The organism is Pseudonocardia hydrocarbonoxydans (assembly GCF_006539565.1).
Lineage (GTDB): Bacteria > Actinomycetota > Actinomycetes > Mycobacteriales > Pseudonocardiaceae > Pseudonocardia > Pseudonocardia hydrocarbonoxydans.
The window spans coordinates 56329-112104 of record NZ_BJNG01000037.1; the positions used below are offsets into that span (position 1 = coordinate 56329).

Annotated in this window: 57 protein-coding genes and 1 pseudogene (2 of these 58 cut by a window edge); 32 read left to right on the forward strand and 26 right to left on the reverse strand. The window is 73.1% G+C overall.

The annotated features are described in order from the left end of the window. The 4 genes and pseudogenes from pfkB to PHY01_RS20280 form a co-directional block, all read left to right on the forward strand. Positions 1 to 282, forward strand: partial view of a 1-phosphofructokinase gene (gene pfkB / locus PHY01_RS20265; protein ID WP_141280738.1) — the end only. 666 nt of this gene lie to the left of the window's left edge; only the last 282 of its 948 coding nucleotides appear in the window; its start codon lies off the left edge, out of view; its stop codon occupies positions 280 to 282. After that, a complete protein-coding gene (locus PHY01_RS20270) occupies positions 279 to 728 on the forward strand; it encodes a PTS sugar transporter subunit IIA (protein WP_141280740.1) in 450 nt (149 codons plus the stop codon). Before pfkB ends, PHY01_RS20270 begins: the two co-directional genes overlap by 4 nt. Then, positions 725 to 2172: pseudogene (locus PHY01_RS20275) on the forward strand (PTS fructose transporter subunit IIC). The gene PHY01_RS20270 and the pseudogene PHY01_RS20275 overlap by 4 nt, the downstream one beginning before the upstream one ends. 16 nt (positions 2173 to 2188) lie before the next feature. Further along, positions 2189 to 2464: an HPr family phosphocarrier protein gene (locus tag PHY01_RS20280; protein WP_141280742.1), complete on the forward strand. Its 276-nt coding sequence runs from the start codon at positions 2189 to 2191 to the stop codon at positions 2462 to 2464. Between the two features lie 102 nt (positions 2465 to 2566). Here PHY01_RS20280 and PHY01_RS20285 read toward each other — a convergent pair whose 3' ends face one another. Then, entirely contained in the window at positions 2567 to 3262 is a 696-nt protein-coding gene (locus PHY01_RS20285) for a GntR family transcriptional regulator (protein ID WP_141280744.1), read from the reverse strand. 83 nt (positions 3263 to 3345) lie between these two features. Between PHY01_RS20285 and PHY01_RS20290 the strand changes: the two genes are divergently transcribed. From PHY01_RS20290 to PHY01_RS20305, 4 genes are all read left to right on the forward strand, one after another. Continuing rightward, positions 3346 to 4596, forward strand: coding sequence for an NRAMP family divalent metal transporter (locus PHY01_RS20290; RefSeq protein ID WP_141280746.1), 1251 nt, complete (start codon positions 3346 to 3348; stop codon positions 4594 to 4596). Further along, positions 4596 to 5345, forward strand: a complete 750-nt coding sequence (locus PHY01_RS20295) for a LamB/YcsF family protein (RefSeq protein WP_141280902.1) — start codon at positions 4596 to 4598, stop codon at positions 5343 to 5345. Before PHY01_RS20290 ends, PHY01_RS20295 begins: the two co-directional genes overlap by 1 nt. 79 nt (positions 5346 to 5424) lie before the next feature. Then, entirely contained in the window at positions 5425 to 6963 is a 1539-nt protein-coding gene (pxpB, locus tag PHY01_RS28135) for a 5-oxoprolinase subunit PxpB (RefSeq protein WP_307723981.1), read from the forward strand. Then, positions 6960 to 7724: a putative hydro-lyase gene (locus tag PHY01_RS20305; RefSeq protein WP_141280751.1), complete on the forward strand. Its 765-nt coding sequence runs from the start codon at positions 6960 to 6962 to the stop codon at positions 7722 to 7724. The genes pxpB and PHY01_RS20305 overlap by 4 nt, the downstream gene beginning before the upstream one ends. Position 7725: 1 nt before the next feature. Here PHY01_RS20305 and PHY01_RS20310 read toward each other — a convergent pair whose 3' ends face one another. The 9 genes from PHY01_RS20310 to PHY01_RS20350 all read right to left on the reverse strand — a co-directional run bounded on the left by PHY01_RS20310 (position 7726) and on the right by PHY01_RS20350 (position 18715). Further along, on the reverse strand, positions 7726 to 8607 hold the full coding sequence (locus PHY01_RS20310; RefSeq protein ID WP_141280753.1) for a DMT family transporter: 882 nt from the start codon (positions 8605 to 8607) through the stop codon (positions 7726 to 7728). A gap of 80 nt (positions 8608 to 8687) precedes the next feature. Further along, positions 8688 to 9233: an OmpA family protein gene (locus PHY01_RS20315; RefSeq protein ID WP_141280755.1), complete on the reverse strand. Its 546-nt coding sequence runs from the start codon at positions 9231 to 9233 to the stop codon at positions 8688 to 8690. Further along, on the reverse strand, positions 9230 to 9778 hold the full coding sequence (locus tag PHY01_RS20320) for a hypothetical protein (protein WP_141280757.1): 549 nt from the start codon (positions 9776 to 9778) through the stop codon (positions 9230 to 9232). The genes PHY01_RS20315 and PHY01_RS20320 overlap by 4 nt, the downstream gene beginning before the upstream one ends. Continuing rightward, on the reverse strand, positions 9711 to 11297 hold the full coding sequence (locus tag PHY01_RS20325) for an adenylate/guanylate cyclase domain-containing protein (RefSeq protein ID WP_141280759.1): 1587 nt from the start codon (positions 11295 to 11297) through the stop codon (positions 9711 to 9713). Before PHY01_RS20325 ends, PHY01_RS20320 begins: the two co-directional genes overlap by 68 nt. A gap of 11 nt (positions 11298 to 11308) precedes the next feature. Next, positions 11309 to 11974, reverse strand: coding sequence for a hypothetical protein (locus PHY01_RS20330; RefSeq protein ID WP_141280761.1), 666 nt, complete (start codon positions 11972 to 11974; stop codon positions 11309 to 11311). A gap of 1922 nt (positions 11975 to 13896) precedes the next feature. Beyond that, entirely contained in the window at positions 13897 to 15231 is a 1335-nt protein-coding gene (locus PHY01_RS20335) for an AfsR/SARP family transcriptional regulator (RefSeq protein ID WP_141280763.1), read from the reverse strand. A 47-nt stretch (positions 15232 to 15278) separates the two neighbouring features. Continuing rightward, positions 15279 to 16106, reverse strand: coding sequence for a MaoC/PaaZ C-terminal domain-containing protein (locus tag PHY01_RS20340; RefSeq protein WP_141280765.1), 828 nt, complete (start codon positions 16104 to 16106; stop codon positions 15279 to 15281). Between the two features lies 1 nt (position 16107). Beyond that, positions 16108 to 17418, reverse strand: coding sequence for a 3-oxoacyl-ACP reductase (locus PHY01_RS20345; RefSeq protein WP_141280767.1), 1311 nt, complete (start codon positions 17416 to 17418; stop codon positions 16108 to 16110). 1 nt (position 17419) lies between these two features. Beyond that, complete coding sequence (locus PHY01_RS20350) at positions 17420 to 18715, reverse strand: acetyl-CoA C-acetyltransferase (protein ID WP_141280769.1); 1296 nt, start codon at positions 18713 to 18715, stop codon at positions 17420 to 17422. Positions 18716 to 18803: 88 nt separating this feature from the next. On the opposite strand from PHY01_RS20350, the gene PHY01_RS20355 reads away from it, so the two are divergent. From PHY01_RS20355 to PHY01_RS20365, 3 genes are all read left to right on the forward strand, one after another. After that, positions 18804 to 19442 carry a TetR family transcriptional regulator gene (locus PHY01_RS20355; RefSeq protein WP_141280771.1) on the forward strand — a complete coding sequence of 213 codons (639 nt, stop codon included), beginning with the start codon at positions 18804 to 18806 and terminating at the stop codon, positions 19440 to 19442. Next, positions 19439 to 21343 (forward strand): acyl-CoA dehydrogenase family protein, encoded by a 1905-nt coding sequence (locus PHY01_RS20360; protein WP_141280773.1) that lies wholly within the window; start codon positions 19439 to 19441, stop codon positions 21341 to 21343. The genes PHY01_RS20355 and PHY01_RS20360 overlap by 4 nt, the downstream gene beginning before the upstream one ends. 69 nt (positions 21344 to 21412) lie before the next feature. Then, positions 21413 to 22129, forward strand: coding sequence for a hypothetical protein (locus PHY01_RS20365; protein WP_141280775.1), 717 nt, complete (start codon positions 21413 to 21415; stop codon positions 22127 to 22129). Between the two features lie 4 nt (positions 22130 to 22133). Here PHY01_RS20365 and PHY01_RS20370 read toward each other — a convergent pair whose 3' ends face one another. Next, entirely contained in the window at positions 22134 to 22508 is a 375-nt protein-coding gene (locus PHY01_RS20370; RefSeq protein ID WP_246086030.1) for a winged helix-turn-helix transcriptional regulator, read from the reverse strand. A 69-nt stretch (positions 22509 to 22577) separates the two neighbouring features. Between PHY01_RS20370 and PHY01_RS20375 the strand changes: the two genes are divergently transcribed. Next, on the forward strand, positions 22578 to 23381 hold the full coding sequence (locus PHY01_RS20375; protein ID WP_141280779.1) for an NAD(P)H-binding protein: 804 nt from the start codon (positions 22578 to 22580) through the stop codon (positions 23379 to 23381). Between the two features lie 63 nt (positions 23382 to 23444). Here PHY01_RS20375 and PHY01_RS20380 read toward each other — a convergent pair whose 3' ends face one another. Genes PHY01_RS20380 through PHY01_RS20400 form a run of 5 tightly spaced genes read right to left on the reverse strand, consistent with a single transcriptional unit; the run spans position 23445 to position 27426 of the window. Continuing rightward, positions 23445 to 24029 carry a DUF998 domain-containing protein gene (locus tag PHY01_RS20380; protein WP_170183902.1) on the reverse strand — a complete coding sequence of 195 codons (585 nt, stop codon included), beginning with the start codon at positions 24027 to 24029 and terminating at the stop codon, positions 23445 to 23447. 14 nt (positions 24030 to 24043) lie between these two features. Beyond that, the gene (locus tag PHY01_RS20385) at positions 24044 to 24394 is read right to left on the reverse strand and encodes a hypothetical protein (protein ID WP_141280783.1); all 351 of its coding nucleotides are present in this window, start codon (positions 24392 to 24394) and stop codon (positions 24044 to 24046) included. Then, positions 24391 to 25974 (reverse strand): acyl-CoA synthetase, encoded by a 1584-nt coding sequence (locus PHY01_RS20390; protein WP_141280785.1) that lies wholly within the window; start codon positions 25972 to 25974, stop codon positions 24391 to 24393. Before PHY01_RS20390 ends, PHY01_RS20385 begins: the two co-directional genes overlap by 4 nt. Further along, positions 25971 to 26861, reverse strand: a complete 891-nt coding sequence (locus tag PHY01_RS20395) for an MOSC domain-containing protein (protein WP_218030255.1) — start codon at positions 26859 to 26861, stop codon at positions 25971 to 25973. The genes PHY01_RS20390 and PHY01_RS20395 overlap by 4 nt, the downstream gene beginning before the upstream one ends. A gap of 52 nt (positions 26862 to 26913) precedes the next feature. Continuing rightward, positions 26914 to 27426 (reverse strand): SRPBCC family protein, encoded by a 513-nt coding sequence (locus tag PHY01_RS20400; protein WP_141280787.1) that lies wholly within the window; start codon positions 27424 to 27426, stop codon positions 26914 to 26916. Positions 27427 to 27615: 189 nt separating this feature from the next. On the opposite strand from PHY01_RS20400, the gene PHY01_RS20405 reads away from it, so the two are divergent. Genes PHY01_RS20405 through PHY01_RS20415 form a run of 3 tightly spaced genes read left to right on the forward strand, consistent with a single transcriptional unit; the run spans position 27616 to position 31066 of the window. Next, complete coding sequence (locus PHY01_RS20405; protein ID WP_141280789.1) at positions 27616 to 28305, forward strand: ABC transporter ATP-binding protein; 690 nt, start codon at positions 27616 to 27618, stop codon at positions 28303 to 28305. Continuing rightward, positions 28302 to 29513, forward strand: coding sequence for an ABC transporter permease (locus PHY01_RS20410; protein ID WP_141280791.1), 1212 nt, complete (start codon positions 28302 to 28304; stop codon positions 29511 to 29513). Before PHY01_RS20405 ends, PHY01_RS20410 begins: the two co-directional genes overlap by 4 nt. 11 nt (positions 29514 to 29524) lie before the next feature. Beyond that, positions 29525 to 31066 (forward strand): HlyD family secretion protein, encoded by a 1542-nt coding sequence (locus PHY01_RS20415; RefSeq protein WP_141280793.1) that lies wholly within the window; start codon positions 29525 to 29527, stop codon positions 31064 to 31066. Between the two features lie 58 nt (positions 31067 to 31124). Here PHY01_RS20415 and map read toward each other — a convergent pair whose 3' ends face one another. Beyond that, positions 31125 to 31889 carry a type I methionyl aminopeptidase gene (gene map, locus PHY01_RS20420; RefSeq protein WP_141280795.1) on the reverse strand — a complete coding sequence of 255 codons (765 nt, stop codon included), beginning with the start codon at positions 31887 to 31889 and terminating at the stop codon, positions 31125 to 31127. A gap of 34 nt (positions 31890 to 31923) precedes the next feature. Between map and PHY01_RS20425 the strand changes: the two genes are divergently transcribed. Both PHY01_RS20425 and PHY01_RS20430 read left to right on the forward strand, forming a co-directional pair. Continuing rightward, positions 31924 to 32193 carry a helix-turn-helix domain-containing protein gene (locus PHY01_RS20425; protein ID WP_141280797.1) on the forward strand — a complete coding sequence of 90 codons (270 nt, stop codon included), beginning with the start codon at positions 31924 to 31926 and terminating at the stop codon, positions 32191 to 32193. Between the two features lie 9 nt (positions 32194 to 32202). Continuing rightward, positions 32203 to 34455, forward strand: a complete 2253-nt coding sequence (locus tag PHY01_RS20430) for an FdhF/YdeP family oxidoreductase (RefSeq protein WP_246086031.1) — start codon at positions 32203 to 32205, stop codon at positions 34453 to 34455. Here the strand turns inward: PHY01_RS20430 and PHY01_RS20435 are convergent. From PHY01_RS20435 to PHY01_RS20445, 3 genes are all read right to left on the reverse strand, one after another. Then, entirely contained in the window at positions 34445 to 34951 is a 507-nt protein-coding gene (locus tag PHY01_RS20435; protein ID WP_141280799.1) for a hypothetical protein, read from the reverse strand. The genes PHY01_RS20430 and PHY01_RS20435 overlap by 11 nt on opposite strands. Before the next feature lie 141 nt (positions 34952 to 35092). Further along, complete coding sequence (locus tag PHY01_RS20440; protein WP_141280801.1) at positions 35093 to 35998, reverse strand: NADP-dependent oxidoreductase; 906 nt, start codon at positions 35996 to 35998, stop codon at positions 35093 to 35095. Then, entirely contained in the window at positions 35995 to 37149 is a 1155-nt protein-coding gene (locus tag PHY01_RS20445) for a pyridoxal phosphate-dependent aminotransferase (RefSeq protein WP_141280803.1), read from the reverse strand. The genes PHY01_RS20440 and PHY01_RS20445 overlap by 4 nt, the downstream gene beginning before the upstream one ends. A 92-nt stretch (positions 37150 to 37241) precedes the next feature. Between PHY01_RS20445 and PHY01_RS20450 the strand changes: the two genes are divergently transcribed. Then, complete coding sequence (locus PHY01_RS20450) at positions 37242 to 38510, forward strand: multidrug effflux MFS transporter (RefSeq protein ID WP_281283682.1); 1269 nt, start codon at positions 37242 to 37244, stop codon at positions 38508 to 38510. Here PHY01_RS20450 and yczE read toward each other — a convergent pair. Then, a complete protein-coding gene (yczE, locus tag PHY01_RS20455) occupies positions 38437 to 39087 on the reverse strand; it encodes a membrane protein YczE (RefSeq protein WP_141280807.1) in 651 nt (216 codons plus the stop codon). The genes PHY01_RS20450 and yczE overlap by 74 nt on opposite strands. Before the next feature lie 121 nt (positions 39088 to 39208). Here yczE and PHY01_RS20460 point away from each other — a divergent pair, with 121 nt between their 5' ends. From PHY01_RS20460 to PHY01_RS20470, 3 genes are all read left to right on the forward strand, one after another. After that, a complete protein-coding gene (locus PHY01_RS20460; protein ID WP_141280809.1) occupies positions 39209 to 41128 on the forward strand; it encodes a TPM domain-containing protein in 1920 nt (639 codons plus the stop codon). 98 nt (positions 41129 to 41226) lie between these two features. Next, positions 41227 to 41589 (forward strand): hypothetical protein, encoded by a 363-nt coding sequence (locus PHY01_RS20465; RefSeq protein WP_141280811.1) that lies wholly within the window; start codon positions 41227 to 41229, stop codon positions 41587 to 41589. After that, on the forward strand, positions 41586 to 43166 hold the full coding sequence (locus PHY01_RS20470; RefSeq protein WP_141280813.1) for a recombinase family protein: 1581 nt from the start codon (positions 41586 to 41588) through the stop codon (positions 43164 to 43166). The genes PHY01_RS20465 and PHY01_RS20470 overlap by 4 nt, the downstream gene beginning before the upstream one ends. A 53-nt stretch (positions 43167 to 43219) precedes the next feature. Here PHY01_RS20470 and PHY01_RS20475 read toward each other — a convergent pair whose 3' ends face one another. Beyond that, positions 43220 to 43795 carry a hypothetical protein gene (locus tag PHY01_RS20475; RefSeq protein WP_141280815.1) on the reverse strand — a complete coding sequence of 192 codons (576 nt, stop codon included), beginning with the start codon at positions 43793 to 43795 and terminating at the stop codon, positions 43220 to 43222. A 258-nt stretch (positions 43796 to 44053) separates the two neighbouring features. Here PHY01_RS20475 and PHY01_RS28280 point away from each other — a divergent pair, with 258 nt between their 5' ends. The 11 genes from PHY01_RS28280 to PHY01_RS20525 all read left to right on the forward strand — a co-directional run bounded on the left by PHY01_RS28280 (position 44054) and on the right by PHY01_RS20525 (position 52126). Continuing rightward, on the forward strand, positions 44054 to 44332 hold the full coding sequence (locus PHY01_RS28280; RefSeq protein WP_507763225.1) for a hypothetical protein: 279 nt from the start codon (positions 44054 to 44056) through the stop codon (positions 44330 to 44332). Positions 44333 to 44378: 46 nt separating this feature from the next. Continuing rightward, complete coding sequence (locus PHY01_RS20480) at positions 44379 to 44573, forward strand: hypothetical protein (protein WP_141280817.1); 195 nt, start codon at positions 44379 to 44381, stop codon at positions 44571 to 44573. Next, positions 44570 to 45145, forward strand: a complete 576-nt coding sequence (locus PHY01_RS20485; RefSeq protein WP_141280819.1) for a hypothetical protein — start codon at positions 44570 to 44572, stop codon at positions 45143 to 45145. Before PHY01_RS20480 ends, PHY01_RS20485 begins: the two co-directional genes overlap by 4 nt. 251 nt (positions 45146 to 45396) lie before the next feature. Beyond that, positions 45397 to 46056 (forward strand): hypothetical protein, encoded by a 660-nt coding sequence (locus tag PHY01_RS20490; protein ID WP_141280821.1) that lies wholly within the window; start codon positions 45397 to 45399, stop codon positions 46054 to 46056. 319 nt (positions 46057 to 46375) lie between these two features. Then, a complete protein-coding gene (locus PHY01_RS20495) occupies positions 46376 to 48760 on the forward strand; it encodes a phage tail protein (protein WP_141280823.1) in 2385 nt (794 codons plus the stop codon). Positions 48761 to 48886: 126 nt separating this feature from the next. Next, positions 48887 to 49030, forward strand: coding sequence for a helix-turn-helix domain-containing protein (locus PHY01_RS20500; protein ID WP_141280825.1), 144 nt, complete (start codon positions 48887 to 48889; stop codon positions 49028 to 49030). Continuing rightward, on the forward strand, positions 49027 to 49239 hold the full coding sequence (locus PHY01_RS20505) for a hypothetical protein (RefSeq protein WP_141280827.1): 213 nt from the start codon (positions 49027 to 49029) through the stop codon (positions 49237 to 49239). Before PHY01_RS20500 ends, PHY01_RS20505 begins: the two co-directional genes overlap by 4 nt. A 165-nt stretch (positions 49240 to 49404) precedes the next feature. After that, the gene (locus tag PHY01_RS20510; protein WP_141280829.1) at positions 49405 to 50412 is read left to right on the forward strand and encodes a hypothetical protein; all 1008 of its coding nucleotides are present in this window, start codon (positions 49405 to 49407) and stop codon (positions 50410 to 50412) included. Between the two features lie 246 nt (positions 50413 to 50658). Next, a complete protein-coding gene (locus PHY01_RS20515; protein WP_141280831.1) occupies positions 50659 to 51468 on the forward strand; it encodes a VG15 protein in 810 nt (269 codons plus the stop codon). Next, positions 51465 to 51809, forward strand: coding sequence for a phage head completion protein (locus PHY01_RS20520; protein WP_141280833.1), 345 nt, complete (start codon positions 51465 to 51467; stop codon positions 51807 to 51809). The genes PHY01_RS20515 and PHY01_RS20520 overlap by 4 nt, the downstream gene beginning before the upstream one ends. 5 nt (positions 51810 to 51814) lie before the next feature. Beyond that, on the forward strand, positions 51815 to 52126 hold the full coding sequence (locus tag PHY01_RS20525; RefSeq protein WP_218030257.1) for a DUF5403 family protein: 312 nt from the start codon (positions 51815 to 51817) through the stop codon (positions 52124 to 52126). 627 nt (positions 52127 to 52753) lie between these two features. On the opposite strand, the gene PHY01_RS20535 is transcribed toward PHY01_RS20525, so the two are convergent. The 4 genes from PHY01_RS20535 to PHY01_RS20550 form a co-directional block, all read right to left on the reverse strand. Beyond that, complete coding sequence (locus PHY01_RS20535) at positions 52754 to 52933, reverse strand: hypothetical protein (protein WP_141280839.1); 180 nt, start codon at positions 52931 to 52933, stop codon at positions 52754 to 52756. A gap of 904 nt (positions 52934 to 53837) precedes the next feature. Then, positions 53838 to 54353: a bifunctional nuclease family protein gene (locus PHY01_RS20540; protein ID WP_246086032.1), complete on the reverse strand. Its 516-nt coding sequence runs from the start codon at positions 54351 to 54353 to the stop codon at positions 53838 to 53840. A gap of 15 nt (positions 54354 to 54368) precedes the next feature. Next, positions 54369 to 55343 (reverse strand): helix-turn-helix transcriptional regulator, encoded by a 975-nt coding sequence (locus PHY01_RS20545; RefSeq protein WP_170183904.1) that lies wholly within the window; start codon positions 55341 to 55343, stop codon positions 54369 to 54371. 239 nt (positions 55344 to 55582) lie between these two features. Continuing rightward, positions 55583 to 55776, reverse strand: partial view of a Gfo/Idh/MocA family protein gene (locus PHY01_RS20550; RefSeq protein WP_141280843.1) — the end only. Its footprint extends 796 nt past the window's final position; only the last 194 of its 990 coding nucleotides appear in the window; its start codon lies off the right edge, out of view; the stop codon is at positions 55583 to 55585.

The window sequence follows — 55776 nt, forward strand, 5'->3', positions numbered from 1 at the left end:
GCGGGCGGCGCGCTGCTGGTGGAGGACGGCGGCGAGTACCACGCCGTCTCGTCGCCGGTCGCCGTCCGCAGCACCGTCGGCGCGGGTGACGCCACCCTCGCCGGTTTCCTCGCGGCCGGCGGCGCCGGCCCCGACGCACTCCGCCACGCGGTGGCCTACGGGGCCGCCGCGTGCCGCCTGCCGGGCAGTGCGATGCCCGGACCGCACGAGATCGACCAGCACGACGTCCGGGTGGTCTCCCACCCGGACGCCACCCTCGCCCTCACCGGAGCAGCCGCATGACCGCCCTGATCACCGCCGATCTCGTCGACCTCGACCTCCCCTCGGCCGACCGCCGCACCGCGGTGCGCTCGCTCGCCGAGCGGCTGGAGAAGGCCGGGCGGGTCACCGACATCGAACGGTTCCTCGCCGACATCGAGGCCCGCGAGGCGCAGATGGCGACCGGCCTGGAGGGCGGCATCGGCATCCCGCACTGCCGCTCCGCCGCCGTCACCGAGCCGACGCTCGCGTTCGGCCGCAGCACCACCGGCGTCGACTTCGGCGCCGAGGACGGGCCCGCCACGCTCGTCTTCATGATCGCCGCCCCCGAGGGCGGGAACACCGACCACATGACGGTGCTGGCCGCGTTGGCCCGCCGGTTGGTGCGCAAGGCGTTCAAGGACGAGCTGACCAACGCCACCGACGCCGGGGCCGTTGCGGACTACATCCAGAAGGAGGTCGCGGGATGAAGCTCCTGGCGATCACGGCATGCCCCACGGGCATCGCGCACACGTACATGGCCGCCGAGGCCCTCGAGTAGGCCGCGGCCGACGCCGGGCACGAGATGGTGGTGGAGACCCAGGGCTCGGCGGGCACCACGCCCTTCACCGACGCCCAGATCGCCGAGGCCGACGCGATCATCTTCGCCGCCGACGTCGCCGTCCGGGACGAGGAGCGCTTCGCGCACCTGCCGGTCGTGCGCACCGGGGTGAAGAAGGCCATCAGCGGCGCCGAGGGCCTCGTCGCGCAGGCCGTCGAGGCCGCGCGGAACGCCCCGAAGGGCGCCGTCCCGGCGCAGCGCTCCGCCTCGCCCGCCACCAAGGACTTCGGTCCGGGCTTCGGCTCCCGCCTGCGCGGCTGGCTGATGACCGGTGTCTCCTACGTCATCCCGTTCGTGGCCGCGGGCGGCCTGCTGATCGCGCTGGGTTTCGCGCTCGGCGGCTACCAGATCACCGACGCGCCGGCCGTCACCGACGGCTTCGACGTCGCCTCGCTGGCCAGCTGGGCCGCGCTGTTCTTCCAGATCGGCGCGCTCGCGTTCGGGTTCCTGGTGCCGGTGCTCGGCGGCTTCATCGCCTACGCGATGGCAGACCGCCCGGCGATCGTGCCCGGCTTCGTCGGCGGCGCCATCGCCGCGGAGATCGGCGCGGGCTTCCTCGGCGGCCTGATCGCGGGCCTGCTCGCCGGCGCCGTCGTCATGGGGCTCAAGCGGTTCTCGGTGCCCAAGGCGATGGCCGGGATCATGCCGGTGGTCGTGTACCCGCTGCTCGGCACGCTCGTCGTCGGCATCGCGATGTTCGTGATCATCGGCCCGCCGCTGGCCGCGGTGAACACCGGCCTGACGGCGTGGCTGACCGGGCTGTCCGGGGCCAACGCCCTGCTGCTCGGCGCGATCGTCGGGCTGATGATGGCCTTCGACATGGGCGGGCCGGTCAACAAGGCCGCCTACACGTTCGCGATCGCCGGGCTGGGAGCGGTTCCGAGGCCGGGCTGCTGATCATGGCCGCGGTGATGGCCGCGGGCATGACCCCGCCGCTGGCGATGGCGCTGGCCACCGTCGTCCGCAAGAAGCTGTTCAGCGAGGTCGAGCGGGAGAACGGGCGGGCCGCCTGGCTGCTCGGGGCCTCCTTCATCACCGAGGGCGCGATCCCGTTCGCCGCGGCCGACCCGCTGCGCGTCATCCCGTCGCTGATGGCCGGCTCGGCCGTGACCGGGGTGCTGTCCATCGCGTTCGGCTCGACCCTGCGGGCCCCGCACGGCGGCATCTTCGTGCTGCCGCTGATCGGCAACCCCTTCGGCTACCTGGTCGCCATCGTCGTCGGGACGCTGATCTCCACCGCGCTGGTCGTCGCGCTCAAGAACGCCCGCCGCTCGCCCGCCACCACCGCGGCGCCCGTCGCCGTCGCCGCCTGATCCCGGAGGACACACCATGACCGTCGAGCGCCGCGTCACCGTCGGATCGTCGGTGGGCCTGCACGCCCGCCCCGCCACCCTGTTCACCAAGGCCGCCGCCGCGCAGCCCGTCAAGGTCACGATCGCCGCGGGCGACCGCGGCCCGGTCGACGCCCGCAGCATCCTCTCGGTGCTCGGGCTCGGCGTGGGCAGCGGCGAGGAGGTGGTGCTCTCCGCCGAGGACGGCGCCGACTCCGAGGCCGCCGTCACCGCACTCGCCGAACTGCTCGCCACCGACCTGGACGCGAGCTGACGGACCCCCGGCCGCGTGCCCGCGGCCGGGTCGCACGACGACGGCGCGGTGCCCCTTCCGTCGAGGGGCACCGCGCCGTCGCGCGTGCAGGGCCGCCGGGCCTCAGCGGTCCAGGGCGTCGTAGGCGTCGAGCAGCTGGGCCAGTGCCGCGTCCAGGTAGTCGGTGACGGCGTCCGCGGCGGCGGCCCGGTCACCGGCCTCCAGCAGCGCGCAGATCGCGTCGTTGCGGGCGAGGTAGGGCTCGAAGAACTCGCGGACGTCGGGCATGCGGTGGAACACCAGACGCATCTCGGCGAGCAGCAGCCCCATCTGCTGGTCGAGCCGTGGGCTGCCGGCGAGGCCGACCAGCGCGCGGTGGAAGTGCTGGTTGGCGCTGCCGACGGCGTTCCAGTCGCCGGCCGCGGCGGCCGCGTGCCCCTCCTGCACCGCGGTGCGCAGGGCGGCCACCCCGTCCCGGGACCACGCCTCGCCGTACCGGACGGCGGCGGGCTCGATGAGGCGCCGGGCCCGGTAGACGTCGCGCACGGCGTCGCGGTCGGGTCGGGCCACGAACACGCCGCGGTGCGCCTCGCGCACCAGCACCCGCTCGGCGACGAGCTGGCTCAGCGCCTCGCGGACGGTGTTGCGGGAGACGGCCAGCGCGGTGCAGACGTCCTGCTCGGGCAGCCGCTCGCCGGGCCGCAGCCGCCCCTCCACCACCTCCTCGCGGACCGCGTCGGCGACCCGCTCGGCCGTGGTGCTCCGGGCGACGAGGGCCCGCGCGCGACCGAGGGAGGCGAGGGCGTCGACCGAGGTCATGGGTGCACTGTAGAAGACGTTCCTCTTGCAGGATTGTTGAACAATCCTTACGCTCACCGAAACTCGGCGTGAGGGAGGCCACAATGACCGAGAACGTGAGGGCAGGGGCCGAGAACGTGAGGGCAGGGGCCGAGAACGTGAAGGCGGCGATCGGCTCGGCGACGAGCCGGGGCGCGGTGCTCGGGGCGATGTTCCTGATGGCGACGAGCGCCATCGGGCCCGGGTTCATCACCCAGACCACGACGTTCACCGCGCGGCTCGGCGCGGCGTTCGCGTTCGCGGTGCTGGTGTCGATCCTGGTCGACATCGCGGTGCAGCTGAACGTGTGGCGGGTGATCGGGGTCAGCGGGCAGCGGGCGCACGAGCTGGGCAACCGGGTGCTGCCGGGCGTCGGCTACGCGCTGGCCGCGCTCGTCGTCGTCGGCGGGCTGGTGTTCAACATCGGCAACGTCGGTGGCACCGGGCTCGGCGTCAACGCGATGCTCGGCGTCGACGCGAAGATCGGCGGGGCGATCTCGGCGGCGATCGCCATCGCGATCTTCCTGAGCAAGCGGGCCGGTGTGGCGCTGGACCGGATCGTCGTCGTGCTCGGAACGGTGATGATCCTGATGACGGCCTACGTCGCGGTGGTCTCCGGACCGCCCGTCGGCGACGCGCTGCGCCAGACCGTGCTGCCCGACCAGGTCGACTTCCTGGTGATCACCACGCTGATCGGCGGCACCGTCGGCGGCTACATCACCTACGCCGGAGCGCACCGGCTGCTGGACTCCGGGCTGACCGGCCCGGAGCACGTCGGTGCGATCTCCCGCAGCTCGATCGTCGGGATCCTGGTGACCGGTGTGATGCGGGTGCTGCTGTTCCTCGCCGTGCTCGGCGTGGTCGCGGGCGGTGTGGCGCTGGCGGAGGACAACCCCGCGGCGAGCGCGTTCGAGGCGGCGGCGGGCCAGGTGGGCCTGCGCGTCTTCGGGATCATCCTGTGGGCCGCGAGCATCACCTCGGTGATCGGCGCGGCGTACACCTCGGTGTCGTTCCTGACCTCGAGCGGCACCTCACCGCGGCGACGCAACCTGCTCACCGTCGGCTTCATCGCGCTCTCCGCGACGATCTACCTGCTGGTCGGCACGGCCCCGGTGACCCTGCTGGTGTTCGCGGGCGCGTTCAACGGGCTGATCCTGCCGATCGGGTTCACCGTGGTGCTGTGGGTGGCGTGGCGGCGCCGCGACCTGCTCGGCGGCTACCGCTACCCGGCCTGGCTGCTCGGCATCGGCGTGCTGGCCTGGGTGCTGACGCTGTACCTGGGCTACCAGTCGCTCGGCGGGCTGGCGAGCCTGTGATCGATCTGAACGCCGATCTCGGCGAGTCCTTCGGGCGCTGGACCCTCGGCGACGACGACGCCATGCTCGACGTCGTCACCTCCGCGAACGTGGCCTGCGGCTTCCACGCGGGCGACGCCACGACGCTGCGCCGCACCTGCGTGGCGGCCGCGGCGCGGGGCGTGGTCGTGGGCGCGCAGGTCGGCTACCGCGACCTCGCCGGGTTCGGCAGGCGGTTCGTCGACATGGACCCGGTCGAGCTCACCGACGAGGTGCTCTACCAGCTCGGCGCCCTGGACGGGATGTGCCGCGTGGCGGGCACGGCGGTGCGCTACCTCAAGCCGCACGGCGCCCTCTACAACGCCGTGGTGCACCACGAGACGCAGGCGCGGGCCGTCGTCGACGCGGTGCGGGCCTACGACCCGTCGCTGCCGGTGCTGGGCCTGCCCGGTTCGGAGCTGCTGCGGCTGGCCGAGGCGGCGGGGCTGCGCGCGGTGCCGGAGTTCTTCGTCGACCGCGGGTACACCGCAGGCGGCGCGCTCGTGCCGCGCTCGGAGCCCGGTGCGCTGCTGCACGACGCCGTCGAGGTGGCCGACCGGGTGCGGCGACTGCTCACCGAGGGCGTGGTGCGGGCGGTGGACGGCACGGACGTGCCGGTCCGGGCGGAGTCGGCCTGCGTGCACGGCGACTCCCCCGGTGCGGTGGAGATGGCGGTGGCTGTCCGATCGGCCCTGGAGGCCGACGGCGTGCGGCTGGCGGCGTTCGCGTGACCGGCCGCCCGCACACGGGTCCGGGGGTTCGCACACAGGGCCGGGCCCGTGTGCCGGCCCCGGAAGGTGTGTGCGAGCCGTGAACGTGCTGCCGTGCGGGGACGCCGCGGTGCTGTGCGAGGTCGACTCGCTGTCCGCGGTGCTCGCGCTCGCCGCCGTCGTGCGGGCCGCCGACCTGCCGGGGGTGCTCGACGTCGTCCCGGCCGCGCGCACGGTGCTGCTGCTGACCGCTCCGGGCACCGACCTCCCGGCGCTGCGTCGCGCGGTGGGCGACCTGCCCGTCGACCCGTCGGCGGCCGCGCCGGACGGGGAGATCGTGGAGATCCCGGTGGTCTACGACGGGCCGGATCTCGACGAGGTCGGCCGTCTGACCGGGCTCGGGGCCGAGGGCGTGGTGCAGGCGCACACCGCCACCCCGTGGCGGGTCGGCTTCGGCGGGTTCGCGCCCGGTTTCGCCTACCTCGCCGGGGGCGACGAGCGGCTGCACGTCCCGCGCCGCGACGAGCCGCGGACGGCGGTGCCCGCGGGGTCGGTCGGCCTGGCCGGCGAGTTCAGCGGCGTGTACCCGAGATCCAGCCCCGGCGGGTGGCAGCTGATCGGGAGCACGACGGTGCGGCTCTGGGACGCCCGGCGCACCCCCGCGGCGCTGCTGCGCCCGGGGGCGGAGGTCCGCTTCGTCCGCGTCGCGGAGGCCGCCGCTCCCCCGGCGGACGAACCCGGGGGCGACGCGGTGCCGGAGTGCGGGCCCCGGCGGCTGGAGGTGCTGGCCACCGGGGCGCTCGCGCTCGTGCAGGACCTCGGACGTCCCGGAGCCGGAGCCACCGGGGTCGGCCGCTCGGGGGCCGCCGACCGGGCCGCCCTGCGGCTGGGCAACCGGCTGGTCGCCAACCCCCCGTCCGCCGCCGCCGTCGAGGTCGTGTTCGGCGGGCTCGCCGTCCGGGCCGGGCCCGACCTGCCCGCCCCGTTGCTGGTCGCGCTCACCGGCGCCCCCGCACCCGCGGACGTCGACGGCACGCCGGTCGGGCACCACGCGCTGGTGACGCTGCGCGCCGGGCAGACGCTGCGGCTCGGGCCCCCGCCCACCGGGCTGCGCACCTACCTCGCCGTGCGCGGCGGGGTCGAGGTCGACGCGGTCCTCGGCTCCCGCAGCAGCGACGTGCTGTCCGGGATCGGCCCGGCCCCCCTCGCGCCGGGCGACGTGGTGCCGATCGGTCCGGAGCCCGGGTCGCCGCCGCTCGTCGACGTCGCCCCGGTCGCCCTGCCCACCGGCGACGCCGTGACGCTGCGCGCCGTCCTCGGCCCCCGCGCCGACTGGACGGCCGACCCGGCCGCGCTCGCCCGCACCACCTGGACGGCGTCGGGGCGCAGCGACCGCGTCGGCATGCGCCTGGAGGGCCCGCCGCTGGAGCGCCGCGACCGGGGCGAGCTGCCCAGCGAGGGCATGGTCCGCGGCGCGGTCCAGGTGCCCCCCGGCGGCGAGCCCGTGCTGTTCGGCGCCGACCACCCCGTCACCGGTGGCTATCCCGTCGTCGCCGTGGTGCTCGACGCCGACATGGACCGCGCGGCGCAGATCCGACCCGGCCAGCAGGTCCGCTTCCGACTCCTGGAGACCCCATGACCCCCGCCCAGGCCCGCGCCCGCTTCCGCGGCGGCCTCGTCACCCCCACCGCCGGCTGGTGCGACGGCGCCACCCAGGCCAACCTGATCACCGTGCCGCGCGCGCAGGCCTGGGACTTCCTGCTGTTCGCCCAGCGCAACCCGAAGCCGTGCCCGGTCCTCGACGTCCTGGACGCGGGCGCGGTCACCGGGCCGTTGATGCCGGACGGCGACGTGCGCACCGACCTCCCGCTCTACCGCGTCTACGTCGACGGCGAGCAGGTCGCCGAGACCCCGGACGTCTCGGAATGGTGGCGCGCGGACCTCGTCAGCTTCCTGATCGGCTGCAGCTTCACCTTCGAGCGGGCGCTCGGGTCGGCCGGGGTGCCCGTGCGTCACGTCGAGCAGGGCGTCAACGTGCCGATGTACCGGACGTCGTGGCGCTGCCGGGAGGCCGGAGCGGTCGCGGGACCGCTGGTCGTCTCGATGCGCTGGGTGCCCGCCGACCTGGTGGCGACCGCGGTGGCGGTGACGGCCCGCTACCCCGCCGTGCACGGCGCGCCGGTGCACACCGGCGACCCCCGCGAGCTGGGGATCGCCGACCTCGACAGCCCCGACTACGGCGACCCCGTGCGCCCCGAGCCGGGGGACGTGCCGGTGTTCTGGGCGTGCGGGGTGACCCCGCAGGCGGCGGTGGTGGAGTCGCGGCCCCCGCTGGCCATCGCCCACGCGCCGGGCCACATGCTGATCACCGACGCCCGCGACGACGACCACCGGATCTGAGTCACCGCCGCCGCGACAGCCCCACCCCGGCCAGGCACACCACGCCGCCGACGAGCGCGAGCCACGGCGGCAGCTCGCCGAGCAGCATCGCCGACAGCCCGATCGTGACGGGCGGCACCGCGTAGGTGGTGACGCCGAGGCGCCCGGCGTCCATCCGCGCCAGTGCGTAGGCCCAGGCCGAGAAGGCCAGTGCGGTGGGGACGACGCCGAGGTAGACGAGCCCGGCGGTGGCGCCGGGCGGCGCCGCGGCGAGGTCGGCGAGCAGGGCGGGGGTGTACGGCAGGCAGGCGATCGCCCCGACCGCGCACGCCAGGAACGTCACCTGCAGGGCGGGCAGCCGGCGCAGCACCGGTTTCTGCGCGAGCACCCCGATCGCGTACGTCACCGCCGCCACCAGGCAGAGGACCACGCCGAGGACGTCGGCGGAGTCGGTGTCGGCGGTGGCCGCCCCCACCAGCAGGACGCCGAGGAACGCGACGCCCGCGCCGATCAGCAGCCGGCGCGGGAACCCCTCGCCCAGCAGCAGGCCCGCGAACAGCGCGATGAGGATCGGCCCGACGTTCACGAGCATCGCCGTGGTGCCCGCGTCGATCCGCTGCTCGGCGGCGTTGAGTGCCACGTTGTAGACGGCGAACCAGGCGATCCCGCACAGCACGACCAGCGCCCACTCGCGCGCGGTCGGCGCCACCCAGCGGCGACCGAGGAGCACCCCGGCCCCCAGCGCGAGCGCCCCGACCAGCAGGCGGCCCAGCGCGAGCGGCCCCGGCTCGTAGAAGGCCCCGACGGCGCGGATCGCGACGAACGCCGAGGCCCACGCCAGCACCGTGACGACGACGGCGAGCAGGGCTCCGGACCGGACGCGCGGGGAGGCGGTGGTGCTCACCCGTGGCACGCTACGACCGGTCGCCCGGGATCTCGCGCGGTTTCCGGACACGGCCCGCCGAGATCGTGCCGTTCCCCGGCTCAGTCCTCGACGACGGTGAACTCCAGCTCGACCCGCCGGTTCCGCCGCCGCCCCTCGGGGTCGTCGGATCCGTCCGGGGCGGCGTTCGCGGCCACCGGCTCGGCCTCGCCGCGCCCGGACACCGCGAACGTCACGGCACCCTCGGCCGCCGGTTCCAGCACGGCGCGGACGGTCTCGGCCCGGCGTCGCGACAGGTCGAGGTTGTAGTCGTCGGCCCCCAGCGCGTCGGTGTGCCCGACCACGGTGACCTCGCCGGTGGCCCGGTCGGCCAGGTCGGCGCCGATGGTGTCCAGGGCCGCCGCGGCGCCGGGGGTGAGGTCGGCGCGGTCGAACTCGAACAGCACGTCGGTGTCGAGGACGACCGTGACGCGCCCGCCGTCGGTGCGCGCGGTCCGTCCGTCGTAGGGCACGACCTGGCGGACGATGCCGCGGGTCTCCCGCTCGATCGGCACGGTGCGGTCGTCGGTGTCCGGACCCGGCGGGACGACCGTCGGCAGGAACGCCGCGCCCCCGACGAGCAGGGCCGCGGCGAGCCGCGAGGTCATCGGTCGGAGACCGCGATCGCGGGCACGATCCCGAGCTCGCCCAGCTGGATGTCGACCTCGTCGGCGGCCGGGGACGGGTAGCTCGCCCGGACGTCCACGGCCGAACCGGCCGGCACGGTCGTGGAGCCCACGTCGCTGCACACGCACCCGCCCGCGGTGTCGGTGAGGACGAGATGGCGCAGGTCCGTCGTGAGGTCGATCAGCGAGACGCCGGAGAGGGTGAAGTCGCTGATCGCGCCCGCGCTGAGGTCGGCCCCCGGCCGGTACTCGAACTCGTCGGACAGGTTGGCGATACGCAGGGCCAGCCGGGTGTCCGCACCGTCGCGCTCGAGGGACACGACGTCGAACCGCAGGGTCACCACCTGGTCCTGGGCGTTGCTGGTGGCGATCTCCAGCGACGCGACCGGCGGGGCCGGGGCGCCCGGTGCCGCCGAGGGGGGTGCCGCCGACGGGGGTGCGGGTGCGGCCGGGGCGGGGTCAGCGCCGGTGCACCCGCTCAGCGTCAGGAGAAGTGCGGCGGCCAGCAGTGCCGTCGTGCGCCTCATCGTCGTCGCCCTCCATCGGTCGGTCCGCCACGGGGACGGCGAGCCGGGTCGGCTCGTCCCGTCCGCGCAGCACGGTCTGCTCGCCCGGTTCCCAGCGTGCCCGCTCGCCGTCGGCGGCGAGCGCGACGGCGGAGCCCGCGGCCAGCACACCCCCGCGCACCGACTTGGCCAGTTCGGTGAGCCGCGCGGCCTCGTTCACCGGGTCGCCGATCACGGTGTACTCGAAGCGGCGCGGGTCGCCGACGTTGCCGGCGACGGCGTCACCGGCGGACACGCCGATGCCGGCGTCGAGCCCGGGCAGCTCTGCGGCCAGTCGGGTGCCGAGCTCGCGCGCGGCGGCCAGCGCGCACCCGGCGGGGTCGTCGACCGCCACCGGCGCGCCGAAGACGGCGAGTGCGGCGTCGCCCTGGAACTTGTTGATCCACCCGCCGTGGGCCTCGACGACCTCGACGACGACACCGAAGAAGCGGTTCAGCATCCCGACGATCTCCTCCGCGGGCCGGCGCGTGGTCAGCGCGGTGGAGCCGACGAGGTCGACGAACAGGACCGCCACCGCCCGTACCTCGCCGCCCAGGCGCACCTCGTCGGCGGCGGCCGCGGCGGCCGCGACGTCGCGCCCGACGTGGCGGCCGAACAGGTCGCGGATCCGCTCCCGCTCGGCCAGCCCGGCGACCATCGTGTTGAAGCCCGACTGCAGCTGCCCCAGCTCGGTGCCGTCGTTGACGGTGACGCGCGCGTCGAACTCGCCCCGCTCCACCCGCCGCATCGCCCGGCGCACCGCGTTCACCGGGTCGGCGACGGCCCGGGCGGCGCCCGCCGTCACCAGTCCGCCGACGAGGAGGCCGGTGCCGCCGACGCTGAGGATGATCACCGCGAGCTGCTCGGCGGGGACGTCGCGGTAGGCCAGCGCGGAGATCGCCGAGAGCAGCAGCCCGACGACGAACACCGCCGTGCCCAGCGCCCAGAACAGCAGCGAGCGCACCACGATCCCGGGCAGCACCCGGCGCCGCGGCGGCTGCGAGGACAGCACCCGGCCCACCGAGCGCCGCAGGATGCGCTCGGTCAACAGGTAGGACAGCGCGCACACGGTGATGCCGCCGACCAGGATCGTCTCCCCGACCTGGATCGCCAGCCGCCACGAGTACCGCGCGTTGAGGAAGAAGAACAGCAGCGCGGCGGCCACCCACAGCACGGCCTGCACGGTGGTCAGGCGGAGCGGTCCGTAGAGGACGCGCCGGTGCTCGCGGCGCTGCTGGGTGACGGCGTCGCCGGTGATCCGCATCCGGAAGCGCAGGGTGCCCCAGACCGCCCCGGCGAGCACCGCGAAGAGCAGGTAGGCGCCGAACGCGATCAGGTTGACCACCCGCACCGTGTCCGGGTCCTCGATCGTGCCGCTGGGCAGCACCCAGGCGGCCAGCACCAGCACCACGCCGGCCCCGACGATGTTCTCCGCGACGACGACGACGAGCAGCGCCAGCCGCACCGGCCACGAGACCACCCACCGCCGCGTCCGCGCCATGAGCAGGGAGTTTAGGCCGTTCGGGGCATCGGGGTGTGCACCGCATCGACGCTCCCCACCCGGGCGCGCCGGATCATCAGCACGCCGAGCCCGGCGACGGCGAGCCCCCGCGCGAGCTCGATCTGCAGCCCGCTGAGCACGGGCGCCTCCGGCAGCGGCGTCACCGCGAGCACCCCGGCGACGATCGACGCGATCCCGATCCAGCGCGGCACGACCGGGGTGCGCAGCAGCGCGACGCCCAGCACCACCAGGCCCGCCACCAGCACCAGCCCGCCCACCACCTGGACGGTCGCGAACAGCGGGGCGTCCAGGATCGAGCCGTCGTCGGGCACCAGCTCCGGGGCCCGCCGGGCGATCTCCGGCGCGACGAACGCCTCCACCACCAGGTGGCCCTGTGCGCTGACGGCGTTGCCGAGGAAGTACAGCGAGAACCCGGCGAAGCCGAGCCGTCCGACGTGCGGGGCGAGCCAGGCGTACGCGGCCGGGAGCCCGAACATGAGCAGCAGCGCGCCGACGTAGATGAGGATCTGGGCGTACGGCGAGGCGGCCGCCGTCAGCGAGGCGACGGAGTGCGCGTCCCCGTCGACGACGGGATGGGCCAGCCCGCCGGCCAGGCTGACGACGAACGAGGCGATCAGGGCATGTCCGCCGAGGCTGAGCAGGCGCAACCGGTCCATGGGAGGTCCTTCCACGAGGTCCCGGTGGGCGTTCGCCACCGGCCCGACGAGGCTGCGGCCCCCCGTTTGCGATGCTCTTGCGATCCGCTTGCGACCCTCAGGCGGGGACCCAGTGCGGTGCGCCGATCCGGCGGGCGAGCTCCCCGGCGGCGGTGCGGTGGCGCCGGGCGTCGTCGGCACGCCCGAGCAGCGCGGCCGTGCGGGCGAGGAAGCCGTCGACGGGTCCGTGCACGAGCACCCCGTTGAGCGAGCGCACGAGCTGCCCGCTCCACGGCAGCAGGTCCTGGTGGCAGCGGGCCGCCTCGACCGGGTCGCGCAGACGCACCGCGAGGTCGGCCCGCAGCGCCGTGACCGACAGCCACGTCGAGTTGCGCGGCCACGCCGGGATCGGCCACAGCGCCCGCGCCCCGGCCTCGTCGCCCGCGTCCAGCAGCGCCGTCGCGAGCTGGTCGTCCAGGACCCCGCGGGGGTACCGCGCGCGCAGGTCGAGCAGCTGGGGCAGCAGCGGTGAGGTGTCGCCCGCCGCGTGCTCGACGGTCGTGAGCGCCCAGATCCGCACGAGCGCGGCGTTCGGGTCGCCGGAGGCGGCGATCCGGTCGGTGGCGTCGACGAACGCGGCGCGGGCGCGGTCGACGTGGCCGTGCACGAGGTCGGCGGTGGCGGCGAACAGCGAGGCGGCCAGCAGCAGCGCGGGGAGCTGGCCCGTGGTGCCGGCCCGCACCGCACCCCGGACGTGCTCCGGGACGGAGCCGAGGTCACCCCGGCCCACCGCGTCGGAGGCCAGGACGAGGTGCGCCAGCGCCTGGTGGTCGAGCAGCCCCGCGGCCGTGGCGACGTCGAGCATCTCGCGACCCGTCCGCGCGGCGAACGTGACGTCGGAGTGCCGGAAGGTCTGCAGGTACTGCACGTTGAGGGCCTGGCACAGCAGCCGCGGGTCGTCGAGACGGCGGGCCAGCGCGAGTGCGGCCTCGGCGCTGCGCAGCCCGGTCTCCAGACCCCACGGCTCGGCCTCGGCGGCCCGGGTGGCGAGCAGCCGCGCGCGCAGGTGCGCGTCGGCGGGATCGACGCGGTCGAGCACCGCCGAGATGCGGTCGACCACGGAGTGCTGGTCGGTGAACGGCCGGGTGCTCCACAGCCCCGGGGTGTCCCACACCCAGGCCCGCCCGACGTCGTCGGGCGACCCGATCTCCTCCGCGACGCGGATCGACACCGCCCGCTCGGCGCCCGCCGCGACGAGGTCGCCGCCCGCGGCGATGCACCGCACCAGCTCGCGGTGCGCCTCGAGCCGCTGCGCCGTGGACCCGGCGCCGAGGTCGTGGGCGCGCAGCGCGGCCCGCCAGTACCCGGCGGCCTCCGCGACGGCCCCGGCCCGCTGGGCCTGCCGCGCGCCGGTGAGCAGGTGCGGCAACGCGCGGTCGGCGGTGGCGGCGCGCAGCGAGAGCGCGGCGTGGTGGGCGAGGGCGAACACGTGCCCGCCGGCACGCCGCTCCAGTGCGTCGAGGACGTCGAGGTGCAGCCGGGCCCGGCGGACCGGCGGGATCCGCTCGTAGGCGGCGTCGCGGACCAGCGCATGGGTGAACCGCAGCTCCCCCGGAGAGCCGGCCTGCAGCAACCCGGCGACGACACCCGAGTCGAGGTCGTCGACGATCTCGTCCTCGGTCTGCGACCCGCGCAGCGCCCCGACCTCCAGCAGCAGGTCGACGTCGATCTCGCGGCCGAGCACGGCGGCCCGGGCCAGGGTGGCGACGGTCCGTCCGGGCAGGCGGTCCAGGCGGCGACCCAGCACGTCGCGGATGCCCAGCGGCAGCGCGGTGGTGGCGGCGTCGGCGCCCTCCGAGGCCACGAGCCTGCCGAGCTGACGCAGGAACAGCGCGTTGCCCGCGGCCCGGTCGACCAGCCGTCGCCACACCGGCTCGGGCAGCTCACGGCCGACGTGGCGGCGCAGCAGGCGGCGGGCGGCGGGCTCGTCGAGCCCGGCCAGTGCGATGCGGTCGACCGTGCGCTCGGCGGTGGCCGCGAGGGTGCCGGCCAGGTCGGGGCCCACCTCGTCGCCGCGGAAGGAGCCGACCAGCAACAGGGGCCGCGTCCACGGCCGTGACCAGGTGCCGCAGCACCTGCAGCGTCTCCTCGTCGGCGCGGTGCAGGTCCTCCAGCACCACGACGGCGCGGCGCCCGCCCAGCACCCGGGCGAGGGCGAGCGTCAGCGCGTAGGCGTCGTCGACGGCCGGGTCGTCACCGGTGAGCGCGCGCAGGACGTCGTGCCAGGCCCACGCCGGTGGGGCGCCGCGCACCTCGGAGCACCGCCCGCGCGCGGTGTCGGTCCCGACGCCGGCGACGAACCGCTCCAGCAGCGCCGACTTGCCGGTCCCGGCGTCGCCGGTGACCCAGACGACGACGGGACGCGTGCCCACCGACCCGGCCGCGGCGCGCAGCCGGGCCAGCTCGGCGTCGCGGCCCACCAGCTCGTCGCGGCCCACCAGCTCGTCGGGGTCCTCCCGGACGGCCTCGTCGGGGACCCGGGGCACGCGGACGGGGGCGGTGCGCAGGTGCTCGGCGTGGCCGAGGATGTCGGCCTCCAGCGCACGCAGGTCCGGGCCGGGATCGACGCCGAGCTCGTCGGCCAGGTGCCGGCGGGTGCGACGGAGCACGGCGAGCGCCTCGCCCTGCCGGGCGACCCCGTACAGGGCCGTGGCGAGCAGCCCCGCGGCCCGCTCGCGCAGCGGCTCCGCGCGCACGAGCTCCTCCAGATCGGCCACGACGGTGCCGGGCTGCCCGAGCCGGATCCGGCCCGCGGCCCGCAGTTCCACGGCGTCCGCGCGCAACCGGTGCAGCCGGTCGGTCTCGGCGGCGGCCCAGCCCTGGCCGGTGTAGGCGGCGTACGGCTCGCCCGTCCACAGGGCCAGCCCGTCGTCGACCAGCCGCACCACCTCGGCCGGGTCGGCGGCCTCCGCGGCCGAGCGGAGCAGCGCGGCGAACCGCCACGCGTCGACGGCGTCCTCGGCGACGGCGAGGCGGTAGCCGGGGGTGGCGCTGAGGATGGTGGTCGCCGGGGTGCGGGGAGCGCGGCCGGGCTCGAGCAGCCGGCGCAGGTGCGAGACGTAGGACTGCAGCGCGCCGAGCGCCCTGGGCGGCGGCTCGCCCGCCCACAGGTCCTCGAGGAACCGGTCGGTCGACACCACCCGCCCGCCCGCCGCGACCAGCATGCCCAGCACGGCACGCTGCCGCGGGCCACCGAGGTCGACGGGCTCCCCGGCCACCTCCGCGCGGACCGCCGAGCACCTGCACCGACAGCACGGTGATCAGGTTATGCGCCGGGGCGGTCACCTGCTGTGGCCGTGAGGTGGGTGCCCTTCCGCGAGCGGACGTCGAGGCCCCACCCGTCGCCGTCGCGGCGCGTGCGCAGCTCGACGGTCGAGGGCAGCAGCAGCGGCCGGCCGAACGCGACGGTGTGCGTCAGCGCGTCGGGCAGGCGGCCCTCCAGCGCGGCGAGCGAGCGGGCGGCGGTCCACATGCCGTGCGCGATGGCCCGCGGGAACCCGAACGCCTTCGCGCTCAGCGGGTACAGGTGGATCGGGTTGACGTCGCCGCTGACGGCGGCGTAGCGGCGCCCGGTGTCGCCGTCGACGCGCCAGACCGCGGACGGCGGCCCGTCGGCGATCTCCGGCGGGGGCGGTGACTGCTCACCGGGTTCCGGCGCGTGGGCGCCGCGGGCCAGGTAGGTGCTGCGCCCGTCCCAGACCCGCTCGCCGTCGACGTCCACCGCCGCGACGAGATCGACCTGGGCCCCCTTCGGGTGCCCGACGAACCGCTCCGCGTGCACGGCGAGCTGCAGCCGTTCGGCGGCGTCGACGCGGCGGTGCACGGTGATCGTGTTCGCGACGTGCACGAGCCCGGGCAGCGGCAGCGGGAACGACCGCCCGGCCATCAGCTCGATCTGCAGCGCGAACGCGAGCACGTGCGGGTAGGTCGGGGGCAGGGCGTCGGAGAACCGGAAGCCGCACACCTGCGCGTAGGCGGCGAGGTGGGTGCGGTCGACGTCGACACTCCGGCGCAGCACCGTGTCGGGCAGCGTCGACGCGCGCGGCCCGACCGCGCCCACGGCGGCCTTCGCGTACAGCGGTGCGAGGCTCACGTCAGGCCCCGATCAGGCTCTGGCCGCACACGCGCACGACCTGCCCGGTGACGCCGCCGCTCTCCGCGCGCCCCAGCCAGCCCACGGTCTCGGCGACGTCGACGGGCAGCCCGCCCTGGCGCAGGCTGTTGATCCGCCTGCCCCCCTCGCGGGTCGCCAGCGGCATCGTCGCGGTCATGGCGGTCTCGATGAACCCGGGCGCGACCGCGTTGACCGTGACCCCCTTCGCCGCCACCTGCGGTGCCAGCGCGCGGACCATCCCGATCACGCCCGCCTTGCTGGCGGCGTAGTTGGTCTGGCCGCGGTTGCCGGCGATGCCGCTGGTGGACGCGACGCAGACGATCCGGCCGGTGTCGGAGAGCAGGTCGCTCCCCAGCAGCGCCGCGTTGATCGCCAACTGCGCGCGCAGGTTCACCGCGAGCACGGCGTTCCAGCGGTCGGCGTCCATGTTGGCGAGCAGCTTGTCGCGGGTGATGCCGGCGTTGTGCACCACGACGTCGACGCGCCCGTGCCGCTCGCGCAGGTGCGCCAGCAGCCGGTCGGCGGCGTCGGCGGCGGTGATGTCGAGCTGCAGCGCGGTGCCGCCGGTGCGGTTGGCGACGGCGGCGAGCGACTCGCCCGCGGCCGGGACGTCGACGGCCACGATCGTCGCGCCGTCGCGGGCCAGCGTCTCGGCGATGGCCGCGCCGATCCCGCGCGCCGCCCCGGTGACGACGGCGACCCGCCCGGCGAGCGGGTGCTCCTCGTCGGACTCCGCGGGCGGCGGGCCCACGGGGGCGCCGACGTGCACGACCTGCCCGTCGACGTAGGCGGAGCGCCCGGACAGGAAGAACCGCACCGACGACGCGACGTCGGCATCGGGCGTGACGACCAGCAGGTTCGCGGTCGCGCCGGCCCGCACCTCCTTGGCCGCGGACCGCACGATCCCGTCGAAGGCGTGCGCCACGGCGGCGGCCTCCGGGTCGTCGGACGGCTCGGGGGCCAGCACCAGCAGGCGCCCGTTGGGGGCGAGCCGCTTCACCGCGGGCGTCAGGAACGCCTGGGCGGCGGAGAGGTCGTCGAGCGTGGTCGCGGCGGTGGCGTCGAGGACGACCGCGGCGACCTTCCCCTCGGTGGTCTCGGTGACGCCGGCCTCCTCGAGCAGCGCCCGGACCGGCTCGGCGAACCGCCCGGCGCCGATTGCGCCGACGACGGCGGGCCCGTCGAGCAGGGGCGCGCCGACCGCGTGGCGGCGCAGCACCGGGATGCGGGGCACGCCGAGCCGCTGGACGAGCGGGTTCTGGGACAGGTCGCGGAAGGTGTCGTTCGACATGTCAGGCCGCCTCGAGGATGGCGACGACGCCCTGGCCGCCGGCTGCGCAGAGGGAGATCAGCCCCCGGCCCCTGTTCCCGGTGTCCCGGCCCTTCTCGTGCAGGAGCTTGGCCAGCGTGGCGACGATCCGCCCGCCGGTGGCGGCGAACGGGTGCCCGGTCGCCAGCGACGACCCGGCCACGTTGAGCCTCGACCGGTCGATCGCACCCAGCGGGGCGTCGAGGCCGAGGCGCTCCTTCGCGAACGCCGGGTCCTCCCAGGCCGCCAGCGTGGCGAGCACGGTGGACGCGAACGCCTCGTGGATCTCGTAGAAGTCGAAGTCCTGCAGCGTGAGGCCGTTGCGCTCCAGCAGCCGCGGCACGGCGTGCACGGGTGCGGTCAGCAGCCCGTCGCCCCCGTGCACGAAGTCGACCGCCGCGGTCTCGGCGTCGACGACGTGCGCGAGCACCGGCAGCCGGTGCTCCGCGGCCCACTCGTCGGAGCCGAGCAGGACCGCCGAGGCGCCGTCGGTGAGCGGGGTGGAGTTGCCGGCGGTCATCGTGCCGTCCGGGCCGCCGAACACGGGCTTGAGGCGGGCGAGCTTCTCGGCCGTCGAGTCCGCGCGCAGGTTCTGGTCGCGGGTGAGGCCCAGGAACGGCGTCACCAGGTCGTCGAAGAAGCCGCGCTCGTAGGCGGCGGCGAGGTTGCGGTGGCTGGCCGCGGCCAGCTCGTCCTGCGCCTCGCGGCCGACGTGCCACTCCAGCGCGGTCAGCGCGGCGTGCTCGCCCATCGACAGCCCGGTGCGCGGTTCGGCGTTGCGCGGGATCTCCGGCACGACCTGCCCGGGGCGGATCCCGGCGATCGCCCTGAGGCGCTCGCCGAGGGACCGGGCGCCGTTGAGCCGCATGAGGACGCGGCGCAGGTCGTCGTTGAGGGCGACGGGCGCGTCGCTGGCGGTGTCGACGCCCGCCGCGATGCCGCTCTCGATCTGCCCCAGCGCGATCTTGTTGGCGACCAGGACGGCGGTCTCCAGGCCGGTGCCGCACGCCTGCTGCACGTCGTAGGCGGGGGTGGCGGGCGAGAGGCGGCTGCCGAGCACGGACTCGCGGGTGAGGTCGCGGTCGCGCGAGTGCTTGAGCACCGCCCCGCCCGCCACCTCCCCGATCCGCTCGCCGGCGAGGCCGAAGCGGGCGGCGAGGCCGTCGAGGGTCGCGGTGAGCATGTCGAGGTTGGTGGCCTGGGCGTAGGCCCCGTTCGCACGGGCGAACGGGATGCGGTTGCCCCCGATGACGGCGGCCTGCCGGGCTGAACGGGTCATGGTGCGGAAGGTACCCGGTACCGCCGGTCCCGCATACGTGACGCCCTTCACCTAGCCGATACTGCGAGTACTCGGTACCGTCGGTCCCGTGAAGACGGTCCGGGATCGCCGCGCCAGCCGATGGGACGCCCACCGGCAGGCCCGGCGCGTCGAGCTCACCGACGCCGCGATCCTGGCGATCCGGACGCACGGCGCCGGCGTCGGCATGGACGACGTCGCGGCGCAGGCCGGCACCAGCAAGACCGTCGTCTACCGGCACTTCGCCGACCGCACCGAGCTCTACGTCGCCGTGTGCGCCCGGGTGGCCGAGGTGCTGCTGGCCCAGGTCCGGGCCGCGATGGACGGCGCCGAGGGCCCGCACGCCCAGACCGCCGCGGGCATCGAGGCCTACCTGCGGCTCATCGAGCACGACCCCGAGGTCTACCGCTTCGTGGTGCACCGCCCGCTCGTCGACCGGTCCCCCGGCGCCGACCCGGTGGCCGACCTCGTCTCCCTCGTCGGCGACCAGGTCGCCGCGGTGATCGCCACCCGCACGGGTGACGCGGCGACCGCGGTGCCCTGGGGGCACGGCATCGTCGGGATGGTGCGGGCCGCCGCCGACAACTGGCTGGCCCGGGGTGGGCGGGGCGACGTCACTGCGATGACCCGCTCGCAACTGGCCGCCCACCTCACCGAACTCGCCTGGGCCGGACTCTCCGGAGTCACCGCCTCGAAGGAGGACTCATGAGTGACCTGCAGACCGTTCTCGACGGCCGCTGGGCCGACGTCCGCAACGACGTCCGCGCGCAGATGGGCGAGCTGAAGCTGACGCCCGACCCCGACGCGTCCACCGAGCAGTACCGCGCCGAGATCGCCGACGCCGTGCGCACGCTGGCCGAGAGCCGCCGCCCGCACCAGGGCTTCGACCCGGCCTACGGCGGCGACGGCGACGTCGGCGGCGTCGTCGCGGCGTTCCAGATGCTCGGCCACGGCGACCTGTCGCTGCTGGTCAAGGCCGGTGTGCAGTGGGGCCTGTTCGGCGGGGCGCTCGCGGCGCTCGGGACGCAGCGCCATCACGACGCGCACCTGCGCGACATGATGGACGGCACGCTGCTCGGCTGCTTCGCGATGACCGAGACCGGCCACGGCTCCGACGTGCAGCACCTGCGCACCACCGCCACCTACGACGCCGACACGGGCGAGTTCGTCGTCCACACCCCGGAGCCCGGGGCGCGCAAGGACTACATCGGCGGGGCCGCCCGCGACGCGACGATGGCGGCGGTGTTCGCGCAGCTGGTCACGAGAGGCGAGACGCACGGCGTCCACTGCTTCCTCGTGCCGATCCGCACCGCCGACGGTGACGCGCAGCCGGGCGTCACGATCTCCGACTGCGGCGTGAAGGCCGGCCTCAACGGCGTCGACAACGGGCGGCTGGTGTTCGACTCCGTCCGCGTCCCCCGCGAGGCCCTGCTCAACCGCTACGCCGACGTCTCCCCCGACGGCACCTACTCCAGCGACATCACCAACGAGACCCGTCGCTTCTTCACCATGCTCGGCACGCTCGTGCGCGGCCGGATCAGCGTGGCGGGCGGTGCGGCGAGCGCCGCCGAGAAGGCCCTCACCCTGGCCACCCGCTACGGCGCGACGCGGCGGCAGTTCAGCAACCCGGCCACCGGCGAGGAGGTCGTGGTCCTCGACTACCTCGTCCACCAGCGCAAGCTGCTGCCCGCCATCGCCACCTCCTACGCGCTGCACTTCGCCCAGAACGACCTGGTCGGGCAGATGCACGAGCTGCAGAAGCCGGGCGCCGTCCCGGACGAGGAGCGCCAGCGCGACCTGGAGACCCGCGCCGCGGGGATCAAGGCGATCGGCACCTGGCACGCCACCCGCACCATCCAGATGTGCCGCGAGGCGTGTGGCGGCGCCGGCTACCTCGCTGAGAACCTGCTGCCCGCGCTCAAGGCCGACACCGACGTGTTCACCACGTTCGAGGGCGACAACACCGTCCTGCTGCAGCTCGTCGCGAAGACGCTGCTGTCGGACTACGGCCGCCGCGTCGGGAAGCTCGACCTGCGCGGCAAGGTCCGCTTCGGTGCCGACCTCGTCGCGGGCACGGTGCTGGAGAAGACCGGCGCGCGCTCGGTGCTGAACCGCGGCGACGTCCGCTCGCGCGACTACCAGCGCTGGCTGCTCGCCCAGCGCGAGGAGCACCTGATCGCCAGCGGGGCTCAGCGGATGCGCAAGGCGCTCGCCCCCGGCGCCGACCAGTTCGCGATCTTCAACGGCGCCCAGGACCACCTGCTCGCCGCCGCCCGCGCGCACGTCGACCGGATCGTGTTCGACGCCTTCGCCGCGGTCGCCGACCAGCACCCGCTGCTGGGGCGGGTGCTGGCGCTGCACGGGCTCTCCGTGATCGAGGGCGACCGCGCGTGGTTCGTCGAGCACGGGTACCTGACGGCGGCCCGCACCAAGACCGTCGCGACGGCGATCAACGCCCTGTGCGGCGAGCTGCGCCCGCACGCACGGGAGCTGGTGGACGGCTTCGGCATCCCGCAGAACTGGCTCGACTGCCCCCTCCTCGACGGCGAGCGGACGCCGACGACGGAGGCCGACGGGCAGCACGCCGACACCCTCACCGCCGTCGGCTGAGTCCGGCCGGCGGAACCCGTCGGCGGCGCCGCACGTTGAACGGGTGAGCGCCGCCGACGGAAGGACGCGATGACCGGGACGATCCTGACCCTGCTGGTGGCGGTGGCCGTCGTGGCCGCCGCCGTCTGGCTGATCCGCGGGCAGCGCGCCGCGCGGGCGCGCGAGCTCGACGACGCGCGGTCCGAGGCGCGCCGCTGGGTGGAACGGCTCGGCGGCCAGGTCCTCTCGCTCGTGGGCACCGACGAGCCGTCGCGGCAGGCGGTGGCCGACGCGGCCGAGCGCTACACCGCGGCCGGATCGCAGATGGAGCAGGCCGCGAGCGTCGCGCAGGCCCGGCAGGTCACCGAGACCGCTTACGAGGGGCTGTACTACGTGCGCGCGGCCCGCACCGCGATGGGCATGGACCCCGGTCCCGACCTGCCGCCGCTGCCCGGGCAGCAGCAGGCGGGAGCGGTCAGCGAGGAGCGCGACGTCCGGGTCGAGGGCCACGCCTACAGCGCCTCGCCGCGCCCGTCGGACCGCAACTCCCACTTCTACCCCGGCGGCACCGTCGCCGGGCGCCCCGTCCCGCGCGGCTGGTACTCCGAGCCGTGGTGGCGGCCCGCGCTCGTCGCGGGCGCGTGGGGCGTCGGGTCGATGGTGCTGTTCAGCGCGATGTTCTCCGGCATGGCCGGCACCGGGTACGAGGCCGGCTACGCCGACGGCCTGGATGCGGGTGGCGGCGACCCGGGCGGTGACGGGGGCTTCGACGACGGCGGGGGCTTCGACGGGGGCTTCGACTTCTGACCGCTCAGCGCGAGCGGGCGGCCTCGATCTCGGGCAGGCGGGTCTGGATGAAGCCGAGCAGCCCCGCGAGGTGGGGGGTGAGGTCGGCGCCCAGCGTCGTGAGGCCGTAGGTGACCTGGGGCGGTGTGGTGGGGGCGACCTCGCGGGTGAGGAAGCCGTCGGCCTCCAGCGTGCGCAGCGTCTGGGACAGCATCTTCTCGCTCACCCCGTCGATGCGACGGCGCAGCGCGCTGAACCGCAGCGGCCCGGTGTCGAGCGCGGCCAGCACGAGCACCGCCCACTTGCTCGTCACGTGGTCGAGCACGCCGCGGCTGGGACACCGGCTGCTGAACACGTCACCCACAGGAGAGGGGTCGCTGTCCAGGACCTGGCGGCTCACATCCACCCCCCATACTTACTCACAGGTGTGTACTTACCAATCGTTAGTGCGGAGACTACCGTCGAATCCATGATCGCTGTCACCGGAGTCACCGGGAACCTCGGCCGCGTCGTCCTCGACGACCTCCTCACCCGCGTCCCCGCCACCGAGCTGGTCGCCGTCGCCCGCGACCCGGAGAAGGCCGCGGGCCTCGGCGTCGACGTCCGCCGGGGCGACTACGACGACCCCGCCTCGCTGCGCGCGGCGTTCGAGGGCGTCGACGTGCTGCTGCTCGTCTCCTCCCCCGACGTCACCCCCGGCGTCCGGCCGCGCCAGCACGGCAACGCGATCGACGCGGCGAAGGCCGCGGGCGTCGGCCGGATCGCCTACACCAGCGCGATCGGTGCGCAGGACGGCCAGGGCTTCCTCGCCGACCACACCACCACCGAGGCCCTGCTGCGCGACTCCGGCGTGCCGCACACCCTGCTGCGCAACACCTTCTACGAGGAGGTTCTGGTCAACCCGGGGCTGCGTGCGGTCGTCGAGGCGGGCGAGCTCCTGGGCGCCGACGGCGGACGGCCCGTCAACTTCGCGACGATCCGCGACCTCGGCCTCGCCGCGTCGGCCGCGCTGACCGGCGACGGCCACGCGGGTGTGGTCTACGAGCTGCGCGGCCCGCTCTGGACCCTGCCCGACCTCGCCGCCGTCGTCTCGGAGGTGTCGGGCACCCCGGTGGCCTACCGCGTCGTGCCGTCCTCGGAGCTCGGCCCCATCGGCTTCGTGCACGACCTCATCGCGTCGGGCCTGTTCAGCGAGCCCGCCCCCGACCTGGAGAAGCTCCTCGGCCGCCCGGCCACGAGCCTGCGCGACGCCGTGACGGCCGCCCTCACCTGATCCGCGCCGCCCGCACACAGGTCCCGGGGCCCGCACACAGGGCCGGACCTGTGTGCGGGCCCCTCACCCTGTGTGCGAGCCGAGGCGCAGGGTGGCGACCGCGAGCCAGCCGGTGTTCACGGCGAGCCAGGCGCGTTGCCAGGCGCCGAGGTCGGGGCCGCCGATGTTCAGGGCCAGCACCACCGAGGCGACGGCGGCCGCGACGGCGAGCGCGGCGGCCGCCGGCCGGGTCCGGGCCAGCCGCCCTGCGACCGCCAGCATGGCCGCGACGAGCGCGATCTCGTACCCGACGACGCCGTACACGTGCACGGCGTCGGCCAGGTCGGGCACGGTCTCGTTCGCCCCGGACCCGCAGCCGGCCGCCCCCAGCGGGCACGCGGTGCGGAACGCCGCCACCACGATCCCGCACAGCCCGGCGAGTCCGAGTGCCACCGCGGCCCTCCCCCGGACGGCGGCCGCGGCGGCGAGGTGCGCGCCCGCCAGCGCCAGCAGCGCCGCGATCCCGAGCGGCGCCACCTCCGAGCCGCGCCCGGCCAGGCTGGAGACGAAGTCGCCCCGCGCCGAGTACCCGGGCGCCAGCGCCCCGGCCACCACGGTGCCCGCCCAGAAGACCGCGAGCGCACCGACCACCGTCCACCGCGCCCGCACGGACGCATCCTGCCTCAGCCGGGGACCACCTCGACGGCCACGGTCCGCCGGTCGGCGATCGACACCTCGTGCACCGGGCCGGTCAGCTCCACCGACGCGGTGAGCACCGGGTCGGCGCACGACGTGCCGACGAACAGCTCCACCCGCGCGACGGGGTCGCTGCCGTGGAGCTGGACGACGTCGGCCCCCGCGCGTGCACCGGTGTCGGTGACGCGGCAGCGCACGACGAGCGCGCCGTCCGTCCGCACCTCGGCGGCGTCGACGCGCGGGTCGGAGTGCGCGAACGTGGTGGAGGACAGCCCGAAGCCGAACGGCCGCACCGGTGTGGTGTCGAGGGTGCCCACCGACGCCGGGCGGTGACTCACCCCGTCGCCAGGTCGGCGTGCTCCGCCCGCAGCTCCCGCTTGAGGATCTTGCCGCTGGGGTTCTTCGGCAGCGCGTCGGCCAGCACGACGTACTTGGGCCGCTTGTAGCCGGCGAGCACCCCGCGGGCGTGCGCGTCCACCTGCTCGGCGGTGAGCGCGACGCCCTCCTTCGGCACCACCACCGCGGTGACGGCCTCGATCCACGTCGGGTGCGCGATGCCGAACACGGCCACCTCGGCGACGCCGTCGAGCTGGTAGATCGCCTCCTCCACCTCGCGGGAGGCGACGTTCTCCCCGCCGGTCTTGATCATGTCCTTCTTGCGGTCGACGACCGACAGGTAGCCGTCGGGGGTCATGACGCCGAGGTCGCCGGAGTGGAACCAGCCGTCGGCGAACGCGGCGGCGGTCTTCTCCTCGTCCTCGTAGTAGCCCAGCGCGGCGTGCGGGGAGCGGTGCACGATCTCGCCGATCTCCCCCGGCGCCACCGGCCGGCCGTCGTCGTCGACGAGGCGGGTCTCGACGTTGACCGCCGGCCGACCGGCCGAACCGGCCCGCTCCAGCTGCTCGTGCGGGCGCAGGATCGTGGCCAGCGGCGACATCTCGGTCTGGCCGTAGAAGTTCCAGAACGCGACGTCGGGCAGCCGCCGGGAGAGCTCCTTGAGCACCTCCACCGGCATCGCCGACGCCCCGTAGTAGCCCTTGCGCAGCGACGACAGGTCGCGGGTGTCGAAGTCCGGGTGGCGCAGCAGCGAGATCCACACCGTCGGCGGGCAGAACAGCTTGGTGGCCTTCTCCCGCTCGACGGTCGCCAGCAGCGTCGCCGGGTCCGGCCCGGGCAGGATGACCGAGGTGGCGCCGAGGTAGACGTCGACGGAGAGGAAGCAGTCGAGCTGCGCGCAGTGGTAGAGCGGCAGCGAGTGCACCTCGACGTCGTCGGCGCTCATCCCGCCGTCGATCGTGCAGCTCACGTACTGCGCGATCAGCGACCGGCTCGACAGCATCACGCCCTTGGGCCGCGACTCGGTGCCCGAGGTGTACATCAGGCGCAGCGGGTCGTCGTCGCCGACCGCGACCTCCGGGTCGTGGTCGGGGCCCTGCCCCAGCCAGGTCTCGACGTCCTCCCAGCCGTCGGCGGGGTCGGCGCCGATCCAGCCCCGCACCCCGCCCTCGACGCCCGCCTCGGCCAGCGCCTGCGCCGCGGTGCCGGCCAGCGCGTCCTGCGCGACCATCCCGGACGCGCCGGAGTGCCGGAGGATGAAGGCGATCTCCGAGGCGCCCAGCATGAAGTTCACCGGCACCAGCACGACGCCGATCTTGGCCGTCGCGAAGGCGAGCACCGCGTAGGAGTAGGAGTTGCGGGCCAGCAGCGCGAGCCGGTCGCCCTTGCCCACACCGCGGGCGGTGAGCGCGTGTGCGGTGCGGTTGGCGGCGGCGTCGAACTCCGCGAAGGTGACGCGCCGGTCGCCGTCGACGACCGCGAGCTTGTCGGGATGGCGCAGCGCGGAGCGGCGCAGCAGGTCGCCGACGGAGTGCTGGCGGGCGCGGGCGACGGCGGCCTCGGTGCCGGGCGAGAAGGTCACGAGCCCGATCCTGGCACCTCCGCGTGCGGATCGCCTACGGCCACCTCGCCGGTCCCGGCCACGTCGGCGTACACCCCCGCGCACGCCCACACCCCGCCGATCTGCGGGATCTCGATGCGGTTGTGCTTCGCGATCGTGCGCAGGGTGTCGGGGTCGGCGGGAAGGTCGCCCTGCCCGAGCGTGGTCATCACGCAGCGCATGGTGGCGAAGGAGAACCGCACGGTGGCCCCGCCCAGGGTGGCGGTGCGGCCCGGCCAGTCGTTCTCCACGAAGCCGGCGTCCTCGTCGCGCAGGACGAAGTTGGGCCGGTAGCGGCGGGCGTCGAAGGTGGCGTCGGGGGCCAGCTCGCGCAGCCGGTCCAGCGTCGACTCGGTGAGCACGTGCAGCGCGGAGAGGTCGAAGAAGGTGCCCTTGGCGCCGAACGCGGAGATGTCGAAGCGGCTGATCACCTCGCCGGTGTCCTCGTGGCGGGTGGTGGTGGCGTCGATGAGCTGCTGCGGCGCCAGGCCCTCGATGTCGGGCCACAGCTCCTCGAAGTAGGCGCCCTCGGGCGGCACGCTCGCCAGGTGGACCGGACGGCCGAGCGCGGCCGAGAGCGCGGCGTCGACGTCGGCGTCGTCGCTGCGGTGCGTCGAGCCGTCCGGGAAGGTGATCTCGACCGGCGGGGGCGCGGCCCCGGCCTCCGGCTCGCTGACGAACCGCGCCGAGAACGACAGCAGGTCGGCCCAGCGCCGCGGTACCTTCGCGCTCGCGACGATCCCGGTCTCGTCGTCGATCACCGCGTAGGCGCGGTCGCCGACCACCCCGGTCGGCCCCACCACGCAGCGGGTGAGCGACTCGCCGAGCATCGACTTGACCGGATAGCGGTGGATCGCGGTGATCGTCATGGTCCCGGTCTAGTGGGTCGCGCCGGGCGGGGACACCCTCCGACCGGACGGGTCAGCGCGTCCGTTCCGCACATGCGGCCAGGGTGCGCAGTTGCTTCCGCATCATCACCAGATCGCCCCAGGCGATCGGGGTGGCCAGGCGGGTCGCGGTGAGGTCGAGGCGTGCGACGAGCCGGCTGCCCGCACCGTGCGGGGTGACCCGGTAGGTGCACGCCATCGGGCCGAACCGGCGCGTCGGCCCCGGCCGGCCGACGGCCGTGACCTCCCGCCCGGGCACGACATCGACCACCTCGAAGATCATGACGAACGGTGTGCCCGGCTCCAGCGCGTCGGCGCCCGGGGTGAGGGTGCGGGGACTGCGCCGGCCCAGGTTGTCGACCAGGTCGTAGCTGTAGGGCGCCTGCGTGAGCTGGGCGACCCAGCGGAACACGTGCGGCGCGGGCGCGGCGACGTCGACGGCCCGGACCATCCGCGCGGCGGGCTCGGGCACGAGATCGGCACAGGGGTAGGAGTCGTCGATCTCGGGGTCGGTGGCGCCCCAGGCCCAGGGCAGTCCGCGGCGCACCCGTCCAGCCTAGGAGCGGCCCAGGTTGAGAGCGCGCTGAGAACGGCGTGCGCGGGTGCGGGCGCGGGCCCGCTAGGTTCGCCGCACCGACCGTGCCGCTCCCCGCCCGCACGGTCCCGCTGCGAGACGGACGGCTGTGCGATGCCCAGGCCCCGGTCACGACCCGGTGACGCGCCCCCGCACGCCCGGATGATCGAGCTCGACGCGGTGACGAAGGTGTACCAGGCGGGCAAGGTCGCCGTCCGCGCGCTCGACACCGTCGACCTCACGATCGACGAGGGCGACCTCGTCGCGATCATGGGTCCGTCCGGCTCGGGCAAGTCGACGATGATGAACATCCTGGGCTGCCTCGACGTGCCCACCACCGGCCACTACCGGCTCGGCGGCACCGACGTCGTCGGGATGCGGGAGAACGCGCTCGCCGACCTGCGCAACCGCCGCATCGGCTTCGTCTTCCAGTCCTTCAACCTCATCCCGCGCACGAGCGCCGCGCGCAACGTCGAGCTGCCGCTGGTCTACGCCGGGGTCGGCCGACGCGAGCGCCGCGACCGGGCGCGCGAGGCGCTGGCCCGCGTCGGCCTCGACGGGCGCGGCACCAGCATGCCCAACGAGCTCTCCGGCGGGCAGCAGCAGCGCGTCGCGATCGCCCGCGCGCTGGTGACCCGCCCGGCGATGATCCTGGCCGACGAGCCGACCGGCAACCTCGACACCACCTCCACCCGCGAGGTCATGGAGCTGCTCGTCGAGCTGAACGACGCCGGGCGCACCGTCGTGCTGATCACCCACGAGGACGAGGTGGCCGAGTTCGCCCGGCGGGTGGTGCGGCTGCGCGACGGCCGGGTCGTCAGCGACGCCCGGCAGGAGGCGCTGCGCCGATGACCGTCTGGGAGGCCGCCCGGCTGGCGCTGCGCGGGCTGCGCGCCAACAAGCTCCGCTCCGGGCTGACGACGCTGGGCATCATCATCGGCGTCGCCGCGGTGATCGTGCTGGTGGCGCTGGGCAACGGCATCCAGAGCGGGTTCACCGAGTCGTTCGGGTCGCTGGCCACGCAGATCACCGTGAACGCCAACCAGGAGGGCACGAACGGCGCGCCGCGCGACCTCACCGACGCCGACGTCGCCGCGCTCGACGACCCGGTCGACGCCCCGGACGTCGTCTCGGCCACCCCGATCGCCGGCGGCCCGGTCACCGTGCAGCTGCCCGGCGGCTCCCGGTTCCGCACCTCGGTGACCGGCACGACCGCGGGCTACCTCGACGTGACCGACCGCGACCTGGTCGTCGGCCGCATGTTCGACGCCACCGAGGAGCGCGGCAAGGCCAAGGTCGCGGTGCTGGCCCCCGGGCCCGTCGAGGACCTCTTCGCCGGTGACGCCGGTGCGGCGCTGGGCAGCGAGGTGCGGATCGGGCGCACCGCGTTCCGGGTGATCGGGGTCGTCGCGGCGACCGGCCAGGACGACGTGGTGATCACCCCGCTGGGCACCGCGCGCAGCTTCCTGCTCGGCGGGGGCGACGCCGTCAGCACCGTGGTGGTGGTGGCGCGCTCGCCGGAGGCGGTGCCTGCGGCGCTCGCGCAGGTCACCGCGATCCTCGACGACCGGCAGTCCGTCGACGACCCCGCCGAGCGCGACTACACCGCCACCGCCCAGCAGAGCCTGCTCGACCAGGTCAACCAGACCCTGTCGTTCCTCACCCTGTTCACCGTCGCCGTGGCGGCGATCTCGCTGATCGTCGGCGGGATCGGCGTCGCGAACATCATGCTGGTCACCGTCACCGAGCGGACGCGCGAGATCGGCATCCGTAAGGCCATCGGGGCGCGCCGCCGCGCGATCCTGCAGCAGTTCCTGCTCGAGTCGACGATCCTGGCCGGTTTCGGCGGGCTCGTCGGCATCCTGCTCGGCGTCGGCCTGTCGACGGCCGCCGCGATCGCGCTGCCGCAGGCGATCCCGGACTTCCCGCCGCCCGTCGTCGACGTCAACTCGGTGCTGATCTCGTTCGGGATCAGCCTGCTCATCGGCCTGGTCGCCGGTGGCTACCCGGCCAACCGCGCGGCCCGGCTGCGTCCCATCGAAGCGTTGAGGTTCCAGTGAGGCATCCCGTCATGGCCCGGCTCGCGATCCTCGCCGGGGCGGTGCTGCTCACCGCCTGCAGCGGCGACGCGGCGCCGCCCCCGGTCGTCCGTGTCGACCGCGGGACGGTCGCCACCACCGTCACCGCCTCGGGGTCGCTGGTGGCGATCACCGAGCAGAACCTGGGGTTCGCCGAGGGCGGGCGGCTCGCCGAGGTGCTGGTCTCGGTCGGTGACCGCGTGCAGACCGGTGACGTGCTGGCGCGCCTGGAGGACTTCGCCCTGGAGCAGGCGCTGGAGCGGGCCCGAGCCCAGCTCGACCAGGCCCGCGCCAACCTCGCCAAGATCGAGAACGGCAACTCCGTCGAGGCCGCGCAGGCCTCGCTCGACCAGGCGCGGGAGATCCTCGGCGCCACCCAGGACCAGGTGGACGCGACGAACGCCGCCAACGACGTGGCCACCGAACGGGCCCGCGTGCAGCTCGACTTCGACCGCGACCAGCTCGACCGCGCACAGGACCGGCTGGCGGCCGACGAGGCGGGGTGCAGCAGCCCGCCGCCCACCACGACGTCGTCGTCGGGGCTGCTGGCCGGCACGGAGCAGACGGCGCCCACGCCCGCGCCCGACCCGGAGTGCGAGGCGATCGCCGCCGACGAGACGGCCGTGCAGCAGGCGCGCGGCGCCGTCATCGCCTCGGAGACGGCGCTGCGAACCGCCGAGCAGCGCGAGCACGTCGACGAGGCGTCGGGCCGGCTCTCGGTCGAGAACGCCCGTAACAGCGTCGTGAGCGCGCAGAACCAGCTCGACCAGGCCGGTTCCGACCGCCCCGCCGACACCGGCGCGCAGGAGGCGGCGGTGCGCGACGCCGAGGCGGGCGTCGCGCTGGCCCAGCGCGACCTCGACGACACCGCGCTGCGCGCCCCCACCGCGGGGGTCGTCTCGCAGATCAACGGCGCGGTGGGCGAGTTCGTCGGGCCCGCGTCCGGGACGACCTCGCTCGCCCCCGGCAGCAGCGCACGCCTACCCGGCGTCACCGACTCGTCGAGCACGGGTGCGGGCGGCGCGACGGCGGGCGGGGCGTTCCTGGTGCTCAACGACGTCGAATCGTTCCAGCTCGTCGTGCCGTTCGAGGAGTCCGATGCGGCCCGCGTGCAGCCCGGGCAGGCCGTCGACGTCACGGTGGACGCGGTACCCGGCCTGACCGTCCCGGCCTCGGTGCTCGCGGTCGCCCCGACCGGCGCCGACGTCTCCGGCATCGTCAACTACTACGCCACGGTCGTCCTGGACCGCGGCGACCCGCAGCTGCGTGACGGCCAGACCGCCGACGCCGCGGTGCGCGTCGAGGCGGTGGAGGACGTGCTGCGCGTGCCGTCGTCGACGGTGCGGACCGACGAGGGGCGCCGCGTCGTCAGCATCCCCGGGGTGGACGGCGGCGAGCCGGTGACGGTCCCGTTCACCCCCGGCGCGGTGGGTGACGAGTTCACGGAGGTGCGCTCGGGCCTGCGGGAGGGCCAGGAGGTGCTGGTGCCGCAGGCCCAGGTGGCCTCGGCCCCCGGCGGCCCGCCCCGGAACTGACCCCACCCGCGAGTCCCCCGTTCCCGTCCGCGAGTCCCCGCGCCGGCGGGTCGTGGCGTCAGACCGACGTCAGGACCCGCGGCCCGGCGTCGGTGACGGCGATCGTGTGCTCGGCGTGGGCCGCGCGGCTGCCGTCGGCGGTGCGCAGGGTCCAGCCGTCGGGGTCGTGGCGGTAGCGGTCGGTGCCGCGGGTCAGCATCGGCTCGATGGCGATGACCAGGCCCGCCCGCAGCCGGGCGCCGCGGCCGGCCTTCCCCTCGTTGGGCACCGACGGCGCCTCGTGCATGGAGCGCCCGACGCCGTGCCCGCCGTGGTCGTCGAGCATCCCGTAGCCCGCGCCGCGGGCGACGGCGGCGATCGCGTGCCCCACGTCGCCCATCCGCGCCCCCGGCACGGCCGCCGCGATCCCGGCCGCGAGGGCGCGCTCGGCGGTGTCGATCATCTCCTGGTCCGCGGCGCTGGGGGTGCCCACGACGGTGCTGAACGCGGCGTCGGCGCACCAGCCGTCCAGGTGCACCGCGAGGTCGACGCTGAGCAGCGCGCCGTCGGCGAGCGGTTCGTCCGACGGGATCCCGTGCACCACCGCGTCGTCGACGCTCACGCACAGCACGGCCGGGTAGGGCCCGGGCGCCCACGACGGGTGGTAGCCGCGGAAGCTGGACACGGCGCCGGCCTCGGCAATGAGGTCCGCGGCCATGGCGTCCAGCTCGCCGGGCCGGACGCCGGGGGCCGCCGCGGCCCGCACCGCGGCGAGCACCCGGGCGACCACCGTGCCCGCGGCGTCCATCGCGTCGATCTCGGAGGGCGTCTTCAGCTCGATCATGAAAGATAACTATACCGGTATTACTATCGGCGTCATGGTGCGCGTCCCCCTCACCCCGGCCGAGCGCGAACGCGGCGAGCAGCTCGGCGCGGTGCTGCGCGCGGCCCGCGCCGACCGCAGCCTGGTCGAGGTCGCCGCGGAGTCCGGCATCTCGCCCGAGACCCTGCGCAAGATCGAGACCGGCCGCATCCCCACCCCGGCGTTCTTCACCGTCGCCGCGCTGGCGCAGACCCTCGGGCTGTCCCTGGACGAACTGGTCACACCGGGCCGGTCCGGGGCGCGACAGTACGGACGTACTGCATAAGGTCGGGGCGTGACGATCGAGCCCGATATCGAGGTCGGCGAGCCCAAGACCGCCGCGGCCGGCTTCCCGGCGGTGGCCGTCAGCCTGGGCATGGCGGTGAAGCAGATGGGGCCGGTGCGCACCGCGCGCAACCTGCTGCGCCTCAACCAGGTCGACGGTTTCGACTGCATGAGCTGCGCCTGGCCCGACCCGGACCCGGAGCACCGCCACACCGCGGAGTTCTGCGAGAACGGGGCCAAGGCCGTCGCCTGGGAGGGCGACACCCGCCGGATCGGCCGCGAGTTCTTCGCCGCGCACTCCCTGGCCGACCTGGAGACGCGCTCGGAGTACTGGATGGGGCAGCAGGGCCGGCTCACCGAGCCGATGGTCCGGCGCGCGGGCGGCACGCACTACGAGCCGATCTCCTGGGACGCCGCGTTCGCCCTGGTCGCGGAGCACCTGAACGCGCTGGGGAGCCCGGACGAGGCGCTGTTCTACACCTCGGGCCGCGCGTCGAACGAGGCCGCGTTCGTCTACCAGCTCTTCGCGCGGGCCTACGGCACCAACAACCTGCCCGACTGCTCCAACATGTGCCACGAGTCCACCTCGGTGGGGCTCGCCGACACCATCGGCATCGGCAAGGGCTCGGTCTCCCTCGACGACATCCACGAGGCCGACCTCATCGTCATCTCCGGGCAGAACCCGGGCACGAACCACCCGCGGATGCTCTCGGCGCTGGAGATCGCGAAGAACGACGGCGCCACGATCGTCGCGATCAACCCGCTGCGCGAGGCCGGGCTGCTGAAGTTCAACAACCCGCAGAAGCCCTCGGGCATGGCCGGGCGCGGCACCGAGCTGGCCGACCAGTACCTGCAGATCCGTTCCGACGGCGACCTCGCGCTATGGCAGGCGCTGGGCCACCTGCTGCTCGCCCGCGGCGTGGCCGACGAGGAGTTCATCGCCGAGCACACCGTCGGCTTCGACGCCTACGCCGAGCACCTGCGCGAGATCGACCGCGACGAGGTCCTCGCCGCCACCGGCCTGCGCTGGGCGCAGATCGAGGAGCTGGCCGACGTCTTCGCGCGGTCGCACAAGATCGTCAACTGCTGGGCCATGGGCATCACCCAGCACCGCAACGCCGTCGCGACGATCAAGGAGTTCGTCAACGTCGCGCTGCTCCAAGGCATGATCGGCAAGCCGGGAGCGGGGCTGTGCCCCGTGCGGGGGCACTCCAACGTGCAGGGCGACCGCACGATGGGCATCTGGGAGCGCTCCCCCGACTCCTTCCTCGACGCGCTGCGCGACGAGTTCGGCTTCGAGCCGCCGCGCGAGCACGGCCTCGACGCCGTCAAGGCCGTCCGGGCGCTGCGCGACGGCGCCGCGCACGTGTTCGTCGGGCTGGGCGGCAACTTCGTCTCGGCGATGTCCGACACCGCCGTCACCGAGGCGGCGCTGCGCGGTGCGCGGCTGACCGTCCAGATCTCGACGAAGCTCAACCGCAGCCACGTCGTGTGCGGGGAGACCGCGCTGATCCTGCCGACACTGGGCCGCACCGAGAAGGACCTCTCCGGCGGGACCGAGCAGCGCGTCACCGTCGAGGACTCGATGTCGGCGGTGCACGCGTCGCGCGGGCGGATGGAGCCGGCGAGCGCGGACCTGCGCTCCGAGGTGGGCATCCTGTGCGGCATCGCCGCCGCCACCCTCGGCGATCGGCACGGCATCCCGTGGCACGCGTTCGCGGAGGACTACGACGAGATCCGGCACCGCATCGCCCGCGTCGTGCCCGGCTGCGACGACTACGCGGAGAAGATCCGGGCCCGCGGCGGATTCACGCTGCCGCACCCGCCGCGCGACAGCCGCACCTTCCCGACGGAGCCCGGCAGGGCCGTGTTCTCGGTGAGCCCGCTCGCCGCCGTGCAGGTGCCGGAGGGGCGCCTGGTGCTGCAGACGATGCGCAGCCACGACCAGTTCAACACCACGATCTACGGCCTCGACGACCGCTACCGCGGCATCCACCACGGCCGCCGCGTGGTGTTCATCGGCGCGGCGGACCTGGCCGAGCTCGGTTTCGCCGACGGCGACGTGGTCGACCTGGTCAGCGAGTGGGAGGACGGCGTCGAGCGGCGGGCCGACGGGTTCCGGCTCGTCGAGTACTCCACGCCGAAGGGCTGCGTCGCCGCCTACTACCCGGAGACGAACCCGCTGATCCCGCTCGCCTCGGTGGCGCTGGAGTCCAACACCCCGACGTCGAAGTGGGTCGTGGTCCGGCTCGTCAGGCCCTGACCGGGGTCGGTCGGGTGGCGCCCCACAGCAGGCCGCCGAGCATGAACACCCCCGGCAGCACCCCGGCGAGCAGCGCCACGACGGCGGCCGACCCCCCGGCGACCGCCGCGACGAGGCCCGCCACACCCAGCAGGGCGAGGACGACGCCGGCCCGGCCCAGCACCGGGGCCCTCCACATCCGGGCCAGCGGAAGCAGGTGCAGGCCGACGACGATCGTCACCCACGGCAGCGGCGGCAGGCCCAGCGCGTTCAGCACCTGCGCCCCCAGGACGATCGCGACCACCTCGCCGAGCACGACGAGCCAGTAGAGGCGGTCGAAGTGCGGCCGCTCGCCGGGACCCGCGCCGCGGCCGCGGAACGTCAGCACCACCAGCGCGACGAACGCGAGCACGCCCGCCCCCTGCAGCACCGGTCCGGCCGGGTTGCCGAGCGCCCCCGCGTTGACCAGCACGTAGACCAGACCGAACGACCCGCCGATGAGCGCCCCGATGTTCATGAGGAGAGCATGACCGGCGCTCCGGGCCGCCGGTACGCACAAATGTCACCGCCGCGGTGCCGCCCCCGTCGCACACCCTCCGGCCCGTCGCAGACCGTCCGACCTCTGCGTCGAGCGAGAACCTGTGCGACGGCGGCCGGCTCAGCCGATCTCCAGCACCACCTTGCCGGCCTCGTGGCCGCGTTCCACCGCTGCCAGGGCGGCGCGGGCGTCGTCGAACCCGACCACCCGGGTGACGTGCGGGTCCAGCCCGCCCGCCGCGACGAGGCGGGCCAGCTCGGCCAGCACCGCGGTGCTGCGGTCGCGCGCCACGTCGGCCCCGCCGAGCTCGGCCACCAGCGGCTTGTCGGCGACCGACCGCAGCCGCGACCGGTCGCCGACCAGCGAGGCGACGGTGCGCAGGGCGGCGCCACCGACCAGGTCGAACACCGCGTCGACGCCCGACGGCGCCGCGGCCCGCACCCGGTCGAGCACCCCGGTCCCGTAGGCGACCGGGACGGTCCCGAACCGCCGCAGCAGGTCGTGCTTGGCCGGGCTCGCGACACCGACCACGCGGAGGCCGCGGGCCGCGGCCAGCTGCACCACGGCCACCCCCACCCCGCCGCCCGCGCCGTTGACCACCAGCGTCGCCCCGGCCGGGAGGTCGAGGCCGGTGAGCGCGTCGTGGGCGGTGCCGGCGGCGACCGGGAGCACGGCCGCGTCGACGGACGACACCCCGACCGGGCGGTGCGCGGCGAACGACGCCGTCACCCGCGCCAGCGGCGCCCAGCCGCCGACCATGCCGGGGCAGCCGCCGAACACCTCGTCCCCGACGGCGAAGCCCGCGGTCCCCGGCCCGAGCGCCACGACGGTGCCGGCCACCTCCCGGCCCAGCACCGCGGGCGGCTCGACGCCGTGGGCGCCCTCGCGCAGCCGCCGGTCGCCGGGGTTCACCCCGGCCGCGAGCACGCGGACCAGCAGCTCCCCCGCCCCCGCGACGGGCTCGGGCACGTCGAGGAACGCCTCGTGCTCCGGCCCGCCGACGGCGGTGAACCCGTAGGCCCTCACAGCGCGGCGCGCAGCCCGGCGAGCCGCGAGACCGCCTCGGTCAGCACCTCGTCGCGCTTGCAGAACGCGAACCGCACCAGCGTGCGGCCCAGCTCCGGGTCGGCGCAGAACACCGACACCGGCACCGCGGCCACCCCGGCCAGCTCCGGCAGCCGCCAGCAGAAATCCGCCCCGTCGGTGACGCCCAGCGGTGCGACGTCGGTGACGACGAAGTAGGTGCCCGCCGACGGGTACACGGTCAGCCCGGCCGCGCGCAGGCCGTCCGACAGGAGGTCGCGCTTGCGCTCCAGACCGGCCGCGAGGTCGGTGTAGAAGGAGTCGGGCAGGGCGAGCGCGGCGGCGATGGCCGGCTGGAACGGCGCGCCGCTGACGTAGGTGAGGAACTGCTTGGCCGCGCGCACCGCCGCCACCAGCTCCGACGGCCCGTGCACCCAGCCGACCTTCCACCCCGTCACCGAGAACGTCTTGCCCGCCGAGGAGATCGTGAGCGTCCGCTCGGCCATCCCGGGCAGCGTCGCCATCGGCACGTGCGCGTGGCCGGAGAAGACCATGTGCTCGTACACCTCGTCGGCCACGACCACCGCGCCGTACTCGGCGGCCAGCGCACCGATGTGCGCGAGCTGCTCCGCGGTGAACACCGCCCCGGTCGGGTTGTGCGGGGTGTTCAGCAGCACCACGCGCGTGCGCGACGAGAACGCCGCCCGCAGCTCGTCGGGGTCGAACCCGAACGACGGCGGCCGCAGCGGCACCGCCTTGAGCACCGCACCGGCGAGCGCGACGGTCGCGGCGTAGGAGTCGTAGTACGGCTGGAAGGTGACGACCTCGTCGCCCGGGTCGCACAGCGCGAGCACCGCCGCCGCGATCGCCTCGGTGGCCCCGGTGGTGACCAGCACGTCGTCCGGGTCGACCGACAGGCCGTGGAACCGGCTCTGGTGCTCGGCCACCGCGGCCCGCAGCGCCGGGATCCCCGGCCCGGGCGGGTACTGGTTGAGCCCGCCGGTGATGTTGGCCGCGGCGTCGGCCAGCAGCGACGGCGGTCCGTCGGTGTCGGGGAAGCCCTGCCCGAGGTTGATCGCCCCCGTCCGCAGGGCCAGCGCCGACATCTCGGCGAAGATCGTCGACGTGAACGGTCGCATCCGCTCGACCAGCATTCCCGCACCGTAACCCGGCCGCCCGGTGTGTGCGGCGTCACACCCGGCGGAGATCGGGAACAACGCGCCGGAGGCCGGTCCTTGACCGCTCAGTGACGACAACCCCCGATCGAGTCGAGCTGAGAACGGCCCCCGATCGGGGCCAGCGGCTGCGGTTGATCGTGATCCTCGGATCGATGATCGCGCTCGGCCCCCTGACCATCGACATGTACCTGCCGGCCCTGCCGACGATCACCACCGACCTGCTGACGACCTCGGCCGCGGTCCAGCTGACGCTGACCGGCACCCTGCTCGGGCTCGCGCTCGGCCAGCTCGTCATCGGCCCGCTGTCGGACGCGCTGGGCCGCAAGCGCCCGCTGATCGCCGGCACCGCGCTGCACGTCGTGTCCTCGCTGCTGTGCGCCGTCGCCCCGAACATCGCGGTGCTCGGCGCGCTGCGGGTGCTGCAGGGCATGGGCGCCGCGGCCGGGGCCGTCATCGCGATGGCCATCGTGCGCGACCTCTACACCGGCCGCCCCGCCGCCACGCTGATCTCCCGGCTGATCCTGGTGATGGGTGCCGCGCCGGTGATCGCCCCGACGCTGGGCGGTGAGCTGCTGCGCTTCACCTCCTGGCGCGGGGTGTTCGTGGCGCTCGCCGCGATCGGCGTCGTCCTGATCCCGGTGGCGCTGGTGGGGCTGCGCGAGACGCTCCCGCCCGAGCGCCGACGCACCGCCGGGGTCCGCGGCACCCTGCGCGACTACGGCGCCCTGTTCGGCGACCGCACGTTCGTCGGGCTGGTGGTGGTGGCCGGGCTCGCGATGTCGGCGCTGCTCGGCTACGTCTCGGGCTCGTCGTTCGTGTTCCAGGACCAGTTCGGGCTCGACCAGCAGCAGTTCGGGCTGGTCTTCGGCTCCGGCGCGATCTTCCTGATCCTCGCCACCCAGCTCAACCCGGTGCTGCTGCGCCGCTTCGAGCCCCGCCAGATCCTGCTCGCCGCCGTCGCGGCGGGCGCGGGCGCCGGCGTCCTGCTCGTGCTGATCGCGGCCACCGGGTTCGCCGGGATCGTGGGCGTCCTCGGCGCGATGTGGCTGGTGCTGTTCTGCACCGGCCTCGCCCTGCCCAACGCGCCCGCCGTCGCGCTGTCGCGCCACGGCGAGACCGCCGGCACGGCGGCCGCACTGCTCGGGGCCGTCCAGTTCGGCATCGGCGCGGTGATCTCGCCGGTCGTCGGGCTGCTGGGCAACGACGCGCTCGCGATGGGCGCGGTCGTCGTGGGCGGGATGGTGCTGGCGCTGGTCGTGCTGGTCACCGTCGTGCGGCCGTGGACCCTGGCGGACGTGGCGTACGAACCGCCAGGAACGGCAGGAACGCCTGCGTGAGCGGGCCGATGGCCAGCGCGTAGAGCACCGTGCCGGCGCCGACGGTGCCGCCGAGCAGCCAGCCCGCCGTCAGCACGGTGACCTCGATGCCCGTCCGCACCAGCCGCAGCGAGCGCCCGGTGCGGGCGGCCAGGCCGGTCATCAGCCCGTCGCGCGGCCCGGGGCCCAGCCGCGCCCCGACGTAGGCCGCCGACGCCACCCCGTTGAGCACGATCCCGGCCGTCATCAGCGCGACGCGGGCGGGCAGCGCGTCGGGTGCGGGGAGCAGGGCCAGCGCGACGTCCACGGTGACGGCGATGACCAGCACGTTCGCCACCGTCCCGACGCCCGGCCGTTGGCGCAGCGGGATCCACAGCAGCAGCACCACGACCCCGGTGACGGCGGTGACGAGCCCGAACCCGAGCGGCGTCCGCTCCGTCAGCCCCTCGTGCAGGACGTCCCACGGGTTGAGCCCGAGCGTGGCGCGGACCTGCATCGCCATCGACGTGCCGTAGAGCGCGAGGCCGCCGACCAGCTGCGCCAGCCGCCGCACCGGGTCGTGCGTGACGGGCAGGGGGCGCAGCTCGATCGCGGTCATGCCCCGATCCTCACCGGCCGCGCCCGCCGCGCCAGATCCACCTCGGCACGGGTGGCCCCGTCCGGGCGACGGGGCGGGCCGCCATGATGTGCGGATCAATCCCGGGTGTGCGGAGGTCGTCGTGCGCAGGTTGCTGGTGCTGGGGCTGCTGGTCCTCGGGGTGGGGCTGCTCGGGGGCGGGGTCGCCGCGGCCGAGCCGCCGCTGCGGGTCGGGCCGGCGGTCACCGACGCCGCGGGCGTCCTCGCCGCGGGCGACGAGGCCCGCATCACCGAGGCGTTCGGCCGGCTGCGCGAGGCCAACGGCACCCAGCTGTTCGTCGTCTACGTCGAGTCCTTCGACGGCGCGGGCGGGCAGGAGTGGGCCGACGAGTCCGCCGCGCTGTCCCAGTTCGGCCGCGACGACGTGCTGCTCGCCGTGGCCGTCGGCGACCGGGCCTACGGCGTGTCGGTCGCCGACGACCTCGGGCTCTCCGACTCCACCGTCGACGGCGCGATCGCCGACGCCGAGGGACGGCTCGCGGCGGGCGACTGGGCCGGGGCGGCGATCGCGCTGTCCGACGGCCTCGGCGGCGGGGGCGGCGACTTCCCCACCGGCACCGTGCTGGTCGGCGGCGTGCTGCTGGTCGGGGGCGGCGCCTGGTACGTGACCTCGCGGCGGCGCCGCACCCGCGCCGCCCGGAACCCGGACGCACAGGCCCCGGCCGGGCCTGCCGCCCCGCGCGACGAGTTCACCGACGTCGCCACCGACGATCTCGCCTACCGCGCCAGCGCCGGCCTGATCGAGGTCGACGAGGCCGTGCGCACCTCGGAGATCGAGCTGTCGGCCGCACGCGGGCACTTCGGCGACCAGGCGGTGGCCGGGTTCGCCGCTGCCGTCGAGGAGTCGCGGGCCGACATGCTGCGCGCGTTCGGCATCCGCCAGCTGCTCGACGACGACGTCCCCGAGGACGAGCCGGCGAAGCGGGCGATGTACGCCGACATCGTCCGCGCCTGCCGCTCCGCCGACGAACGCCTCGACGCCCAGGTCGCCGCGTTCGACGCCCTGCGCGACCTGGAGACCCGGGCCCCGGAGTACGTGTCCGGCCTGGCCGCCCGCCGCGACGCGGTGCTCGCGCGGGTCCCGCGGGCCGAGTCGGCCTGGGCGGCGCTGTCGGCGCGCTACGCCCCGAGCGCGCTGGAGCCGGTGGCCGGGTCGCTGGACCGGGCCCGCGACCTGCTCGACGTCGCCGGCACCGAGATCGTCGCCGCCCGCGCCGCGCTCGACGCCGGCTCCCGCCCGGCCGCGGTCGTGTCCGGCCGGGCCGCGGAGGACGCGCTCACCCAGGCCGAGACCCTGCTCGACGCCGTCCTGCGCCGCGACGCCGAGCTGGTCGAGGCCGCCGCCGCCCTCCCCGCCGCGCGCGCCGAGACCGGGCAGGACCTCGCCGAGGCCCGCGCGCTGGACCCGTCGCTCGCGCCCGCCGTCGCCCGCGCCGAGGCCGCGGTCGAGGCCTCGGCCCAGGTCGAGGCGTCCGACCCGATCGCCGCCCTGCGCCTGCTCGACGAGGCGGGCGCCGCGCTCGACGAGGCCATCGCCGCCGCCCGCGCCGAGCAGGACCGGCGCCGCCGCACCGCCGCGGTGCTGGAGCAGACCGTGCTCACCGCCCGCTCGGCCGTCGCCGCGGCGGCCGACTTCATCGGGACGCGGCGCGGCGCCGTCGGCGCGCAGGCCCGTACCCGGCTCGCCGAGGCCCAGCGCCACCTGCAGGCCGCGACCTCCGGCGGCGACCCCGCGGTCGCGCTGCGGGAGGCGCAGCAGGCCGACGCCCGGGCCCAGGAGGCGTTGCGGCTCGCGCAGTCCGACGTGTCGGGCTGGTCGGCGCCCGCGTCGTCGGGCGGGGGCCTGGGGGTCGACCTGGGCAGCCTGATCCTCGGCGGGATCATCTCCGGGGCCACCCGCGGAGGGGGCGGGGGCTTCGGGGGTGGGGGCGGCGGCCGCTCGCCGGGCAGCTTCGGCGGCTCGTCGTCACGGGGGCGCCGGGGTGGCGGCGGCCGGTTCTGAGCCCGCCGCCGCCCGGCTCAGGCGAAGTCCTCGGGCGAGACCTCGCCAAGCTCTTAGGTATGCAAGCCACAACGGCTTGCCGACCGAGGGAGCAGTCAGTGAAGGTCATCGTTCGTAAGCCCCGGCTGACCAGCCGGCACTCTGAGATCCTGCGGTTCGTCGGGGTGGCCCTGGCCGCCGCTCTGACGGTCGTCGGACTCGGGTTCGTCGGTTCGTACGCCGGTGCGTCCGCAGCGTGCGTCGCGGCGGTTGGAGCGGTCGGGCTCGGTCGTCCGCTCCGAGAGATCAGGGACGACCGAGCCTCCGAGGTTCGGACCGGTGACGACCTCTGGTCGCCCGGTCGCGGGTTCCTCCCGGTCGTGGACACACTCCAGGACGATCGATACGTGGAGATCACCACCGACGACGCCGAGGCGTATGGCGCTGACGAGCTGGTGACGGTTCGTAGGGTCTCGGAGTGACCCGCGCTCTGATCCTGATCCGTGTCAGCCGGACGACCGACACCGGATCCTCGCCGTCGACTCAGCGGGAAGACTGCGAGCGGTACTGCGAGATCCACGGTCTAGAGGTCGTCGGGATCGCTGAGGATCTGGACACCAGCGGGTCTACCAACCCGCTAGAGCGGACCGGGGCCGGACCGTGGCTACACGAGGACCGGCTACCCGAGTGGGACGTGATCGTCGCTTGGAAGCTCCACCGCGTCGGTCGTTCGGCGCGGCACATCTCAGCGCTGATGAACTACCTGATCGACCACGGCAAGTCGTTGGTGTGCGTGAACGACCCGATCGATCTGTCTACCCCGATCGGCAAGATGATCGTGTACATCCTCGCCACGATCGCCGAGATGGACCTAGCGAACATCTCGGCGGGCAACGCTAGGGCGTCCGAGGAAGCGCGTAAGGAAGGCCGGTTCAAGGGCGGTACGTGGCCCGCCGGGTACCTCGCCCGCAGGGTCGAGGACGGGTATCGGTTGTTCCCGGACGAGGACGGTCTAGCGCCGGTGATGCGGTCGATCGTCCGGAGAGTGCTCGCGGGCGATCGGTTCACGTCGATCATCGCGGACCTGAACGAACGCGGTGTGCCGACCCCGACCGACAGGCAGAAGATCCTGTCGGGCCGGGAACCGGTGGGTACTCGGTGGTCAATGGCGCCGTTCACGGCGATGCTGACGAGTCCGACGCTCGTCGGGTTCGCGGTGCACCGAGGTAGCGGGAGGCACGGCGGCCCGCCGTCGATCGTGTACGACACGGACGACCTCCCGATCCAGCGTGCCGAACCGCTGATCAGCGAGGCTGACTTCCGATCGCTACAGCACACGATCTCCGAGCGGAAAAGAGGATCGACCGGAACCAAGCGTTCGGAGACGAACGCGCTGCTGGTCCGGGTCATCTTCTGCGGCGTGTGCAAGCGGCCGATGTACCGGTTCAAGCAACCCACAGCGATCCGGTACCGGTGCCCTTCTCCGAACAAGGGCGACGCCTGCGGCAACGGATCGGTGATCGCAGCCGAGTTCGATGCGCTCGTGGCTCGGACGATGCTGTTGTTCAGCGAGTTCGAGTACATGGAGCAGAGGTACCGCCCCGGGTCCAACGCGGGGGCGGAGATGGCAGAACTGTCGGCGAAGATCGAACGGGTCACCGAAGCGTTGTTGACCGTGATGCCGGGCGTCCCGTCCGCTGCGAGTCTGGCCGACCGGCTCAACGAACTAGAGGCGCGGCGCGCTGAACTCGCGGCGCTGCCCCGAGAGGAAGCGGGGTACGAACTAGTGCCCACCGGTCGGACGTTCGGCGAGGAATGGGAGAACCTGACCGACGCCGGTCGCAACGATCTGCTCCGCAGGTTCGAGGTGCGGCTAGAGGTCTGGAAAGACCCGAAGTCGAGGACCGCAGGAACCGTCCGATTGGAGCTGGGGCAGACGGTCGAGTTCCTGCGGTCGATCGATCCTCGGTTCGGTCGAGACGATTTCGTAGCGATGGCCGAAACTCTCGGCTCGCGTATCCCAGACGGCGCCTCTATCGAGGTCGTCCACCCGGAGTAGCTACGGCTCGTCGTGCCCCGGTCCGTGCTCAGCGGACCGGGGCTCTCGCGTGTCTACGGCTGGTTTCGGCGATGTTCGGCGACGGCGTTCCGCCATGTGTCATCGGACTGATCTGGCAGTGCGGCACGTCGCGCCTTCTCGGTGAGAGCGCCCCCCTTCCGGCCGTGCGAGCGCTCGAACAGCTCGCGTCGCTGCGCCTGCCATAGGTGGTGCTTGACGGTCGCGGGTGTCTTCCCGACCGCCCGCGCTAGGGCGTCGTGTGGCCGGTCGTGCTCAGCGTTGACAAGGACCAGGTACGCCGCAGCGAGCATCGCTAGGTACCGGTCGGTCAGCCCGTCCGAGGCTGCCTTGCGGAGCAGCCGCGTAGTCGGGTCTGAGTCCGTCCCGAACCTCTCCGCAGCGCTCAGCGTGCCGCGCCCGCGTAGTTGCCTGTAGGCGTCGGGGAACGAGACGTCCCGCAGGACCGTGGAGCTGAGCCCGTTGGGGGGTGGATCGGCTGGGTCGGTGGGTCTGATTTCCAGCGTGACGGGGCCACGGCCAGGCACCGGCACGTCCGTGTCCCACCGCATGACGGCGGTCCACCCGCCCGGTAGCTCTTGCTCGACGGTTGCGCCGTCTGGCGTAGTCATGCCCCCAGACTACCCGACCGACCAGCGTGTTTGACAACAGGTTGCGCCCTCTGCCAACCTGTTGCCGTACTGGTTGGGCCGCTGCCTCGGCCAGGACACCAGGAACGGACCGCACGGCGGGCCGGTGGAGACAACTCAATGTGGGCACTGAGCCCTGGGTCCCGGCTAATACGGGGCCGTTCATCCATCATCGAGAAAGGCAATCCGCAAGTGAAGAAGCACGCTCCCCGCAAGCGTTCGTTGCTCGTCGACTCCCCGATGTGGCTGACAGCCGGCCTCACGGACATGCCTCACGGATTCCGTGCGTTGCTCGTGTACGTCTCGGTCCGAGTACAAGAACACGACCGGATCTATCGGCCGGTCGCGGATCTGTTGTCCAGTGGGTGCCACCGGCTCGATTCGGTGGACACGGTCGAAGACCACACGATGATGGGCTACGAAGCGAATGAGCTGATCTACTCGATCTGGCCGGAATGCCCCGGCCCGCTCGTACCTCACGGGTGCGTTTCAGATCGCGTACGGGTTCAGACCCGATAAGACCCCCGCGGGTCGCAGAAGCGACCCGACAGAGAAAGAGAATCAGATGGAAATCGAGAAAGAAGACCGGGTGCCGTTGTGGCACCTTGCCCGGAACACCGGGATGCCGAAACGTGAGCTGCTGCCGCTGCTCGCCGAGATCGGGATGACCGTCGAGGCAGACCTGACCACCGGCGACGTCTATGCGTCGCGCTCCGAGTTCGGTGACCTGCTTCGGTCGGTCGCCGAGGGGGCCGTGTGAGCACGGCACTACTCACGCCCTACATCGAGGAAGCACACCAACGGCTCGGTGAGAGGGCTACACCGGACGTGCTCGCCGTAGCCGAGGCGTTGGAGCGGTACGCGGCCGCTGACGGGCGACTCCCCGACGGGCGGGCCGTGGTCGAGGAGACCGGGCTCCCTTCCGAGGAGTTCAAGGCCGCGCTCTCCGTGCTCGGCGCGGCAGGGCTGTTCGTGGCCCGTGGAGAGAGCCGGGACGGCACGGCTCGGATAGTCGTCCCTGGCGTCCGGGTGCTCCGCTCCCCGGATCGGGAGGTGGACTACCGCTGCTCGGTGATGGATCACCCCGGGCTCTCGGTGGGCGCCCGGTACACCGGCGTAGCGATCGTGCGGCACTGCTTCCGCAAGTTGGAGCTGTTCGCTGGCATGGACACGGTGGCTGAGTGGATCGGGCTCAGCCCTGAGTCCCGCAAGCAGGCGGGGAAGTACGTCGAGGAGCTTGCCAAGGCCGGGTTCCTGGACCCGATCGGCAAGGCGGGCCGGTCCATCAAGTATCGGCTGACGATCCCGGAACGGGTGGATCCACCCCACTAGGGGGATCCTCGCTAACGGGTCGATCCGCCCTGTCCCTAGTGGGGCGGATCCGCCCTATGAGTGGGTCAATCCACCCCACTATGTAATAGAGCTAAGTAATAGCTGAGGTAGATAGAGGGAGCCCCGGAAGGGCTCCCTTCGAGGCCGGCCCTTGGGGGCCGTCCTGACCACTCTCACCTCACCGGGATAAACCGAGAGTCCTACGGGTCAATCCACCCCACTAGGGGTGCGGACCCTATCGAAAGGAAACCATGACCACCGCATCCGCCCGAACGATCGTCTGCGTCGTCTGCGATCAGGCGTTCACCTACCCCTACACCGGCGGCCGTGACCGCCGGACGTGCGATCAGCCCGAGTGCAAGACCGCACGGAAGACGACAAACAAGCGCTCGGAGCGCGACCGACAAAGACCGAGGAACGGGCCGGACGGATCGGAGTACGTGCCGGCCGACTACCCGCACAACATCCCGGGACGCCCGGGACTCGATGACGGCGAGTGGGCCGATGTCATCGAGCGGAACCGCTGGTACCGGGAGCGACACAGGCTCCGGGCACAACCCGAGGGGGTGACCGTAGATCAGCGCTCGATCCCGCTCAGCGGCGCCGACGGCTCGGTCCGTGAGCTGCTGAGCAGCGGCCACGGCTATGTCATGGACGACCACCGGGACCGTGACGAGGATCCGCTACGGCTGATCCCAACACAGTACCGAGGCGCGGTGAAGCACTGGTTCAAGCTGCACGGTGAACCGCTCGCCGGGCTTGCCGGGAGCCGGCCCCGGCCGGGCGATCCGGTCATGCACATAGTGGGCCGGCCGGACACCGGCCCCAGCTCGCCACCTCTGAGGATCACACGGCGGTTCTGCGCTCGGAACGCGCTCGTTCCGCTCGAAAGGTTCTCGCTCACGCTCTAAGTGTCGCTTTTTCCCTTATCTTTGAAGGGAGAGCGGCGCCCGCCTCTCACCGCTAACCCCTTCCTGACGCAGCCCCGTACCCCTTGGCGGAGGTACGGGGCTGTTGCCGTTCCTGGACCCTGCCAGGGTGATAGTTCCTTACTCGGTTTGCCGCTCGGTGGGGTCGCCCACCGAGTAGCAAGGAAAATCCCGAATGGCAGAAACGCAGACCATCGGTCGCGTGGGAGTCAAGGTCACTCCCGAACTCCGAACATTCGCCCGCGATGCCCGAGCGGGCATCACATCCGCACTCCGGAACCTCCGCGTAGAGGTCCCGATCTTGCCCGACACCGACCGGCTACGGCAGGGACTCGAAACCGCCGTCCGGCAGGCATCGGCCGGAGTCGTCGCTCAGGTCCGTGTCCAGTGGGTGCCCGCCGCTGCAGTGCTCCGGGCTGAGCTACAGCGGCTCGCCGACGCCGCTGCTCGTGGTGTCCGGGCCGACATCGAAGTCAGCGCAGACGCTTCCGGCCTGCGAAACGCGATGCGGGCGCTCACCGGGTCGTCTGGCGGTGGTGGTCCGGGCCGGGTGCTCGCCGGCCTGTCTCGCTCGTTCTCGGTCCTGACACGGTCCGTGGCGGGTCTCGCCGCCGCCGGTAGTGCCGTCCAGGTGATCGGCGGTCTCTCGGCCGCTCTCGCCCAACTAGCGCCTATCGCGCTCGCTCTCCCGGGTCTGCTGCTCGGTGTAGGCGCCGCGTTCGCTGCGGTGAAGATCGGGCTCTCCGGTGTCGGTGAGGCGATCAAGACCGGGGACCTCTCCGGGCTCGCCGGTCCGGCCGCCGAGTCGGTCACCGCGCTCCGATCCCTGAAGCCCGCGCTCGACGACCTGAAGTCGTCTGTCCAGGGCGCGCTGTTCGAGGGTCTGGCCGGGCCACTCCGGGAGGCCGGCACGACTCTGCTGCCGATCCTGAAGACCGGGCTTACAGGGATCTCTACCGAGTTCAACGGGATCGCCAAGTCTGCTCTGGCCGCTACTCAGTCTCCGTTCTTCCAGGACGACCTGACACAAATCCTGGGCAACACCGCCGGGATGCTCGGCAACATGCGAGATTCCCTAGGGAATCTCCTCTCCGGTTTCGTCGGTCTCGGTGGCGTCGGATCCACCTACCTTCCCGCGCTCGGTAACGCGATCGACAACGTCGCGTCGAAGTTCAAGGCGTGGGTCGACCAGGGTGTCGAAGACGGCTCGATCAAGGCGATGATCGATGGCGCGATCCAGGGCTTTAACGACCTGGGCGCGGTGCTCGGCAATATCGGTAGCTCGATCGGCTCCGTGTTCTCCGGTCTCCAGGCCGGAATGGGCGGCGCCGGCCTGCTCTCGAACCTCGTAGCGCTTACCGATCAGGTCGCCCGGTTCATGGAGACCGCAGCGGCACAGGATGCGCTCCGCTCGCTCGGTGAACTCATGGCTACGGCTGGAACGGCTGTCCGGGAGATCCTGGGTGCTGCGCTCCAGGCGCTCGCACCGATCGTGTCGGCTCTCGCTCCGCTGATCTCCGCGTTCGCTACCGCGCTGTCTAGCGCGCTGGTCCCGATCCTGGAATCGGTCGGTCCTCCGATCGCCCGGCTCGTCGAGGCGTTCGCTAACGGGCTCGCTCCGATCCTGCCTTTGCTCGCTAGTGCGTTCGCTCAGCTAGGCCCGATCGTCGGGACGCTGATCGACGCTCTCGTTCCGGTCGTATCGATGCTCGCAGAGACGATGCTCCCGGTCTTCGAGATGCTGCTCCCGCTCGTCGTGGACATCGCGGACGCTCTCGGCTCGGCTCTCGCCACGGCGATTCAATCCGTGGCACCGTTCATTCCGCCGCTCGTCCAGGCCGTGAGCGACGTCCTGGCGGCCGTGCTGCCGCTGATCCCGAAGATCCTGGAACTCGCTCAGATCGTGTTCCCGCTGCTCGTCGGGATCATCGGATCGGTAGTGGTTCCCGCGATCCAACTGATCGCCGGGATCATCACGAACGTCCTTGTTCCGGTCGTCTCCGGGGTTATCGACGTGATCCTGTTCCTCGCACGGATCTTCACGATGTCGTGGTCCGACATCGACGCGGTGGTCCGCGACGGCGTAGCGATCGTGTCCGGTCTGCTCGGACAGATGATCGATTTCGTCGGCACGATCCCCTCACGGGTCGTGTCGGTGCTCGGCAACCTTGGGTCGCTGCTCGTGAACTCTGGTCGGGCGATGATCGACGGGTTCGTCACCGGTATCCGCAACGCGATCGGTTCCGCGATCAGCGCGGTATCCGGGTTCATCGGACGGATCCGCAACCTGTTCCCGTTCTCTCCCGCTAAGGACGGCCCGCTATCGGGCCGAGGGTACGTCACCCACTCCGGTAAGGCGCTAACCCGAGACTTCGCTAAGTCGCTCCGCAAGGGAGCGGCAGTAGTCCAGCGCGCCGCGGCCGGCGTCGTCTCCGGTGTCGAATCCGAGTTCGCGGGCGTGCCGCTCGCTATCGGCGCTATCGACGCTGCGGTCGACCGCATGAAGCGGGTTGACATGAACTCCGATATCCGAGCGTCGGTCACCTCCGACGATTTCGGTATCGACTACGACCGACTCGCCGACTCGGTGGTTAACGGTCTGACCGGATCGACTCTCAACGTTGAGGGCAACGGCATGGCCAAGATCGTCAACAAGTCGAACACCCGCAAGGCTCGACGCAGGTAAGCGCCAGGGTCCCGTCTACGGACGGGACCCTCCTCTTTTTATGATCTACCAATACAGACAGGAGTAAACGTGTATCACGGTCCAGGCAGCACGGAGAAGATCAGTGCTGCGATCCGATCGTCCGGCATGACTCAGCGCGAGATCGCTCGCGCGGTCGGTCTCTCGGAAGGCTCGATCAGCCACTACGTCAACGGGTGGCGACTGCCATCGGCCGGCAACCTCTACCGGCTCGCCGGTGTGCTCGGTGTCGACGTCCGGTCGCTCACGTGAGCGCATTCCCCTATCCGCAGACCGAGACGGCAGAAGACGTCGAGGCGCTGATGAACCACGCGGCGCAGATCGCCGCCGATCGAGGCCGGCTCGGCTCCGATGGTGCCGCTTATGCGTTCGCGCTCGCATCGCTCGCCGTGAACTCCGTGTTCGCCGGTTCGTTTCCCGATAGCCCGCCGACCCACCGACAAGGGCTGTACGCCGTATGACCGAGTCGCTAACCGAAACGCTCGCTCGCATCAAGCGGGAGAGCGATGGTCGATGCCTGAGCCAACGAGTAGCCGAGGACGGCTACCGAGTACTCGCCGATCCGTTCGGCGATAAGACAACCGCCGCCGTAGAGCGGCGGACCGATACCGAGACAAGGGAGCAGAATGACTGACTGGAAGAACGATTTCATGGCCCGGATGCCCGCCGGGTTCGGTGATATCGCCCCCGGCGCGGGCGCGCCGACCGAGTACGACTACGCGGGCAACGTGGTCGGGTTTGCCCGCACCGAGGACGAGCTGTACGCGAATCGTGCCCAGCAGGCGCTCGCGATCCGGGAGGCCGGTGGAGCGGCCGGGGTTCTCGATCCCGCCCGGCTCGACAAGGACGACCGGAGCAAGGCGCTCCCGGTGCTCGCGCGGTACGGCGTGAAGACCCCCGAGAGGATCACCCACGCGATGACCGTCGCCGGGCAGGTAGAGCTTGCCCTGACGCCGGATAACCCCCACCTGGACGTGCGGACCGTTCCGGTGGACCAGATCCAGGACCGGGTCCGGGAGCACATCGCCCAGAAGCAGCGCGAGGCGTACCTGAACACCGAGTCGGCGGTACTGCGTCAGCAGGCAGCGCACGGCGTGGTGAGCGCGTTCCGTGCGTCGTTCTCTGACGTGCTCGCCGAGAAGGAGATCCGCGACGAGTTCGACCAGGCGCGCGACGAGTTCCTGGCGGCTCTCCCGATCGTCGGCGGGTGCCGGTCGATCGCCGATGCCGGTCTGCTCGACGAGACCGGCGAGGGTGTGGCCGCGTGGTGGCGCGCGGTGAAGTCCGCTCAGCGCATGGACAAGATCGTCGAGCTGCTGGTCTGGTTCGCCGCACCCGCGAAGGTGCAGGCGCTCGGGTCGCTGCGCCGCTCGATGGAGTCCGGCGAGATCCTGGCCCTGTCCGCTGAGCCGGTGGACACCCTGACCTATATGGGAGCGCTCGCAGCGCGCGGGATCGACCATCACGAGCACCTGCGCCGGCCGGCCGACGCCGCACCGTTCGCGCTGTACGCCGCTCAGGTCGAGGCCGGATGCACGCTCGGTCTCCCCACGAGCGCCGAGGAGTTCGAGGCTCGTTCGCTCTCGTTCAACCCCTACGCCGTGATCGCCGACGCGATGAGCGCCGATGTCTGAGCGCGGTGAATGTCAGCGGTACGGGTGCGGCCGGCGGTTCAGCGACCCCGGCCTACACAAGCACTGTTCTCGGATGTGCTCTGCCGTAGACGGTGCGTTCGACAACCTCCGAGGTTTGTACAAGCGGAGACCGGAGGACATCGATCAGTTCGATGAGCAGTGGGACGCGCTGTGCGCCGTCACCGCAGCGCTCACCGGGTTTTACGCGCTGGTCGACGCTCATCGGGCGGAGAGAGGCGAGACCCCGTGATCCTCGCCGAGTACTTCGCTGGCACGCGGGCGATCCGTCGCCCGCTCGCCCGGGCGGTCATCGCGATCATGAATCCGCTCGCTCGGCTCGATCGGAAGCCCGCCGACAACGCTGCCGCGCTCCGCTCGCTCTGGCCGGTGGTCGAGGCCGCTCACACCGAGTCCGGTGATCTCGCACGCCGGTTCTACGACGAGGAACGCGCGTCGCGCGGGATGGCCCGTCACGACACGTACCGCTCGGTCATCAAGCCCGAGTGGTTCGGGGAGGCGCTGACCCCGGTCCTGATCGAGACCTCCGAGCCGGCCCAAGACGGCGCAGAGCAAGCACGACAGACAGAACTCGTCACCGCCGCCGCTATCGCGGTGGTGGACTCCGGCGGCCGACGGACGATGCTGCGAGCCACCGAGACGGATCGGGAACTCGCGGGGTGGGCTCGCGTCGAGGGAGGCGCGGAATCCTGCGCTTTCTGCACGATGCTGATCTCCCGGGGGCCGGTCTACTCGTCCGCCGACTCGGCCGGCCTGGACTCGGACGACGAGTCCGCGAAGGAACTCGCCGAGGCGTACCAACGCACCGGCGACCGGTCCGAACTTGACTCGCTCATGAAGCGATTCCACGTCCGGTGTGACTGTCAGGTGGTCCCGGTGTTCGACCGGGCGGACTGGCCCGGGATCGACCAGTACCGCGCGGCAGAGGCCGCGTGGATCAAAGCCAGCAAGGCAGCCAGAGAAGCGGGCACCGACCCGATGACCGCGCTCCGATACCAACTCGACGGCCGGGCCGTCCCCGCGAAGGAGAAGAAGTGAGTTTGCTCGACAGGGGCAACGCCGACGTTGTCCTGTTCCCCGAAGTCACGATCACCGATCCGGACGGGAACACGATCACCCGACCGGCAACGGCCGGAATCCCGGCTCGCGCCACCGTCCAGCCGCTCGGCTCGACGACCGACGACCAGGACGGGGCCGGGTTCGTCACCGGCCCGACCCGATACCGGCTCAGGCTCACCAGGAGCTACGCCGGCCCGGTGCTCGGCCGGCAATCCCGAGTGGAGTGGAACGGTGATCGATACGCGGTTCTCGGTGATCCGGTGCACTTCACCGGGTCCAGGAAGACCGCACACACTGACTACGTGATCGGCCGTGCCTGATGTCCGTGACGATCAGGCTCTACGGAGACAAGACGATCAACCGGATCGTCTCACGTCTCCCTGCCGTCAGGGACGCGGTGAAGGACCACGCGGACCAGATCGGCCGCCGGGCCGAGGCTCGGTTAGCGGCTCATCGAGATGCCGGCGCCACCCGCGTCGGTGTCGACCATTCCGGGCAGATCGACTCCGTGGTCTACCTGGACGACGAGCGCGGCGCTAAGGCCGCGCTCTCTATCGAGTTCGGGCACACCGACCCGAGGACCGGCCGCCACGTCGAGGGGCTGTATGTCCTCTACGGTGCTGCCGGCTTGCTCTAGTGCCGTGGGACCCGGCGGCCCGGAAAGGCCGCTCTGGGCTACCTCCGGACTGGGCTCGGCTCCGTCTCCGAGTGCTTGCCCGCGACGAGCACCGGTGCCAGATCAAGGGACCGTCGTGCGTCGGGTTCGCTACCGACGTCGACCACCGAGACGACCGTGACGACCACTCGCTAGGGAATCTCCGCTCGGCCTGCCGGCCGTGCCACAACCAGCACACGAGCGCTCAGGGAGTCGCCGCGAAGGCGCGGCTCCGAGCAGCCCGACGCCGGCCCGAAGGCCGTCACCCCGGACGGCTCGACTGATCCCGCGTAGACCGCTGAGAGCGCCCCTAACGGGCGCTCTCGGCACTCCCGACCCATCACACCGGGAAGATCCGAGAGACGAGATCAGCGCCTCTCCGACCTGCGGAAACGTGATCCGTACGGACGTCGGTGCTCACGAAACGCACGCGCGCCGAGACCCCAGGGGCCGTACCCCTCCCCCAGGCGTCCCCACCCGCTGCGTAATGCGGGTCCCCGGCTCTGTACGGGTTAGAAGGTCGATGGGGCCAACCAGCCATGATCGAGATGCACGGGTTTTGGGACGACCAAGAACGATGTTCCTCGCGACGCTGCGAGGAACATCCGCTCAGCCGTTCACGCGCTCGACGCGCTCAACCGTTTTCTCCGGAAGTCGGAGCACGAGGCCGTCCCCGTCGTAGAACGACATCCATCCGCCCGAGATATCCATGTCAGCCGCCTGGACAGTCTCCGTGTTCCCGTTGATGTGTCTTTGCGTGGGAACGGTCGTGATCTGGTACTTGTGCATCGTGCTGTTCCTCTCGTGGGGAGCGAAGTGACTGGATGTCACTGCGACCACTCTAATGGATAACCCCGACAGATGTGGTTGCTTGGCATTGCTGCCGAACGTGAAGCAGTCCTGTCGGTGCCCCGTGGCACGATCCTCGCGTGGACCTCGAAGCGACCCCTCTGGACTCGATCGCTCAGCCCCGGCCGTGTGTCCGGTGCTCGAAGCCATGCCTCCTCTGGGTGGTCGGGCGATGCGCCGACTGCATGGCAGACATGTACTTCAACCACCCCGAGGACTACCGGGCGTTCAAGGACGACGTCCGCGAGGAGTTCGGTACCAAGGCCATCGCCTAGCGCCGATCGACACACCCGCCTATAAGGGGGGTAGATTGAGACGGCACGCCCCGGGGTTGCAGCCCCGGGACGAGCCACGACCTCTCCTAGTGGTCGCTGAAGTAGAAGCACACCTGAATGAGCAGCCACAGGTAGCGCAGTGGCGTGAGAAGGCGGCTAGCCCAACCGGGCCGGTCGCCTTCTCGCTTGTCCGTCGACCGATCCGGGTCGACAGGGTCGGGTCTGTTCAACGCACCTCCGGGCTAGCTGCGACCGCGGAACCGAATCGGTATCCGCTGCATCTGAGACTAACGAGGAGTCCCGACAGATCGGCGGCTAGGACCCGCCCAGGTTGTCCACAGAAGGCCGAACAGCCACCGGTTCTGGCGATCTCAGCCCAGCTAAGCGATGCCCATAGGACAGCCGGACTAGTCGAACTGATCCGAATGCCGCACGGAGACGGGGTCAAGGTCAGGTTGGGGTCGTCGCCGATGAGGACGTGTGGACGGACGCGCGGTAGTCATCCACAGATGTGGACAACGTTGCTCGGGAAGGCAGACCCCGGCTCGGACGGTCCGAGCCGGGCTGCATCAGCCCGCCGGGTGACCCGGGTCACGCCAACCTTGACTATCCGGCGAGACCTCGTCGATGAACTTGCGGAAGTCCTCGAGCTGCTTCTCCGGCGCGGCCTCGGTGCCGTCGGGGAACAGGTCGGCGGTGGGCTGGCCGACCTCGTCGAGGATCGTCGACTCCACCCCGATCGGCAGCCCCTCGCGCACGGCGATGGCGAGCGCGTCGCTCGGCCGCAGCTCGACCCGCGCGCCGTCGGCGAACACCAGGTCGGCCTGGAACTTGCCGTCGACCAGCGCCACGATCTCGGCCCCGGCGATCCGGTGCCCGAGCCCCTCCAGCAACGGCACGACGACGTCCTGCGGCAGTTGCGGATCATCCTCCCCGCGCGCGCCGAGCGCGATCGCGTCGGCCTGGGGACGGCGCAGGAAGACGGGGAGGCAGCGCTCACCGTCGACCTCACCCAGCAGCAGCACCGGCTCGCGGGTCCGCACGTGGACCACCAGCCGCAGGACCCGCATCGTCGTCATCGACATCGCGTCAGTCTCGCCTCATCCCCGCAGCGTGTCACTGGGCGATCGCCCGAATCGGCGACGATAGTCGCTGGCGAACCGTCCGGGATGGCCGAATCCCCAGCGGGCGGCGATCGCGCCGACGGTGCTGCCGTCGCCCGGGTCGGCCGCGCGCAGGTCCTCGTGGGCGTGGTCGAGCCGGACCGACCGCAGGTAGGCCATCGGGGTGCGGTCCATCGCACGGCGGAACGCCCGCTGCAGGGCCCGCGGCCCCACGTGTGCGGCGCGGGCGACGGCGGTGAGGTCGAGGTCCTCCGCGGCGTGCTCCTCCATGAACACCATCGCCCGGCGCACGGCCTCCGGCGAGGCCGCCGCGCCGGTGGAGCGGAGATCGGGCGAGGTGCCCGAGTTCGGGAAGGTGTCCAGCAGCGTGGCGACGACGAGCCGCTGCACCTGGCGCAGCACCAGCGGGCTGCCGTGGGCCGCGGGGTTCTTCGCGACGTCGTTGGTCACGTACTGCATGAGCCGCTTCCAGTGCACCGCCTTGTCGGTCGACACCGGGCGGCCGGTGTCGAACAGGATCGGGTGCACGCGCCGGTCGTCGCCGAACATCTCGCTGGCCAGCCGTTCGACGACCGACCGCTCGATGCGGACCTGCGCCATCCGGATGTCGTTCCAGCTGACGGCCATCTGCACGTCGGGGTCGTAGGAGAAGACGTCGCCCGGGCCGGCGGCCACCTCGGCGGTGGGCGAGCGGATCGTGAACCGCCCCTCGAGCAGGTGGCTGAACAGCAGCATGTCGTCGAGCGGGTCCCAGGTGCCGCGCAGCGCCATCGAGTGCCGGGCGACGCCGACCTTGAAGGACCCGAAGTCGGCGACGCTGTGCGAGAACCGGAAGGCGTTGGACGGTCCGGAGAGCGACACGTGGTGGTCGGCGTAGGCGTTGCGCAACCAGGCGTGGGCCTCGTCCGGGTCGGGAGTGTCGATGGACAGCCGCATCAACGTCTCTGCCACGGTCAGAACCCCTCGATTGCCGAGCACGAGACTGTAGTTGGACGAAACGGACTGCGCACTCGTCCATCCGGAGCAGAGCCCGTGCGTCGTCCGATTCGCGTCGCCACTGTCCGTCATGCGAGTACGGCGTACGGCCGAGTTGTGTACGGCCGGGTAAGGGTCTACCTATTGCGTGCGGTGCGGGAGCACCTCCGCTGGAGGGGGCGGACGGTCCTCCCGGCCGTGGGGTGGCCGGCCGGCTACAGGTCGGCCGGTCCCTCCTGCACCGTCATCCCGAGCTGCCGGGCCACGGCGTCCATGACGTCCTGCACCACCACGGTGTCCGCGAGCGGCATCACCGCACTCTGCAGCCGCCCGTCGGCGACGCCGTCGGTGACCTCCCGCAGCTCGTGGGCGTACCCGCTGCCCGCGGGCGGGGCGACGATCCGCTCCG

Bases quoted from the DNA above. Each gene is read 5' to 3' on its own strand.
- PHY01_RS20500 (WP_141280825.1), top strand. From the start codon at position 48,887: ATGACTCAGCGCGAGATCGCTCGCGCGGTCGGTCTCTCGGAAGGCTCG.
- PHY01_RS20320 (WP_141280757.1), bottom strand. From the start codon at position 9,778: ATGAGGCGCACGACGGCACTGCTGGCCGCCGCACTTCTCCTGACGCTG.
- PHY01_RS28280 (WP_507763225.1), top strand. From the start codon at position 44,054: ATGTGGCTGACAGCCGGCCTCACGGACATGCCTCACGGATTCCGTGCG.
- PHY01_RS20480 (WP_141280817.1), top strand. From the start codon at position 44,379: ATGGAAATCGAGAAAGAAGACCGGGTGCCGTTGTGGCACCTTGCCCGG.
- PHY01_RS20360 (WP_141280773.1), top strand. From the start codon at position 19,439: ATGAGTGACCTGCAGACCGTTCTCGACGGCCGCTGGGCCGACGTCCGC.
- PHY01_RS20405 (WP_141280789.1), top strand. From the start codon at position 27,616: ATGATCGAGCTCGACGCGGTGACGAAGGTGTACCAGGCGGGCAAGGTC.
- PHY01_RS20305 (WP_141280751.1), top strand. From the start codon at position 6,960: ATGACCCCCGCCCAGGCCCGCGCCCGCTTCCGCGGCGGCCTCGTCACC.
- PHY01_RS20540 (WP_246086032.1), bottom strand. From the start codon at position 54,353: ATGTCGATGACGACGATGCGGGTCCTGCGGCTGGTGGTCCACGTGCGG.
- PHY01_RS20365 (WP_141280775.1), top strand. From the start codon at position 21,413: ATGACCGGGACGATCCTGACCCTGCTGGTGGCGGTGGCCGTCGTGGCC.
- PHY01_RS20490 (WP_141280821.1), top strand. From the start codon at position 45,397: ATGACCACCGCATCCGCCCGAACGATCGTCTGCGTCGTCTGCGATCAG.
- PHY01_RS20535 (WP_141280839.1), bottom strand. From the start codon at position 52,933: ATGCACAAGTACCAGATCACGACCGTTCCCACGCAAAGACACATCAAC.
- PHY01_RS20375 (WP_141280779.1), top strand. From the start codon at position 22,578: ATGATCGCTGTCACCGGAGTCACCGGGAACCTCGGCCGCGTCGTCCTC.
- PHY01_RS20285 (WP_141280744.1), bottom strand. From the start codon at position 3,262: ATGACCTCGGTCGACGCCCTCGCCTCCCTCGGTCGCGCGCGGGCCCTC.
- PHY01_RS20325 (WP_141280759.1), bottom strand. From the start codon at position 11,297: ATGGCGCGGACGCGGCGGTGGGTGGTCTCGTGGCCGGTGCGGCTGGCG.
- PHY01_RS20415 (WP_141280793.1), top strand. From the start codon at position 29,525: ATGGCCCGGCTCGCGATCCTCGCCGGGGCGGTGCTGCTCACCGCCTGC.
- PHY01_RS20475 (WP_141280815.1), bottom strand. From the start codon at position 43,795: ATGACTACGCCAGACGGCGCAACCGTCGAGCAAGAGCTACCGGGCGGG.
- PHY01_RS20410 (WP_141280791.1), top strand. From the start codon at position 28,302: ATGACCGTCTGGGAGGCCGCCCGGCTGGCGCTGCGCGGGCTGCGCGCC.
- PHY01_RS20290 (WP_141280746.1), top strand. From the start codon at position 3,346: ATGACCGAGAACGTGAGGGCAGGGGCCGAGAACGTGAGGGCAGGGGCC.
- PHY01_RS20445 (WP_141280803.1), bottom strand. From the start codon at position 37,149: ATGCTGGTCGAGCGGATGCGACCGTTCACGTCGACGATCTTCGCCGAG.
- PHY01_RS20395 (WP_218030255.1), bottom strand. From the start codon at position 26,861: ATGACGATCACCGCGATCCACCGCTATCCGGTCAAGTCGATGCTCGGC.
- PHY01_RS20350 (WP_141280769.1), bottom strand. From the start codon at position 18,715: ATGACCCGTTCAGCCCGGCAGGCCGCCGTCATCGGGGGCAACCGCATC.
- PHY01_RS20435 (WP_141280799.1), bottom strand. From the start codon at position 34,951: ATGAACATCGGGGCGCTCATCGGCGGGTCGTTCGGTCTGGTCTACGTG.
- PHY01_RS20510 (WP_141280829.1), top strand. From the start codon at position 49,405: ATGACTGACTGGAAGAACGATTTCATGGCCCGGATGCCCGCCGGGTTC.
- PHY01_RS20270 (WP_141280740.1), top strand. From the start codon at position 279: ATGACCGCCCTGATCACCGCCGATCTCGTCGACCTCGACCTCCCCTCG.
- PHY01_RS20315 (WP_141280755.1), bottom strand. From the start codon at position 9,233: ATGACCTCGCGGCTCGCCGCGGCCCTGCTCGTCGGGGGCGCGGCGTTC.
- yczE (WP_141280807.1), bottom strand. From the start codon at position 39,087: ATGACCGCGATCGAGCTGCGCCCCCTGCCCGTCACGCACGACCCGGTG.
- PHY01_RS20425 (WP_141280797.1), top strand. From the start codon at position 31,924: ATGGTGCGCGTCCCCCTCACCCCGGCCGAGCGCGAACGCGGCGAGCAG.
- PHY01_RS20345 (WP_141280767.1), bottom strand. From the start codon at position 17,418: ATGTCGAACGACACCTTCCGCGACCTGTCCCAGAACCCGCTCGTCCAG.
- PHY01_RS20280 (WP_141280742.1), top strand. From the start codon at position 2,189: ATGACCGTCGAGCGCCGCGTCACCGTCGGATCGTCGGTGGGCCTGCAC.
- PHY01_RS20330 (WP_141280761.1), bottom strand. From the start codon at position 11,974: ATGGACCGGTTGCGCCTGCTCAGCCTCGGCGGACATGCCCTGATCGCC.
- map (WP_141280795.1), bottom strand. From the start codon at position 31,889: ATGATCGAGCTGAAGACGCCCTCCGAGATCGACGCGATGGACGCCGCG.